Here is a 45,129-nt window from a genome sequence, read left to right as displayed (position 1 = left end):
CATTCAGCGACACCACATTCTCGGCCGCTGTTCCATCACCCAGCGTGTCATTGGTGATCACCGTCCCGCTCACCGATACCGCATCTTCTGCAATCGTTTCGGTATCCGCTACCGCCAGTGGCAGATCCTCCGTTCCGGTGATCGTGATTGTCAGCGTGGTAGTGCTGGTATCACCGTCTTTATCGGTCAGCGTATAGCTGTAGGTTTCCGTCAGCTTGTCGCCAGGTGCCAGCTGCTGCACCAACGGATTGGTGTTATCTAGCGTGTACACATAGTCGCCATCAGGATCGAGAACAATCGATCCATACGTTCCCTTCGGAACACCATTCAGCGACACCACATTCTCGGCCGCTGTTCCATCACCCAGCGTGTCATTGGTGATCACCGTCCCGCTCACCGATACCGCATCTTCTGCAATCGTTTCGGTATCCGCTACCGCCAGTGGCAGATCATTCACCGGGGTCACCGTGATGCTCAGCGTTGACGTATCGCTTCCGCCAGCACCATCGCTCACCGTATAGCTGATCGGTGGCACACTGCCGTTATAATCAGCAACCGGCGTGAACACATACGCGCCATTGCTGCCGATCGCGATCGTGCCCACACCAGCAATCGTTGCCGTCTGGCCCGCCGTATAAACAGTCGAATCACCTGGGACGCTGAACTGCGTCACTACTGGCGTTCCGCCATCGGGGTCCACCACGTTCAACAGCACGTTCCCCGTTGCCGGGTTGTCTTCGTTGATCGTCTGGCTTTCATCCCCATCCACCGGTGGATCATTCACCGGCGTCACCGTGATGCTCAGCGTTGAGGTCGCGGTTCCACCCGCCTGATCAGACAACGCATAGGTGATCGGCGGCACGCTGCCGTTGTAGTCCGCAACCGGCGTGAACGTGTAGTCGCCGTTGGCCGCGATCGTGATCGTGCCGATGCCGTCGATCGTGGCCGTCTGGCCGGGCTGGTAGACCGTGGGATCACCGGGAATCGTGAACTGCGTCACCACAGCCGGACCACCGTCCGGATCCTCCACATTCAGGAGGACATTGCCCGTTGCGACGCCGTCCTCATCGATGGTCTGGGTCTCATCGAGGTCCAGAGGGGGAATGTTGGCCGCCGTTGGCTCCGGCGGAGGCGCCAACGGGTTCGGTGTAGCCAACGTCGGATCGCTCTGCGCCACACCCGTTTGCACCACGGACGGCTGCTGCGGTGCAGCGTTCGTGGTGCTAGTGCCGCCAATGCCACCACCACCGCCGCCTTCGGGATCGGTCTCCGGATCATCCACATTGGTGGTGACGTCCTGGACACCAGGGCCTGACTCAGGGGCATCTTCAATGGTGTTGTCTTCTCCCTCACCGGTCGGGGTGTTGCCCTCGTCGGTGGCACCCGTGCCGCCCGCTAAGTAGGTCTCGCCCTCGGGAGGCTGGTTGACCCTATTGCGACTTTCCGAATCGCCCTCGTTTTCGCCAGTGAAGTTCGTGAATTGCATCGAATCCATGGGTATTGCCGCGAAGGAACGAAACGGGGGACAGGCCGAGGCAGCTGCGCACAGCGACCCATCGGGTTCTGTATCCAAGGTATGCACAGCGGAGCGCCATGCCTAGGGGAAAAACCGTTCAGCAGAGCCACTGCAGAACTGCGGCAACAAATCCGCCAATAAAAAACCCCAGATTGACTGCAGAGCAATCGATCTGGGGTTTCTGAGAGGTCGCTGAGAGTTGGGAGCGAATGGCCCTCAGCGCGATTCGCGCAGGGCCGAATCCAGGGTGCGGGTGAACGGCTGGAAGATGTAGCGCAGCACGCTGCGCTGGGGGCCCTTGATGTCGGCCACCAGGGGCATGCCAACGGAGATCGGGTACTTGCGGTTGGCCACATCCACAAATTGGCGATCCAGCTGGATGCGGGCCTTGTAGTAATACTTGCGGTCGTCGGGGTCTTGCACCGAGTTACCGCCGATGCTCAGCACCCGGCCGGGCACCGAGCCATAGATGGTGGAATCAAAGGGCTGGAGTTTTACATCCACCTTCTGACCGGGCTTCACAAAGCCGATATCAGACGAGGGCACCCGCACCTCCACCAGCCGCTGGGTGCTGTTTGGCACCACCGACAGCACCACCGCACCAGGACCCACAACGCCACCGGGGGCCTTGAAGCGCAGGTCGCTCACCACACCGTCAACCGGGGCCGTGATCTTGGTGCGCTCCAACTGGTTGCGCACCTTCTTGATGTTTTCGGCAACCACGGCCTCCTCATTCACTAGCTGGGCAACTTGGGAGTTCTGCTCGAACACCAGACCCGACTGCACGCCATTGAGGTTTGCCTCCGCCTGGGAGAGAGCCTTGAGCGACTCATTGCGGGCACCGCGCATCTCGGCCAGCTTGGTATCGATATCGAGCAGGTTGAGGCGGGAAGCGGCTCCGGAGGCCACCAATCCAGCCCACATCGCTCGCTGCTCTAGATAGAGGGCAATCTGGCTGTTGAGGCCCGAAACCTCAGCTCGCTTCTCCCCCACCACGGCCTGAGCCGCCTTTATCTGGTCTTCGCGGTTGTCCATGCGGCTGTTGAGCAGGTCCACCTGGGCCTGGCTCACCTTGTTGCCCTGCTTGATGCCCTCGGTGGGAGGCAGCACCCGCTCACCACGGATGGCCGCCTGCAGCTGCTGTTGCTGCAGCAGCAGGTTTTTTAGCTGTTGCTCAGTAGCGCGGTATTCGCTTTCCACCAGGTTGGGGCGCAGCTCCAGCATCACCTGGCCCTCGCGCACCTCATCGCCGTCGCTCACATCCACCCGCGACACAATGCCGCCCTCGAGGTGCTGCACCACATTCACCTCTCCTTTGGGAATCACCTCGCCGGAGGCATTCACCACCTGGGTGATGGGGGTGAGCGCCGCCCAGGGGAAGAAGATCAAGGCCGCCGCGCCGAGCACATAGAGGCTGAGCCGCAGGTAGCGGTTGTCTGGTTTTTCCTCCAGCTCCAGGGCCTGGCTAAGGCGGCTGCGGCCCACCAGGGTGATCGCATCAGGGCTGTCCATGCCGGGCAGCCGGGCCAGCAGGCCGCCGGCGGGCGGAAGGGCCAAGGAAGAGGAATCAGCAGGGTCGCTGCCAGAAATGGAGTTGGGGCCGTTGACGGGTATGGAGGTCATGACGAGGAAGGGGTGCGGTGAAATAAAGAAAAGGGATCAGGCTGCTTTCTGTTGCATACGCGCTCGCAGCTCCTCAGCCGTGCCCTGGAACGAGGTGACGCCTTTATCAAGGATGCAGAGACGATCAGCCTTCTCCAGCAGCAACTTGTTGTCGGTGGCCAGGATGATGCTGCGGTCCTGACCGCTGAAGGTGCAGCGCCGCAGCGAGGGCAGGGCCTCCAGCACCGCCTGGAACTGATCCGGGGCCAGACCCTGGCTGATGTCGTCGATCAACAGGATCGGCGTGTCCTTGATCAGGGCCTGGGCCAGGGCCATCAACCGGCGCACCCCATTGGGCAACTGATAGACGACCTCATCGGTGAGAGACGTGTCGAAGCCGTCCGGCAAGCAATCGAGGAAATCAAGCAGGCCCAGGCTGGCGCAGATCTGGCGCACCCCAGCCACGGTGGCGTCTGGATTCATGGCCGTGAGGTTGCTCCAGATCGTGCCGGGCAGCAACTGGCTCTGGGGCATCAGGTAGGCGATGTTGCGCTGGATCGCCTCGGCGCTGAACTGGCGGTAGTCCTTGCCATCAAACAGCAGGGTGCCGCTCACCAGCGGATAGAGCTGGTCAACAACCCGCAGCACCGTGCTCTTGCCGCAGCCGGCATTGCCTGTGATTGCCAGCAGTTCGCCCGGCGCCACCGAAAGCGACACCCGGGTGATAGCCAATACCCCTTCGCCGCCAAGACGGCAGGCAGCTGAATCAAGCAGGATCGAGCCGCGCATGCGCGGGGCACTCACCAAGGCACCGGCAGAGCGATTGCTGCTACGCAGCTTGAAGAATTGATCCAGCTGGCCATATTGCTTGCGCATCGAATCGAAGCGCAGCAATGCATTCATCAGCTGCTGAAACGGCGTAAATACCCTGAACACAAAGAACATGGCGGCGATCAGGTTGCCCATGGCCGCCGGACCCTGGTCGTTGCTGTAGGCCATCCACACCCCCACGGCCAAGGTGAGCACCCCTGCCAGCTGGGCGATGGTGCTGGTGATCACCTGCAGGCGACCCACCTGACGGTTGATCGTGAGAGCGCTGCTTGTGCTCTGGGCCGAAAGGCCCCGCAGCCGCTGCAGCCACACCCACTCCACATTGGCCAGCTTCACCTCGAGGAAGCGATTCACCAGCTCCTGCTGTGCTTGCAGAATGCCGATGCCCGTAGCCAGGTTGAGCTCGGAGGCACCGGTGTAGTAGCGCGATAGCAGCCACACCAGCAGGCCGCTCAGCACCATCAGCACCAGCGGCACAAACACCAGCGGCCCGGCGATCAAGGCGATGGCCCCCAGGTAGATCACCACAAAGGGAAAATCCAGACAGGCCAGGGCCAGGGGTCCCTGCAGATAGGCCAGCAGGCCGTCGAGGCTACTCAGCCGGTTGGTGAGACCGTGCTGGCCGAGGGTCTCGATTTGGCGGTAGTCGAGACCGAACAGCTTCTCCACCAGATTCACGCCCAGCAGGGCATCGAGCCGGCCCGAGAGCTGGGAGAGCAGGGTGGTGCGCCACTGGCGCAAGATCCAATCCAGCACAAACAGCACCACCGCCCCCAGGAAGATCCAGAAGGTGGAGAGCAGGCTCGTGCTGGGGATAGATACGTTGTAGATCGCCCGGATGTAGAAGGGCAGCGTGAGCGCCAGCAACGCCAGGGCGAAGCTGATCCCATACAGCACCGAAATCCGGTTGGTGAACCGATAGAGGATCTGCTGCTGCAGGGTCACCCGCTCAGTGCTGCCCTTGTCCTGCAAGAAAACCAACCAACCACCGGTGGGCAGGCTGTAGAGGTCGGTGCGGCCGTTGACATTGCCCGCCACCAGCTCGCCCTTGCTGGTGCGCGAGAGCACGTAGGGCAGGTTGCCTGGCCCCACGTACAGGGCCGGCAGCAGCTGGGGATTGAGCTGGCTCCAGCTCTCTAGTCCCTCAATACGGCTGCCATAGCCGAGCCTCAGCAGCAGGTTGCGGGCATCCACCAGGTCCATCTGGCGGGGGTCGCTGCTGATCAGCTCAAACAGCTCATCGGGACGGCCCGTCCACAGCATCTGCTGCAGCAACAGCCTTACGCAGAAGGCCATCGGCGCTTCCGCGCTGAGGGTGAGGTCGCGCAGCAACATGGCGCGGGAAGGGGAACTGGTCATGCGAACACCTCCCGGCCCTGGGCCGGCATGTCGATTTGTTGGTCACTCACCGAGCCGAGCACCCGGCCAGCGCCACTGATCAGCACGGTGGTCCGGCCCTTGGTGCGGCCCAGAATCCGCTGCAGGCCGTCGATAAACTCCTTGCCGTAAGAGCAGTCGCTGAGGTCGAGCAGCAGCAGCTGAGGGGAGCGGGCCAGGGCCGTCACCACCTGGAACAGCTGCTGGCAATCGCGCGAAAGGCCGGTGGGCAACGAGGTGCCCATGGCCGTGCTGTAGCCCTGAGGCAAGCTGCGAACAGTTGTGTCGAGCCCGGCGAGGAAGGCCCAGAACAGGGCCCGGCGCTGGTAACGGCGGGGCTGGTAGCTGGTGATGTTCTGCAGCAGGGTGCCATCGAAGAAGTCCCGGGAGGGATCCACATAGGCGATGCCATCCCGCAGGGCCTCCCGGTGGTAGCTGCCTATCGGCAGGCCATTGAGCTGGAACCGGGGGTCGGCCTCGATCTGGATCAGATCCATGAACAGGTGGCGCACCTGGGCTCCGAACTGCTGATCCCGCAGCAGGGCCACCGACCCGGTGGGAATCACTGCCAGGGGCCGGCCATCAAGAGAGAGGCTTAGGGCTCCCTCGGCGGCAAGCACGAGCTTCTCTTCGCCGCCTTCAGCTTCCACCGGGATGGCCATCAGGGCGTCGTATTCGTCGCGGGCATGGGCCAGGCGCCGGTAGCTGTTCCACAGGCCCATCGCCTGCTGCCAGGGGGTGAGAATCTTGCCGGCCAGCAGCAGGGCAGCCGCCAGGGCCCCCACCAGCAGGCTTCCCTGGATCACCAGCAAGGCACCCCATGTGACGATGCCGGCAAAGGTGAGCTGGCTCATCAGGGAGCCAAAGGCCTGGTACTGGCCGCTGAAGTTGTTGTTGACCATGCGCTGCCAGGCCAGCTCCTCCTGGCGCTGCTCATTGCCCACCAGGAACTGGCGGCCCAGGCCGTTCGACTTGATCAGATCAATCGAGCCCATCAGCTTGATTTGGTAGCTGAGCCGCTCCAGCTCCAGCCGGTCGCGCTCCTTGCTGATCCCCTCGTAGTCGCGAGCGAAGGCCAATGCCCTCAGCAGGTAAATCACGATGGCGATCACGGCCACGATGCCCACGCTGCCTGCAATCAAGAACAGCACCAGCACAAACAGCAGCGAGAACACCAAGTCGATCGCCGTGGTGAGCGACTGCAGGGCACTCTCATCGCGCAGCAGGTTGATGCTGTTGAGCCGCTCCAAGTGGGTGGCGGGCGAGACGCTCAGATAATCGCTCAGGCGCATCTGTGAGAAGCGCGCCAGCCCCTCAAGGCGCCGCTGGTGCTCTAGCCGGGCGCCGTCACCACCGGTGAAACCAAGCCGGACCGTTTTGAGCCAGCCGCCCAGCACCATCAAAAGCACCACGGCCACCGTCATCACCACCAGGCTCGACATCGAGCCACTCGGCAAAACCGACGTGTAAACGATATTGATGTAGAGGGGGGATGCCAGTTCCAGCAGGTTGATCAACACCGAGGCGATCAAAATGGGCCCAATCTGATACTTACTCCAATCAACCGCGCCAAGCGACTGAAAAAAGCGGTGGTTAACCAGCTCTTGGATCAGCTCCACATTGGTGCGCCAACCATCCTGGATCCCGTTGATCAGCAGGCTTGGAGCCTGGGCCAGGGCATGCAAGTTGGATCGGCTCGGATCTTGGGCCTACTCACCATATCAACTCTCCAATCAGATCAAAGCTAAGTTCCCCAAATTGCTTTTGGTTTGATCGTCAGGGAAAGTCAGACAATCTCCTAAATTTATTTGGGTAATTGCCGGCTAGGTTGATTTTGAAAGAACTACGCCTCCCCGCGCAGTACCCGTTCAGAGCTGAGCTATGTACCGGTTCCGTCTGAGTTCGGAGCAAGTCCAATTGGAGCTTGTTGCCAATGGCAATAGTGCCCGCCTGCCGTTTCAGGTGATTGGTCCCACTACCGAGGTGGCCTTTCTTGAAGAGCTGATCGAAGAAAGTCTCGGCAGCCTCACCCTCAACCCACGCGAGCTATTTGGCTTCCTGGGCAGCGACCCTTGGGTTAAGGAGGCTTTCCAGGCGCCTCTGGTGGTGGAAGGCGATCTCAATGCTGCCGCCAGCACCGACACCAGCTTCAAGCGCCAAACCCTCGGCAACAAGCTGGTACAGGCCGGCGTGCTCGACATCGAAGAGCTGGAGCAATTGCTGGAGGAGTATCGGCCCTTCGCTGAAACCCAGCGCTTTGGCGAATTCCTACGGCTCAACCTGCAGGTGCCGCCCCAGATGCTGGATCTGCTACTCAACCCCGCCCTGTTCGATGAGCAGGGCTTCAATGAGAAGCGGCTGGGTGAGCGGCTGGTGGAAATGGGCTGCATCACCCCTGAGCAACTTGATCAGGCCCTCGACCTGCAACGCAGCAAGGGGGGCCGCGTCGGCGAACTGCTGGCTGAGCTCGGCTTGATCTCCCCCACCACGGCCCGCTTCTTCTCGCTGGCCAAAGTCAACGAAAAGGGCCAGATCGATTACCAGTCCGGCTGAGGGGGCCTAAGCGCATCGGCCATGCGGGCAACCTGCACGATTGGCCCAACGTCGTGCACTCGCAGGATGTGGGCCCCCTGGGCAATCGCCTGGCTGCACACCGCCGCCGTGCCCCACAGCCGGGCACGGGGCCTGGGCTCGTTCAACACCGCGCCGATGAAGCGCTTGCGCGAAGGCCCCACCAGTAGGGGAAAGCCTTCCGCCGCCAGGGTGCCTAGACCCCGGAGCAGATCAAGGTTGTGGTCGGTGTCCTTAGCGAAGCCCAACCCCGGATCCCAGATCAGCTGCAGCGGGCGCACCCCCGCCGCCAGAGCCATTTCAGTGGCCGCCATTAGGCCAGCCCGCACCTCCGCCACCACATTTTCGTAGTGGGCAAGCGAGTTCATGCTGCGGCTATCGCCACGGCTGTGCATCAACACCAGGGGGCAGCCGGCAGACGCCGCCAAGCGCAGCAGGGCCGGATCACGCCGGCCGCCGCTGACGTCGTTGATCCAGTGGACGCCCGCCGCCAATGCCGCCTCGGCCACCGCCGCATGGAAGGTGTCGATCGAGAGCAGGGCGCCTGGATGGGCAGCGCGAATAGCAGTAAGAGCCGGCAGCAGCCGCTCAAGCTCCCGCTTGGGCCCCACCTCCTCGGCGCCGGGCCTGGTGCTCTGGGCGCCGAGATCCAACACATCGGCCCCCTTGGCCAGCATCCGCCCAGCAGCGCTCACAGCCTGCGCCACGCTGGCGAGGCGGCCGCCGTCGCTGAAGGAGTCGGGGGTGAGGTTCAGCACCCCCATCACTGCGGTGCGCTCGCCCCAGGCAAAACGGGGTTGATCGATCACGGGGGGCCAGTCTCAGGGAGCCAGTCTCAGCGGCCGTAGTTGACGATGCGGGCAAAGCTCACCGGATCGAGGGAAGCCCCACCCACCAACACCCCGTCGATGTCGCTCTGGGCCATCAAATCGTCGATGGTGGCAGGGTTCACCGAGCCGCCGTATTGCACCGTGACGCCGGGGTTACCCACCCAGCCCCGGATTAGGCCGCAGATGCGGTTTGCCTCCTCAGCGGCGCAGGTCTTGCCGGTACCAATCGCCCAGATCGGCTCGTAGGCCACCACCACCTGGGTGGGATCCACATCCTCAAGGCCCTGTTCGATCTGGCGGTGGATCACCCGCTCGGTTTCATTGGATTCCCGCTGGTCGAGGCTTTCGCCCACGCACAGGATCGGGATCAAGCCATGGCGCTGGGCATTGCGGGCGCGCAGGTTGATCTGCTCATCGCTTTCGCTGTAGTACTTGCGCGGCTCACTGTGGCCAACGATGGCGTAGCTCACCCCGTGCTCCAGCAGCATCGGCGCCGAGATCATGCCCGTGTAGGCCCCCTGGTCTTCCCAGTGCACGTTTTGGCCAGCAAACTTCACACCAGCACCCTCTAGGTGGCGGCAGAGCGTGGGAATCGAGGTGAAAGGCGGAGCGATCACCACCTCCCGATCGTCTGGGGAGTCGGCAATCAGGGGCCGAAACGTGGCCGCAAATACCCGCGTCTCAGCGCAGGTCATGTGCATCTTCCAATTACCCGCGATCACGGCCTTACGCATCGGCCCTCTCCAGCACTGTGAGGAAAACCTAATGGGCCGGCGGCCTGGTCCCCATAAACAGCAGCTCGCGGCCGTCGATGTCGACCGCATCACCGGGGGCCAACTGACGACCGCGACGGGTTTCGATGGCGCCATTCACCCGCACATCACCGCGCTGAATGCGCAGCTTGGCTTCGCCGCCGGTGCCCGCCAGGCCTTGGTATTTAAGGAATTGATCGAGTTTCAAGGGGCGGCTTGGGGGAGCAGCGATAGCGTGACCGCATGCTTGCACCCTCGCCGGCCAGGTTTCGACACCTCTGGCCGCTGCTGAAACCCCACCGCCGGCGCCTGCTGGCAGGTGGGCTGTGCATGGTGATCTATGTGGCCTGCTGGCCGCTGCTCGCCTGGCTGGCGGGCCAGCTGATTCCAGCCATCGGCGCTGGCAACTTCCCAGTGGTGCTGCGCACTATCGCCGCGGCCCTGGGACTGTTTTTGGTGCAAAAGGCGGCCCAGTTCGGCCAGGACACCCTGCTGGCCGGGCCGGCCCTGCGGGTTAGTCAGGAGTTGCGGCGGGGCCTATTTGCCCGCCTGCAACGGCTGGAATTCGGCGCCCTCGAGAAGCTCTCAGCGGGCGACCTCACCTATCGCCTCACCGAAGACGCGGACCGGGTGGGCGAGGTGATCTACAAAACCATTCAAGACACCACCCCCAGCGCCCTGCAGCTGGTGGTGGTGCTCGGCTACATGGTGTGGCTCGATTGGCCCTTAGCCCTGGCCACCCTGCTGCTGGCGCCAGTGGTGGTGGTGCTGGTAAGCAGCTTTGGCGCCCGGGTAATGACCGCCGCCGAACGCAGTCAAAAGCAGGTGAGCGAGCTGGCGGGCCTGCTGGGCGAAGCGATCGGTGGGCTGCCCTTAGTGCGGGCCTTCGCAGCCGAACCGTGGCTGCAGCAGCGCTTCGACACCGAAATCGACCTGCACCGTCGGGCCCGCTACCGCACCCTCAAACTGCTGGCCCTGCAGCACCCGGTGGTGGGCTTTCTGGAAGCGGCCGGCATCCTCACCGTGCTGCTGCTCGGCGCCGCCCGGATTCAGGCCGGCGGCCTCAACAGCCAGGGCTTCAGCAGCTACGTGGCGGCCCTGCTGATGCTGATCGACCCGATCTCCCACCTCACCACCAACTTCAACGAGTTTCAGCAGGGCCAGGCCTCGCTGCGGCGACTGCGGGCGATCGAGGCGGAACCGGTGGAGGCTTCAGACCGGCCCTCGGCACAGCCGCTTGGCAGCGTGCGCGGCGAGCTGGTGCTCGAGCAGGTGCGCTTCGGCTACAACCCCGCCCAACCGGTGCTGCACGACCTGGATCTGCAGGTGCGGCCTGGCCAGGTAGTGGCCCTGGTGGGTCCCTCCGGCGCCGGCAAAAGCACCCTGTTTTCCCTGCTGCTGCGCTTCAACACCGCCCAGCAGGGCCGGGTGCTGCTGGATGGCCACGACCTAGCCGATCTGCGGGCGCGGGAGCTGCGCCGCGCCGTAGCCCTGGTGCCCCAGCAAAGCAGTGTATTTTCTGGCACGGTGGCCGAAGCGATTGCCTTCGGCCGGCCCGCCAGCGAGGCTGCCATCCGCCAGGCAGCCAGCCTCGCCAACGCCGCCGGCTTCATCGAGGCCCTGCCCCAGGGCTACACCAGCCGCATCGAAGAGCGGGGCAGCAACTTCTCTGGCGGCCAGCTGCAACGGCTGGCCATTGCCCGCGCCGTGCTCGGCAACCCGGCGGTGCTGCTGCTGGATGAAGCCACCAGCGCCCTCGATGCCGAAGCGGAGGAGGCGGTGCAGCGGGGCTTGGAGCAGGCGATGGCGGGCCGCACCGTGCTGGTGATTGCCCACCGGCTAGCCACCGTGCAGGGTGCAGACAGAATCCTGGTACTCGATGGCGGTCGCATCGTCGAACAGGGCAGTCACAATGAGCTGATGGCGCAGGGGGGCCGCTACCGCGAGCTCTGCGAGCGCCAATTCATTCATCTGCAAGCCTGATGTCTTGGGAATACCGGGTGATCCACATCAACGTGGAGAGCGGCAATCCGCCGGGTCCTCCCTCACCCAAGGCAGATAGTGAGCGGCTCGGCGGCGCCCTGAGCCCGGAGTTTCTTAAAAAGGAATTCCCGCAGCAATATGACGCCGCAGCCACCAAACCACGCCACCCAGCCGAACAGCTGCAGTTTTTTCTAAATGCCCTCGGCAAGGAAAACTGGGAGATGGTGGAAGCAGCCCAGGTGGGCCCGCTGCTGATGTTTTTCTTCAAGCGACCGGGTGGCCTGCCACCCGTATCCTGAGGGCTGAAGATTTTTTGCCACTCGTGGACAACGTCGCCCAGCAATCAGACAACCAGCCGCCCGTGCTCACCTTCGAGGGCAAGCGCTACGACCTCAACGGCTTGCCAGATGAGATGAAGGAGCTGGTGCGTGGCATGCAAGTAGCTGATGCCCAGCTGCGCATGCATGAAGACACTCTGAAAGTGCTTGCCGTTGGCCGCCAAGCTATGGCCAGCCAGCTCAACGACAAGCTGCAAAACATCACCCCCCTGCCTTGAAAAGGGTTGATGCGATGGGGGGTGGGCTCTAGCTCACCACCTTCTGAGCTTCCTTGATCAGCTCCTCAGGCAGGGTTACCCCGATCGCTGCGGCGGTGGCCTTGTTGACCATCAACTCCGTTTTGGTGAGGGGCTCGAAGGCCATCTTGGCCGGTGATTCTCGCTTCAATACCCGCACCGCCAGCTTGCCTGCTGCGTAGCCGTCATCGAAGTAGGCCCAGCCGATCGTGGCAAGGCAGCCGGGCAGCTTGATGTCGTCGGCATCCACCGAATACACGGGAATCTTCTTCTCTAGGCCCACCTTGGCGATCGAGCCGAAGCCCTGAATCGTGGCGTAATCGCCAATCTTCACGAAGGCCTCTACCTTCTTGTCGGCCAGCACTTGGGCGGCTTGCAGCACTTCGCCGGAGTTGGCCACCGACTGCTCCACAACGGTGATGTTGCGTTTGGCTGCCTCCTCCTTGAGCACCTTGGCTTCATATTCGGAGTTGGGCTCGCCGGGGTTGAAGATCAGGCCCACGGTCTTGAGCTCAGGGTTGATTTGGCGTGCCAAATCGAGCTCCTTGCCCACCGGGTTGGTGCCGATCGTGCCGACCACATTTGGCTTGTGCTGACCCACGGCACCCGGGGGCGTGCCCGCGCCGGCACCCCAGGGATTGGAGCAGTAGCAGAACAACACAGGAGTGGTTGCTGGGGCCACCTTCATGGCGGCCTGCAGGGGCGGTGTGCCAACCGCCAGGATCATGTCCACCTGGTCGCCCACAAACTGCTTCATCACCAAGGTGGTGTTGGGCAGCTCGCCGGCGGCATCCTTCTGGATGAAGTTGACGTTTTTGCCAGGGATGTAGCCAGCTTCTGCCAGGGCCGCTTCAAAGCCTTTGCGGGTGTTGGTTGGAGGCGGGGCTTCCACCATCTGCAGCATGCCGATGGTGGGGCCTTTGACCTTGGTGCCACCGCCGAGCTTGCCGCAGGCGGAGAGCACCACCGTGCTCACGGCGCCGGCCCCTGCCAGGGTCAGAAATTCACGACGCTGAAGACCCATCTGTGGCACTTGAAGACTGCGGCGCAACTATGGCTGCTCCATACATCGCCCGCAACGCCGCCGGGTCGAGATATTCACGCTCGGCAGCATTCCAGTCGCCGATCAAGCCCCCCTCATGGAGCATCACTAACCTGTCGCCGTGGCTCAGGGCCTGCTCGAGGCTGTGGGTCACCATCAAGGCGGTAGTGCCCAGCTGACGAACTAACCTCTCTGTGAGCGCCATCACCGTTGCTTCGGCCCGGGGGTCAAGGGCAGCGGTGTGCTCATCAAGCAGCAGCAGATCCGGTGAACCCAGGGTTGCCATCACCAGGCTGAGGGTCTGGCGCTGGCCGCCGGAAAGCTGACCCACCGGTTCATCGAGGCGGTCGGCTAGGGGCAAGCCCAGCTCGCCCAGCAGCTCGCGGTAGCGCCTGCGGTCGCCGCCATTGGGATGGATGCCACCAAAGGCACTAATCAAAAAACCTGCTGCAAACCTGGCTGGCCTGTTACGCCGCTCCGCCAGCCGCAGGTTTTCTGCCACGGTCAGCCCCGGACAAGTTCCCTCCAGAGGGTTTTGCATCACCCGTCCTATCCAGCGAGCCCGCTGGTGATCTCGCAGGCGGTGCAGGGGGCGACCGCCCAGGTGGATACGGCCAGCGCCGTGGCGCAGGGTGCCAGCCACCAGATTGAGCAGGGTGCTCTTGCCGGAGCCGTTGCTGCCAATCACCACCAGAAACTGGCCGGGGGGGCAGCTCAGCGAGAAACCGCTGAACAATTGCCGCCAGCCCGATCCAGGCAGAGGATGGCCCCAGCTGAGCTCCTCAACGCTGAGACCAGGGGTGCTGAGATGAGGGGTGCTGAGATGAGGGGTGGAACTCATTGCTCCTGCCTCCCCTGGTCTGCCGAAAGACCCGGTATGCGCAGCCGTCCGAAGGCCAGGGCGATCAGCAGCAGCAAGGCCGTTGCCAGCTTGAGATCAACCGGTTCGAGGCCCAACTGCAGGGCGATGGCGATCATGGTGCGGAACAAAATCGCCCCCACCGCCACCGCCAGCAGGGACCAGGGCAGCGAGCGCGGCCGCAGCACCGCCTCGCCAATGATCACCATGCCTAGTCCCAGGATCAACGAGCCGATCCCCATGGTCACATCGGCAAAGCCCTGATAGGTGGCAACCAGCGCCCCGGCCAGGGCCACCAGACCATTAGCAGCGGCGATACCCACCGTGAGCCCGCGGCGCTGGTTGATGCCGTTGGCGCGGGCCATGGTGGGGTTGTTGCCCAAGGCGCGCAAAGACAAGCCGAAATCTGTGGCCATCAGGAAGGAGATCAGCAGGATCATCCCAACGGTCGCCAGGGTTAATCCCACGGCCCATTGACCATCCAGGCCAAGGCCCAGATCGGGGAGGGCCAGAATTCCAGCAGGGGTTTCAGACAGGGGGATGTTCGAGCGCCCCATCAGCCTCAGGGTGATCGAATAAAGGCCCGTGGTGGTGAGGATGCCTGCAAACAGATCATTCACACCCAGCCGGGTGTGGATCAGGCCGGTAACCATGCCAGCCAGGCAGCCAAATAAGATAGCTAGCCCCAAGGCCACCGCCACCGGGGCACCCTGGCTGATCAACACCGCAGCGGTGCCACCTCCCAGGGCAAAGGAGCCATCCACCGTGAGGTCTGGGAAGTTGAGGACGCGCAGCGTCAGGTAGGTGCCTAGGGCCAGGCCGGCATAGGCCAGGCCCTGGTCGTAGGCACCAATCCAAAGAGAAAACATGGCTGCATTGTGCCTAGCAGCGGCCGATTGGCTTAAGCCAAGGGGGCAAGATCCTCGAAACGAAACACCTGGCGGCCGGCCGGCGTTTCGCCATGGGCCTCGGTCTCAACCACCCGCTCGCTCAGCACCCAGGGGCCAGCCTCGGTCAGCGGCACAAAGGTGTCGGTGAAGCGGCTGGTGCCACCCTTGGCTTCGCCGCTGGCGGGGTCGCTGTACTGGCTGGTGTAGCTGCGGCTCAGGTAGCCGCTGCCGGTGTCTGTGGTGCTCTCGGTGAAGATCGTCACCACGGTGCCGTGGATGTGGCGATGCACCATCGTCACCACGTCGTTCTGGATCCGGTAACGGTCACCGGTGTTCTTGCCGCCCACGATCACCTCGGTGCCAACGGCATCGGTATCGCCAGCGTTGAAGGTGTTGGCGCCATGGGTTTGCTCAAAGCTGCGGCGCACCCGGTGGATCGCCACCTCCCACAGTTGGGAAGCCAGGGCCTTGTGAATCTCCTCATCGGCGACGCCAGCGACCGTGGCCTTGAGGTCGGCGCCTACCACGAAAGTTCCATCGACCCGCTTACCATTTTCACCCGCATCACCGTCTTGCTCCCAGATGCAGCGGCCCTGATAGCCACCAAAATCCGGTTCCCAGGTGTAGCGATTTTCATAGGCGGCCCGGAAAGCCGCCGTGCAGTCGCTGCCTGAGGTGATCTGGTTGCTGACTTGGGTGCTGGCTGTCAAGGCGGGATCTATCGGATCCCTAACCCTAACGAGTTAGTCCGGGGTGTATGTCCTGCAGGGCATTCACCTCAATCTTCTGCTGCTGCAACGCCGTGATCGCCTCGACAGCGGCCCGGGCCCCGGCCAGGGTTGTCACCGTCGGCACGGCGTAGTCGAGGGCGGCCCGGCGCAGATATTTGTCGTCGTGGGCAGCCTGGCGGCCGATCGGGGTGTTGATGATCAGCTGAATGCGGGCCGAGCGAATCGCGTCTTCAATATTGGGACGGCCCTCATGCACCTTGAGGATTGATTCCACCTGCAGGCCAGCGGCTCGCAGGGCCTCGGCGGTGCCGCCGGTGGCGATCAGGTCAAAGCCCAGCCCCACCAGTCGCTCAGCCACCGGCAGCAGGGCCGGCTTGTCGCGGTCGTGGGTGGAGAGAAACACCGTGCCGCTGGTGGGCAGGGCCTCGCCTGCGGCCAACTCGGCCTTGGCATAGGCCATGCCGGCGCTGCTGGCGATGCCCATCACCTCGCCGGTGCTGCGCATTTCAGGGCCCAGCAACGTGTCGGAACCAGGGAAGCGCTTGAACGGCAGCACCGCCTCCTTGACGGTTTGCAGAGGCGGGATGGGCTCGGCCGTGAGCCCCAGCTCCGCCAGGGTGCGGCCGGCCATCAGCTGGCTGGCCACCTTGGCCAGGGGCACGCCGGTGGCCTTGGCCACAAACGGCACCGTGCGGGAAGCACGGGGATTGGCCTCGATGATGAACACCCGCTCGCCCTGCTCCGGGTCGTTCTGGACGGCGAACTGCAGGTTGATCAGGCCGCGCACCCCAAGGGCCAGGGCCAGGGCCCGGCTCCACTCGCGGATCGTGGCCAGGGCTGCCTCGCTCAGGCTCACCGACGGCAGCCAGCAGGCCGAATCGCCCGAGTGGATGCCCGCCGGCTCGATGTGCTCCATTACACCGCCGATCACCACTACCCCCTCCCGATCGCAAAGGGCATCCACATCCACTTCGATGGCGTTATCGAGGTATTGGTCGATCAGCACTGGGTGGTCGGGCTCCACCTGCACCGCTTCCACCATGTAGCGGTTGAGCTCGGCTTCGTCGTAGACGACCTCCATGGCGCGCCCGCCCAGCACGTAGCTGGGGCGCACAACCACTGGATAGCCCACGCGCGCAGCGATGGCCCGGGCCTCGGCCTCACTGCGGGCCAAGCCATTGCGGGGCTGGCGGATCTCCAGCCGGCGCAGGATCGCTTCAAATTGCTCCCGGTCTTCGGCGGCGTCGATCGATTCAGGTGAGGTGCCCCAGACGCGAGTTCCGGTGGCCAACCCCTCGGGCGAAGCCAGCCAGCGCAGCAGCGGGATCGCCAGCTTGAGAGGTGTCTGGCCGCCGAACTGCACGATCACCCCCTCGGGATGCTCCACCTCAATCACGTTGAGCACGTCTTCGAGGGTGAGGGGCTCGAAATAAAGCCGGTCGGAGGTGTCGTAATCCGTTGACACCGTCTCCGGGTTGCTGTTCACCATCACGGTGGCGAAGCCCTCGGCCTGCAGAGCGAAGGAGGCGTGCACGCAGCAATAGTCGAATTCGATGCCCTGGCCGATGCGGTTTGGCCCGCCGCCCAGGATCATCACCTTGCGGCGGCTCTCCGGCTGCACCTCGTTTTCGGGCGGCACGATTTCCAGCTCACCTGCCGCATTGAGCCGCTCCAGCGGCCGCTCGTAGGTGGAGTAGTGATACGGAGTGCTGGAGGCAAACTCCGCCGCACAGGTATCGACGGTTTTGAACACGGCATTGATGCCCAGCCCCTGACGGTGGCGCCGCACCGTGAGTTCATCGCTGCCAGTGGCCCAGGCGATCTGGCGATCTGAGAAGCCCAGCTGTTTGAGCTCCAGCAGGGCGGCGGCATCGAGTTGCTCGAGCTGGCGGCCCCGCAGCAGCCGCTGCTCAGCCTCGAGAATGCAGCGCAGCTTGGCCAAAAACCAGGGATCGATGGCGCTGAGCTGGTGGATCTCGTCATCGCTGCGGCCGACGAGCATCGCCTCGCGCACGGCGAAAATCCGCTCAGGCGTGGCTGTGCGCAGGGCCCGCTCCAGGGCGGTGGGATCTGGGGCAAGCGTGGGATCACTTGCGGCATCGGGGCGATCACAGCCCCAGCCGGCATGGCCCGTTTCCAGGGAGCGCAACGCCTTTTGGAACGACTCCTCAAAGCAGCGGCCGATCGCCATCGCCTCCCCCACCGACTTCATCGAGATGGTGAGCACCGCCGGGCTACCGCGGAACTTCTCAAAGGCGAAGCGGGGAATCTTCGTGACCACGTAATCAATCGTGGGCTCGAAGCAGGCCGGGGTGGCACCGGTGATGTCGTTGACGATTTCGTCGAGGGTGTAACCCACCGCCAGGCGGGCGGCGATCTTGGCGATTGGAAAGCCTGTGGCCTTCGAAGCCAGCGCCGAGCTGCGCGATACGCGCGGGTTCATCTCAATCACCACCACATCGCCGTTGGCAGGGTTGATCGCAAATTGAATATTGCTGCCGCCGGTATCGACGCCGATCTCGCGGATGATCGCGATCGACTGGTCGCGCAGTCGCTGGTATTCGCGGTCGGTGAGGGTTTGGGCCGGTGCAACGGTGATCGAATCACCGGTATGTACCCCCATCGGATCGAGGTTTTCGATGCTGCAAACGATCACCACGTTGTCGGCGCTATCGCGCATCACCTCCAGCTCGAATTCCTTCCAGCCCAGCAGCGACTGCTCCACCAGGATCTGGGAGACGGGGCTCGCCTCCAGGCCGCTTTTGCAGAAGGCGCGGAACTCCTCGGGGTTGTAGGCGATGCCACCGCCGCTGCCGCCCAGGGTGAAGGCCGGCCGGATGATGCGGGGATAGCTGCCGATGACCTCGCCCACCCGCTCCGCCTCCTCAAGGGTGTTGGCGATGCCGGAGGGACACACCGCGACGCCGATTCGCTCCATCGCCTCCTTAAAGAGCAGCCGGTCTTCCGCCTTGCGGATCGCCTGCAAGTTGGCGCCGATCAGCTCCACCCCGTGCTTTTCCAGGGTGCCGTTTTCAGCCAGGGCTACCGCCAGATTGAGAGCGGTCTGGCCGCCCATCGTGGGCAGCAGGGCATCGGGCTGCTCGATCTCAATCACCCGGGCCACCACCTCGGGCGTAAGTGGCTCGATGTAAGTGCGATCCGCCATGTCCGGATCGGTCATGATCGAGGCCGGGTTGGAATTCACCAATACCACTTCGAAGCCTTCTGCCCGCAGCGCTTTACAAGCCTGGGTGCCGGAATAATCGAATTCGCAGGCCTGGCCGATCACGATCGGCCCCGAGCCCAGCAGCAGGATGCGCCTGAGGTCCGTGCGGCGGGGCATAGGGGGTGGGCAACGCCAAACCTGCCTAGCCTCTCACGCCCCCCTGGCAGCAACTGGGGCTGGAATCGCTAACCTGATTGATAACGCGGAAGCCCTAGATGAGTGAGCTCCAGCGCCTGAAAGGGCTGCTGCCCCCTGAATTACAGAGCTGGGTGTTTGTTGAAGCGGCCGCCTCGGTGGAACCGCCCCTGATCACCATCGAGGAGATCGGTCGCGATGAAGTCGAAATTCAGGTCGACCTGGAAAGCTGGGACGGGCTGGCGATAGACCATCGCAACCTGCTGTTTTGGCACGAGGTGGGCCGCGTCCAGAACGATGCAGTACCCCGCGACGGCTGGGAAATGGCGGCCCTGGCGATCGGCCTGGGTGGAGCCATCGGTGAGCTGTGGGTGCAGGACGGCCTCCTTCTGGTGATGGCCCTGGGCCTGTCCGGCTTTGCCGGCTACCGCCTCTATCTCAAAAACAACTCCGAAAAGCGACTGCAGGACGCCATCGCCGCCGATGAGCGGGCCATCGACCTGGCCACCCGCTTCGGTTACACCCTGCCCAATGCCTACAAGAGTTTGGGCGGCGCCCTCAAGGAGCTGGTGGAGCAGACCCGCAAGAAAAAGAAGCGCGCCTTCTACGAAGACCGGCTCGAGGCACTGCGCAAGAGTGCCGGCAAGGCCCGGGCCGAAATGGCCCAGCAACAGGGCTCGCGTCAATCCGTCACCAGTGAGAACGTCTATGGCTGATTCCCCCGCTGGCAGGCCCACGACCCACCAGGATCTCGACAGCGAGCAGCTGGCCAAGCTGGCGGCAGAAGCCTGTGACGACCGCAAGGCCGTGGACATTCGCCTGATCCGGGTTGACGAGGTGTCGTCGTTGGCCGATTGGTTTGTGATCTGCAGCGGCCTCTCCGATGTGCAGGTGCGGGCCATCGCCCGCTCGGCTGAGGATCAGATCGAGGAAACCACCGGCCGGCTACCCCTACGGCGCGAAGGCCAGAAGGAGGGCCGCTGGATGCTGCTCGATTACGGCGAAGTGATTGTGCATGTGCTCACCCCCAGCGAGCGCACCTACTACGACCTCGAATCCTTCTGGGGCCACGGTGAACAGGTGCGCTTCGTAAGCTCATTTCCAGCAGTTTCTCCCTGAACGCCATGCCGTGCCCGGTGCCGCCCGAGCAACGGCCCCTGCAGGAATACGAGCAGTTGCTGGCCTCCTGGTTTTTTGTTTGGCCGTCCCACGACCTGCCAGGTCTGTTGCGCCCTTTAGCCACCAGCTGGCTGTTGCTGCTGCCCCTCTCCACCTTGGTGGCTAGCGGCAGCTGGGTGTTGCGCCACCACCCGGCCCAGCTGGTGCTGGCGGGCATGGTGGCTGCAGTGGCGCTGCCGATGCTGCTGCTCGTGCGCCAGTGGCTCGGATGGAACTACGTGCACCGCCGCCTGGTCTCCGAGCGGGTCGAATACGAGGAATCGGGTTGGTACGACGGACAAGTGTGGGAAAAGCCCCTGGCCTGGCGCCAGCAGGACCTGCTAGTGGCCCAGCACCAGGTGCAACCGGTGCTGCGGCGGCTGCAACAGGGCGCAGCCCTGGCGGTAATCCTGGCCCTAGTGGGGGCAAGCCTCTGTCAGGCTCTTTGAGATCAGCTCCTGGGCTCTTGTGACCCTGTCCTCCAGTTTCGGTGGCACCGCCCGCGGGGGCGTCCCTCCCCTGGAGGTGCGGCTGCTGCGCAACGGCATCGTCGAATCGCGCCACCGGGTGCACGCGGTGGTTTGCGACGGCCGCGGCCGAGTATTGATGCGGGCAGGCGATCCCCAGCAGCTGAGCTTTGTGCGCTCTGCCCTAAAGCCCTTTCAGGCCACGGTTTTTGTGAGCAGTGGCGCCGCCGACCATTGCAATTGCGGCGAGCGGGGCCTGGCGATCGCCTGCGCTAGCCACACCGGCACGGCCATGCACGCCCGCGAGGCCTTCAAGCTGCTTTGGGGCGCTGAAATCGAGGCCGAGCAGCTGCAATGCCCCGTGCCCGACTGCGGCAAAAGCCCCCTTGAGCACAACTGTTCCGGCAAGCACGCCGCCTTCCTGGCCACCTGCCGGCAACTGAACTGGAGTACCGAGAGCTATCTACAAAAAGAGCATCCTCTCCAGCAGGAGGTGCTTAAGCGCGTAGGCGATTTGCTCGCCCTGCCCGCCGCCGAGCTGCTCACCGCCCGCGACGACTGCGGCGCCCCCACCCTGCAGCTGCAACTTGCCCAGATGGCCCTGCTCTACGCCCACCTGGGCGCCGGCAGCCAGGCCGACCTGGAGCGCCTCAGCCGGGCGATGCTGGCTCACCCCGAACTGGTGGCAGGGGAGGGACGCTTTGACACCGAACTGATGCGCGGCGGCCATGGTCAAGTGGTGAGCAAGGGCGGAGCTGAAGGCATCCAGTGCCTCAGCCGCGTCGGCGAAGGCATGGGGGTAGCGATCAAGGTGGAAGACGGCTCCGCCCGAGCCAAGCAAGCCGTAGCCCTGCACCTGCTCGAGCAGCTCGACTGGCTAACGCCGATAGCTCTCGAAGAGCTGCGCACTCGCTTCTTGATCCCAGCCCCCCATCTGCGCCTGGAAGTGATCGGCGAGCTGCGCTTCGACTGAGCGCCAGTACTAGGCACTTCGACTGGTATGGTTAAGAGGTCGACGCGGGGTAGAGCAGTCTGGTAGCTCGTCGGGCTCATAACCCGAAGGTCGCGAGTTCAAATCTCGCCCCCGCCACCACTTCCCAAAGCCCCGGCAGTCTCCTGTCGGGGCTTTGTTGTTTGAACATTCACCTCCGCTGCCCCAGCGATCACCGCCCAGAAAATGGCCATCCCCGCCAGCGTGACCCAGCCCGACGCCATCGTGGTGGGCTCCGGCGCTACCGGCGGTGTGGCTGCCATGGTGCTGGCCGAGGCGGGGCTGAGGGTGCTGGTGCTGGAGGCCGGTCCCGAGCTCTCATCCCGTCAGGCCTTCGGCAGCGAACCGCTTAATACGGCCCGGCGTGTGGCCAGCATCGCCAGCGGCCAGCAACGCATGCAGCGCCACCATCCGGGCTTCTGGAAACACAATCCCCAGCTGTTCGTCGATGAGCGGCTCAATCCCTACTCCACCCCAGACGACGCCCCGTTTTTGTGGAGCCGGGGCCGGCAGGTGGGGGGTAAAAGCCTCACCTGGGGAGGCATCACCCTGCGCCTTTCCGACTACGAATTTGGTGCAGCTGAGCGCGATGGTCAGGGGTCGGGCTGGCCGATCGGCAGCGCCGAGCTAGCGCCTTATTACACCCGCCTTGAGCAGTTGCTGGAGGTGCATGGAGCCTGCGACGGCCTGCCCCAGCTGCCCGATGGCCACTTCCAGGCGCCCCTGCCCTTCACCCCAGGCGAGCGCCACCTGAAGCGCCGCATCGACAACGAGCTTGGCTTGCCCCTGATCCACTCGCGCGGCTTCAACCTGCACCGGGGTGCGGGCTGGCCCCGCTCCGCCAGCCAGGGGCGCACATTGGCACGGGCCCTGGCAACGGGGCGCACCCAAGTGCGCAGCAACGCCGTGGTGAGCCACCTACTGCTCGACGGCGAGCGGGCCCAGGGCGTGGTGCTGGTAGATGGCAAAACGGCAGCCCACGAGCGCATTGAGGCGCCCTTGGTGGTGCTCTGCGCCTCAACGATCGAGACCCTGCGGATCCTGCTGCACTCGAGCGAAGCCCACCAACGCGGCGGCCTAATCGATCCATCCGGCAGCCTCGGGCGCTATCTGATGGACCACATCTCCAGCAGTCGCTTCTTTTCGATTCCCGGGGTGCCGGCCCTTGATGGGCCCAGCGAACTTTCTGGGGCTGGTAGCTGCTTCATACCCAACACGGTCAACCTGGATGCGGGCAGCGAAGCTGATTTCAGTGGCGGCTATGGACTCTGGACAGCCCTACAGCGCTTTGATCCACCAGCCCTGCTGCAGCGACGCCGGGGCGAGGCGGTGGGTTTTCTGATCGGTCACGGCGACGTGCAACCCAACGCCGACAACCAGGTGACCTTGAACGGTGAACATCTCGATGCCTGGGGGTTACCCACCGCCCACATCACCTGCCGCTGGGGTGCAAACGAGCAGCGCCTGGTGGCCCACATGCACCGGCGCATGGAGGCGGTGGTGGCAGCTGGTGGGGGGCAGATCCGGCCCATCGAAGAGCTATTTGTGCTGCCGCTGCTGGAGCCCTGGATCCGCACCAGCCTGGCGGTGAGTCCCGAGGCGCCACCACCTGGCTACTACATCCACGAACTCGGCGGCGCCCGCATGGCAAGCCAGCCCGAGGCAGGTGTGGTGAATCACCTCAACCAGTGCTGGGGCGCCCCCAATGTCCTGGTAGTCGATGGGGCCTGCTGGCCCCGGGCCGGCTGGCAGAGCCCAACCCTCACTGAAATGGCCATAACCTGGCGCGCTTGCGAAGCCGCTGCCGCCAGGTTGCGCCAAGGAGACCCCTAACCCGGTTGCGATCCGGTGTCTATCGCCACAACCGGCTTGAGCAACCCTGCTCACAATGGCAACGTCGACCTCTAAAAGGTCGGGCAAGGGAGTCTCAGGCGGAGGTTGGCCCCTCCGCCTTTTTTTTGTTATCTGCCACCAGATTTGAAAAATTCAGGGGCGCAGGAACAGGCCGTTGAGGTAGTGCTGGCTCACCCCCTGATCGGCGCAGCCGTGCTGAAACAGGAAGCTGGACAGCGCTGAGGAGATCAAGCGGTATTGATCCCACTGGGGGTGGCTGCGCAGGAACTCGCGCATGCCATCGAACAACACCTCTGGCACCTCCGCCTCCAGGCTGATGCTGCCGGCTTCTGCCTCCACTAACCCTTCTGCGCAGCTGGGTTGCTCCATACATCGTTGGAGGTGACTGCGCTCGGCTGCCATTACGAAACAAGAGGTGGGGTGACTCAGTAGGCCACATCGGTGCCAGGTCCGTCAAAGCCTGAAGGCCAGGGCGAAACCACACCGTTCTCAACTGAGATTGCCTGTGCCGGCGGCTCCATAACGGCGCAGCGAGGATTTTCAAAGCCTGCAAGGGCGGCCGCTGGTGGTGATGTCAAGGCCAGACTGAACAAAAGCAGTTATTCCCCAACTGCCAGGCCTAAACTGGCTTAGAAGCCTCATTTCTGGGGAAAACCCCTAATAAACTGGGGAAAAGACGGCAATAATGGGGAATATGGATAACCAATCAGCAGAACTGATGAGCTGGAGTCTCGCGAGACTTCCGGCGAGCTGAGAAGACTGAGCCACGCCAAACCGAGAGGGCTCAACTGCTGCCGCCCTGGCGCAGGGTTGTGGGACCGAGGGGATGGTCCGCGTGGGGGTAGGGCGGATGGTGATGGCTGTGCCCAGGGGAGTGGTCGTGATCGTGGGTGTGGCCGCCCACTGGAATCGGCACTCCATCGGGCTGGCAGGCACCGGTGCACTCGCGCTCACAGAGGTCACAGCCGTCGGTGAGCCCTTCAACGTGGTGGTGGTGACTGTGCTGGGGCGCCCCAACCTCAGTCTCAAAGCCCAGCACCTGGGCCCGGTATTTGCACAGCGAACAATTCATGTTGGCGTCACCGCGCACCACCTCGGCCACCCGCTCCACAAAGGTGTCAAGCACCAGGGGGTGATCTGCCAGATAGGAGGCCTTGAGGAACTCCACCTCGGGATGGTCCTGGGCCACCCTCTCGGTGTGCTGCTGAATCCGACTCACCAGCACCCCGGAAAACAGGAAATAGGGGAAAACGACAACCCGGCGATAGCCAAGTCTCACCACTTGGCGAAGTCCAGGCTCCACTAATGGAAAGGTGACCCCGGAATAAACCGTTTCACCCCAGCCAAAACCAAAACCCTCCACCAACATCCGCGTCACCTTGGCGACATTGGAGTTGGCATCGGGGTCGGACGAGCCCCGGCCCACCACGACCAACATGGTTTCGTGCAGGGGCACCTCTGTGGCTGCCCCATCAAGGACTTCGCGAATCCGGGCCCCGGCGGCCTGAATCATCTTCAGGTCAACCCCCAGTTCACGGCCGTAGTCAATGCGCAGACCCGTCTCCGCCGCGTAGGTATTGAGCACCGAGGGGATGTCGTTTTTGGCGTGGCCCGCTGCGAACAGCATGGCCGGCACGGCCAGCACGTGGCTTACCCCCCGGGCCCGCAGCGCCTCCAGGCCATCGCGCAGGATCGGCCTGGCAAATTCCAGATAGCCGTATTCCACAGGCACCTCGGGCAGCAGCGCTTGGAGCCCCTTGGCCAGCTCGGCAAATTCGGCCACTGCCAGCCGATTGCGGCTGCCGTGGCCGCAAACCAGCACCCCAATCGGGCCGTGGGGACCGGCACTCAGGTCGGGATGGGAGAGGGAAGCCATGGCCACTCGCACTTGAGGGCGACCCTATTCCGGGAAGCAGCGGGTCAGGATGGGGATATCCGGGCTGCCTAGCCGTCATGGCCCTGCGCCTTCCCCCATACCAGCCGTTACCGGCCCCGCGCCCGGGGGGTGAGCTGCTTGAGGTGCCCATCGCCCAGCTGCGCCCCACCCAGCTCTGCGTGGGACTGGCTGAAGTGCGCAGCAGGCTGCGTGATTTCGGGGCCGAAAATACCCGCGAACGCCGCTCCTACCTGGGCAGCAAGCCCGTGCCGCTGGTGCGCAGCGCCGATGGCAGCGTGTGGATGGTCGACCGCCACCACCGCCTACGGGCCCTGATCGAGATCGAACCCGACGCCATCGCCTTCGGCTACGTGGTGCTCGAGCTCGACAGCCCCGACCCCGAGCAGGTGCTTGCGGCCCTGCATCAACGCGGCTGGCTCTACCTCTATGACGGCAGGGGCTTGGGGCCCCTGCCCCCCAGCGCCCTGCCCGAGCAGCTCACAGGCCTGCAGGACGACCCCTACCGCAGCTTGGTGTGGAAGCTGAAGCAGGAGGGGGTGCTGGCCGCCGCCCCGCTGATTCCCTTCCACGAATTCCGCTGGGGGGCCTGGCTGCGCAGCCGCCCCCTACCGCCCTTCAGCTCCGAGCAACTCGAGCCGGCCCTGCCCCGCGCCCGCGCTCTGGCCCGCTCCCGCGCCGCTGCCCACCTGGCTGGCTGGAAGGGCTCAGGCAGTTGCTAGGCGGCGCCAGTTGCTAGGCGGCGCCAACTGCTCCAGGCTGGAGCTCCACCTCCCCCCCTGCGCCGTAAATGCCATACAGCCACCTGCTGGTGCCAACCGATGGCTCCGAGCTCTCAGACAAGGCCGTGCAGCAGGCGGTGGCGCTGGGCCACAGCCTGGGAGCTCGCATCACCTTTTTCCACGCGCAATCCAACTTCCCCATCTCCCTGGTGGGCGTGGGTGAGCTGGTGGACCCCAATACGGTGATCGCCCTCGTGCAAGCCGCTCGCCATGGCGCCGAGCAAATCCTGGCGGCAGCAGCAGCCGTGGCCCAGGCCGCCGGGGTGGTCAGCGACCAGGACACCATGGTTAGCTCCATGCCCTACGCGGCAATCGTGGAGGCGGCAGGCCGCCATGGGGCTGATCTGATTGTGATGGCATCCCATGGCCGCCGCGGCCTGGAGGGAGTGCTGCTGGGCAGCGAAACCCACCGGGTGCTTACCCACAGCAGCTGCCCGGTGCTGGTTGTGCGTTGAGCTCCGGCCACTACGCTGCCTGCGACAGCAACAGGCGTGCCGGTGGCTAAGGACGAAACGAGCAGGGGCGAAGAACTGCAGGGCCTGGGCTGGACGCCTGAGGAGGTGCGCCAATACGAGGAGCTGTGGGAATACCGGCAGCGCTGGGGCGCCATCAACCTGGAGCCGGAAGATCGGGTGTTACTTCGGCGAGCTGAAGCAGCCCTGCCCAAGCGGGTTGCCCATGGCAAGAGCTCGCTCAAAAAAACACTGCAGCAGAAATCTCACTACCGCTGGCTGTGTCTATATCGAGACGCCATGCTCGCCGCCGCCGAAGGCCTTGGCCTCCAGCCCGGCGAAGAAGCCACCTGGGTCATTCTGCTCGAGGCCGAGTTACGAGCCCTGGATCACTACGAGCCGGTGCTGGGCTTGCCTGACACCCTCAAGGCCAAGGCCCTGCTGCCGGCCCGGGAGGCCTGGATAGCTGCCGTCGCCGCCCAGGGACGGGAGCTCAGCTTCGACTTCGACGCACCGCTGGAAGCCCTCAAGCAGCAGGAAGCCACCAGCTGGAAGCCCCTGCGCAGCGTTGGTGCCCGCTCCTATCCGGTGCTCGAAGCTGGCGCCGCTGCCAACTTCCGCACCCAGATGAACCAGGAGGTAGCCCAGCTGATCCGCTCCAGCTTCCCCTCGCTCAAGGACAGCGACAAGCCGGAGCCCCCGAGCGCCTAGGGCGCCGGGGCGCCGGCACTGGCCTGCACCGGCACCCGGCCCACCTTCCAGATGCGCTCAGCGTAGTCAGCGATCGAGCGGTCGCTGCTGAAGAAGCCACAGCGCATCGTGTTGTGCAGCGACATCCGCGCCCAGCGGCCCCGGTCGAGCCAGGCTTCATCTACGGCGTTTTGAGCTCGGCGGTAGTCGGCCACATCAGCCATCACCCGGAAGGGATCGTGGCTGGTGAGGCTGGCCAACAAGGGGTAGAAGAGCTCTCCATCACCCTCGCTGAAGTAGCCCGAGCCGATCAACTCCAGGGCCTGGCGCACGGCCGGGTCCTGCTCGATCCAGGGCATCGGGTGATAACCGCTGTGGCCCAGCTGCTCGATCTGCTCTGCGGTGTGGCCAAAGAGGAAGAAGTTCTCAGCCCCAACGCAATCGCGGATTTCGATGTTGGCCCCATCGAGGGTGCCAATCGTGACCGCACCATTGAGAGCCATCTTCATGTTGCCGGTGCCGGAAGCCTCCTTACCAGCGGTGGAAATCTGCTCAGAGAGATCCACCGCTGGATACACCAGCTGGCCCAGGCTGACGCTGAAGTTGGGCAGGAACACCACCTTGAGGCGGCCATCCATGGCCGGATCCATGTTGACCACGTCGGCGATACCGACCAGCAGGCGGATGATCAACTTGGCCAGGGCATAGCCCGGAGCCGCCTTGCCACCGAACACAAAGGTGCGCGGCGGCAGGTCTTCACCGGCGCGGATGCGCAGATAGCGCTCAACGATCTGCAGGGCCGCCAAGTGCTGGCGCTTGTATTCGTGGATGCGCTTGACCTGCACATCAAACAGGGAGGTGTGATCAACCAGCACCCCCAGCTCGCGGCGCATGTACTGGGCGAGGCGCTGCTTGCCGAGATCCCGCACAGCCTGCCAGCGCTCCAGGAACGCAGAGTCGTCGGCAAAGGCGGCAAGACCTTGAAGCTCCTCGAGGTGGGTGCGCCAGCGATCGCCGATCGCCTCATCGAGCAGGGCCGCCAGCGGTGGGTTAGCCACCGCCAGCCAGCGCCGCGGTGTGACGCCGTTGGTGACATTGGTGAACCGCTCCGGCCAGATCCGGGCCAGATCAGCAAACAGGTGCTGCTTAAGCAAGGTGCTGTGCAGCTCGGCCACGCCGTTGACGTGGTGGCTGCCCACCACCGCCAAGTGGGCCATGCGCACCCGGCGCTGCGGGCCCTCCTCAATTAAGGAAATGCGCTGCAGGATTTGGGAATCGCCGGGATAGCGAATCCGGGCCATGCGCAGGAAGCGGGTGTTGATCTCGTAGATGATCTCGAGCTGGCGGGGCAGCAACTGCTCAAACAGCTCCACGCCCCAGGTTTCCAGGGCCTCGGGCAGCAGGGTGTGATTGGTGTAACTGATGCTGGCGGTGGTGATCGACCAAGCGGTATCCCAATCGATGCCGTACTCGTCCATCAGCAGCCGCATCAACTCAGCCACGGCGATGGCTGGATGGGTGTCGTTCAGCTGCAGCGCAAACTTGCGGTGGAAGTCGGTAACCTCCAGCCCCTGGCCCCGCAGGATGCGGAACATGTCCTGCAGGGAGCAGCTGACGAAGAAGATCTGCTGGGAGAGACGCAGTCGCTTGCCCTGGTCCAGCTCGTCGTTGGGGTAGAGGACCTTTGAAAGGGTCTCCGCCTGCATTTTGCGCAGCACCGCCCTGGTGTAATCGCCGGCGTTAAAGGAAGCGAAGTCGAAGGCCTCGGGAGCCACCGCCGACCAGAGCCGCAGGGTATTGGCGGTGTTTACGCCATAGCCCAGGATTGGGGTGTCGTAGGCGACGCCGATCACGGTTTGTTCACCTATCTGCACCGGATAGCTCCACTCCGGCCGGATCACCTCCCAGGGATTGCCATGGGCCAGCCAGGGATCGGTGCTCTCCACCTGGCCGTGGGGGGTGATCTGCTGGCGGAAGATGCCGAACTCGTAGCGGATGCCGTAGCCGATCGCTGGCAGCTCCAGCGTCGCCATCGACTCCTGGAAGCAGGCGGCCAGTCGCCCTAAGCCACCATTACCAAGACCGGGTTCGGGCTCCTCGGCGATCAGCTCCTCAAGGCTCAAGCCCAAGCTGGCGCAGGCCTCCCGGGCTGCCTCCACCAAACCCAGATTCACCAGGTTGTTTTCCAGGTGCGGGCCCAGTAGGTATTCCGCCGACAGGTAGGTGGCCGTGCGGACATGCTCGCGGGTGTAAGTGTCGGCGGTGTCGACCCAGTTTTTGAGCAAGCGATCACGCACCGCCAAAGCCAGGCAGCGGTAATGGTCATGGCTGGTGGCCAGGGAGCTGGACTTGGCCTGACTGAAGAAGAGATGCCCTTGCATCGACTCCTTCAGAGCCTGGCTATCGGCTGAGGCCATCCCTGACTACTTCAAAGCGAAAGTCTGGGGCTGGCGACTCAAATTCGCAGCAGCGTGGTCACGGTTACCGCACACGCCAAGCCAGGCCCAATCGCGCCGCTGGTATCAACCGCAGCAAAGTTTGAAGGGGGGAACAGCTTTGTGTAGGTGAATTGACGTTCAGTGGCGAACTCCCCATGCCCTCCCAACCACGCCTTCAAGCCCTCGAAAAGATTCTCAGCCGCCCCGCCGCCCCTACCGCTCCAATTCAGCCCCTCGATGAGCTCTGGGCTAGCGACGTATTCACCCTCGACAAGATGAAGGCGGCGCTGCCGAAGGAGATCTTCAAATCGGTGCAGCGCACCATCAAGGAGGGCAGCAAGCTCGACGTGTCGGTGGCAAACGTTGTAGCCCAGGCGATGAAGGAGTGGGCCACCGCCCGAGGTGCCCTGTATTACTCCCACGTTTTTTATCCGCTCACCAACTCCACTGCAGAGAAGCACGACGGCTTCATCTCACCCCAGGGCGACGGCACGGTCTTCACCGAATTCACCGGCAAGGTGCTGGTGCAGGGCGAGCCCGACGGCTCCTCCTTTCCCAATGGCGGTATCCGCTCCACCTTTGAAGCTCGCGGCTACACCGCCTGGGATATCACCAGCCCCGCCTGGCTGATGGAGACGCCCAACGGTGTCACCCTCTGCATCCCCACCGTCTTCGTCTCGTGGACCGGCGAGGCCCTCGACAAAAAAACCCCCCTGCTGCGCTCGATCGCAGCCGTAAACAAACAGGCCCACAGGCTGCTCAGCCTGCTGGGGGAAACCACCATTGCCCCGGTCAACTCCAGCTGCGGCGCCGAGCAGGAGTACTTCCTGATCGACAGCGCCTACGTGCCCCTGCGGCCAGACCTGCTGTTGGCCGGCCGCACCCTGTTCGGTCGCCCCTCCGCCAAGGGCCAACAGTTTGACGACCACTACTTCGGCGCCATCCCGGAGCGGGTGCAGGTGTTCATGCAGGAGGTGGAGCGGCAGATGTACCGCCTGGGGATTCCGGCCAAAACCCGCCACAACGAGGTGGCTCCATCGCAGTTTGAGATTGCGCCTTTCTTCGAGGCCGCCAACGTGGCTACCGACCACCAGCAGCTCACCATGACCCTGCTGCGCAGCACAGCGAAGAAACATGGTCTGGCCTGCCTGCTGCACGAGAAGCCCTTCGCTGGCATCAACGGCTCTGGCAAGCACGTCAACTGGTCGATCGGCAACGCCACCCAGGGGAACCTGCTCGATCCGGGCAAGACGCCCCATAAAAACCTGCAGTTTCTGATGTTCTGCGGAGCGGTGATCCGCGGCGTGCATATGTACGGCCCCCTGCTGCGGGCCGTGATCGCCACCGCCAGCAACGACCACCGCCTCGGAGCCAACGAAGCACCCCCGGCAATCATCTCGGTGTATCTGGGCAGCCAGCTGGAGGATGTGTTCAACCAGATCCGCGAGGGCCGACTCTCCGGCTCGGCCCTCGGCGGCGTGATGGACTTCGGGGTGGATACCTTGCCCGAATTCGACAAGGACGCCGGTGATCGCAACCGCACCTCACCCTTTGCCTTCACGGGCAACCGCTTCGAGTTTCGCGCCGTCGGCTCCAACCAATCGGTGGCTGGCCCGCTTGTGGCCCTTAACACCATCCTGGCCGATTCCCTCGCCTGGATCTCCAGCGAGCTGGAGGCAAAGCTGGGAAGTGGCTACGGCCTTGAGGAAGGGGCTCTGGCCGTGCTCAAGACCCTGATCGAACAGCATGGCGCCGTCGTGTTTGGCGGCAACGGCTATTCCGATGAGTGGCACCGCATGGCAGTGGAGGAGCGGGGCCTGGAAAACCTGCGCACTACCGCCGATGCCCTGCCGGTGTTGGAGCGCCAATCAATGCGCGAGCTGTTCGAGCGCACCGGCGTGCTCTCGGCTGTCGAGCTGCAGAGCCGCTTCGAGGTTTACGCCGAGCAGTACATCCTGGCGATCGATGTGGAAGCGAAGCTGGCCGTCCAGATCGCCCGCACCCAGGTGTACCCGGCAGCGATCCGCTACCTCGGCGAACTAGCTGAATCCCTGCAACTGCAGAGTTCACTAGGCATCCAGGTATCGCCGGAAACCTCCAAGGAGGTGGCTGGACTGTGCCAGTCGTTGATGGACATCAGCGGCCAACTGCAAAGCGCCATCGACCATCCCCCCCACGGCACCGAAGCCCACATGCGCTACTCCGCCGACACCCTGGTGCCGTTGATGGCCGACTTGCGCGTGGCGGTTGACGGCCTGGAGGCCCTGGTCGACGACAACCTCTGGCCCCTACCCACCTACCAGGAGATGCTGTTCGTGCGTTGAGCAAGGCGGCTGCGCCCGCTCACTGCGGAAAAACGCTGATGCGAGCGCGTTCTACGTAACTGGGGTCGGCCATGGTGTCGACCTCAAAGCAGGTCCAGGTGGCACTGGGTGCGGGGCTGCGCTCAAGCAACGGCCATTCGATACGCCGGCGCTGATAGGTGAGGCCCACACAAGTAAGTGCCTGGTCATCGGCCATCAGCGACCAGAGCACGTGCACCTCGCCGCGGTCATAGGCGATAGGAAGCTCCTGCCCCCCCTGCTCTGGCAACCATCCCGGAGCGAGGGTCAGGCCAGTCTGATTTTCCCAACACAAGTAGGAGCCGTTATCGGTGGGATAAAACCAGCAGGTCTCATTGGCTGCCTCAGCCAGGGGAAAGCGATCCAGCAGCTCCACCTGCTGCACTTGCAGCCAAGAGCCTTCGGCGGGGCCCCTAACGGCGTAGACGCCGATCCACAGGGAGGGCACGTCAAACTGCGTCACCACGGCATCGCAGATCAGGGAACGCCGCTCTGGCGCTGAGCCGAGGGGATCTTCACCGGCGATGGTGGCGCAGCCACTAGCCACCAACTCATCGAGGCTGCCCTGCCATTGATCTGGCATCCGAAACAGCCTCAGACCCCGGCCGAGATCAGGACCCTGGTGGCCTTGGGCCGCAACCAGAGCCTGCCAATCAACGCCCTCTTCGGGCAACTCCTGGCCCCTGGTCAACAGAAAGGCTAGGGAGTGGAGCATGGGTGCCTGCACAGGTCAGGGGCGCAGTAAAAGCGGACCCTAGAAGCCCTGACTGTTTAAAGCGGTGTTCTTGGCTGCCGGTCAGAGCACCAACTCCACGATCACAAAGCCCACAAGGGCCGCCAGAGCCAGCAGGGATGGCACACGCATCGAATTCTGCACCGTTCAATTCTTAAGCAAATCCTAGGAGCGCTGGCTGGCCCTGGATTGGGATCGGGGAGGTCTTCACATCTCTTGCTCCTGAGAGACTGGGATCATCAGCAATTCCGCACCCCAGGCGATGCAAAGCAGCGACGGCAGCCACCGCACAGCTTTCAGCCTGATGCTGCTGGTCGTGGTGGCCATCGGCCTACACGTTTACGCCTTACGGGTAAAAGAGGTAAAACCGATTCGCCAGCTGCCAAGAACCAGTCTTAGCCCCGATGGCCAGGGGCGCTTAGCCGGGTCCCAATCCAACCGGATTCAGCGAATACTTGAAAACTGAAAGCCAGCCTCAGCGCTCGAAGGCAAGGCCCACCAAAGAACGATTGGCACCCTTGACTTGCCAGCAGCCCTTAACCGGCCTGTAGCCACAGCCACGGCCATGGGCCTGGGTGATAAGTACGCCATGGCCGCCGGGATACAAATCAAGCTGTGGATCAACCCATATCGCCACGCCACCAGCACTGAAGTTGGCGATTTTCACAGGAATTACAGGCAGCACCCTGCACTCCCACCGCAACCAGCCCTCCATGGGTTGCTCCACTGGCCAACGCTGACCCTCGCGGAGGTTGATGAACCCAGCGAGAGGCCTGTTTCGCAGGCGAAATCTGGTCGCCGATCCCATAAAACCCCCACTACGCAGGCCAGAGATGACCGATCGCGGCAAGCGCGCCTCACCTCTTCTTAAGTTTAGACCCATCTGACACTAGATAGGCCGAGGTCCCGGCAGCCTTATCAAAAGCCGCTCCAGAAGCGCAAGGCACAAAGATCTCGCCCTTAGCCAGCCATGAGCGTCGCCTAGGCCACCACGGGGCTTGCCGGCCATGGAGGACAGTGGATATATCGCGGCAGAGCTGATGCCCCAGACCATGCAAGCCAATTTGACCGGTCTGGTACCGACCCGATCGCCCAAGGCAGCCCATGGGGCGGCTGAAGAGACAAGCCAGTCCCAGCGGGGATTCGGTGGATCGGGCCAGAGCAAGTCACGACGCAAAGGGGGCAAAAAGCGCAGCCCTGCGCTGAGCAAAGCCGACTGGGGCCCTCTGGGTAAGCATCCCGATCTTGATGCGATCGTGGCGCGTCAGCGATTACACCTGCCCCTTGCCGGGCGCATCGGCGCCGACGAAGTCAACCGAGCTTGGAAGAGCGCCGCCGCCGAACACCACCCAGACCGCGGTGGCAGTCACGACACGATGCAACGGGTAAACGGGGCGCGGGATCTGCTGCTGGGCCGCAGCACCGTGGTGGAAAGGTCAGATTGAGTATGCAAATCGGATGGTGGTCCCATCGCCGATGCAACCCCCCTAGTGCTGGTGCACGGGCTGCTCGACAGCCCCGCTGTTTGCAATGCGCTTAAGCTCTGCCTGGGCAACCAGCGCCAACCGCTTTTAATCCCCGAACTACCGCTGCGGTTTGGCCTCACCCGCATCTCCGAGGCGGCGGAAGGGCATTTCCAAGTCCTGGCCGGCCCGCACCGCGGCAACGCCATCGCGCATCCCGAAGATGAAATCGGTCACCACGAAGCCCCTGAATCCCCAGCGCTGCTTGAGGATTTCGTTGAGCAGCACGGGGTGCTGGCCGCACCACTCGCCATTCACCTGGTTGTAGGCGCCCATCAGCGAGCCAGCCCCGGCCTCTACGCATGCGCGGAAGTGGGGCAGGTCAAGCTCGTGCAGCACCCGTTCACTCACCTGCACGTCCACCAGGAAGCGGGAGCTGTCGATCGAGTTAAGGGCTAAATGCTTGACGCAGGCCACGGCGTGGCGCTGGATGCCGCGGGTCATTGCCGCCCCCAGGCAGCCGAGCAGCACCGGATCTTCGCCATAGGTTTCCTGGGCCCGGCCCCAGCCGGGGTGGCGCAGCAGATTGACGCACACCGCCGCCAGCCAGTTGGCCCCAAAACTGCGAGCCTCGCGGGCCATGGCCACGCCGATCCGCTCCTCCAGATCCACGTCCCAGCAGGCACCGCGAGCAATCGGAGCGGGGAAGGTAGTCGCCCCGCCCTGGAGCACCACCCCCCGCGGGCCATCAACGAACTGCAGTCCGGCTAGCCCCAGGCGCGGCAACACTCCCGCTGGCCAGGGGTGCAGGTGGGAGGCGTCGCGGGTGGCAATGTCAACCATGCCGGGCCAGAAGTCGGTATTGCCCTCCAGCAGGGCAAGCTTCTCGGCAACGCTGAGCTGGGCCAGCAGCTCTTGGGCCCGGCGCTCAATCGACTGCTGATCAGTCTCTGGTGGCGCCGTCATGGCCTTTTCCCAAGCGGCATAAAAACTAGGAAGCCCGGAGCGCGTGCCCCGGGCTTCTGTTGACCCAGCTGTGGTGCCTGCCCGGATGGGTGGGGCTCGGCTGGGCGCAAGTTAGATAGCAATCAGATCATGAGATCTGGGTGTCTTAAGTTGTACTGCGGAGCTGCTGACGCAAGCACCTGGGGCCAGGTGACCAGTGGGACGTCTCGATTAATCCGGGGCACCTAAGGCGGCGCAGTGGAGGCTTTTCAGCCAAGAGACGTCAGAGATCCGTCGAGAGTGTTGGAGCAGGGGCCGGATCGTCAGAGCACTCCTGGCAAATGCTCAGGGGGGGTGTCTTCCATCAGTGGAGCCTCCGAATCCCGATGTCCACACGATCTCTCCGCCAAACCAAAAAGGCAACCATCCATACCGCTGCCGCAATGGCTCTTCACCCGCGGCAATCAGACTTCATGAAGGCCGCTTCACATCTGAGTCTGGATAGGAGCCAAGATTTCAATCAGCTAGTTCGGCACCCTTGAAGAGACAATCCAGGCTGGGGCTGCTGGCCCTGGCGTTCTTGGCGGCCTGGGCTACTGGCACGGGCATGGGAAATGCGCGCGCCGATGACGGCCCAAGCGCTGCTGCCCTGGGCGTGAAGGTAGAAACCCTGATCCGCAGCGATCGCTCCTGGAATGGGGACCTACTACCCAAGCTCAACGATATCCAAGCCGAAGTAACAGTGCTGCGCGTCACTGTGCCTGCCGGAGTAACCCTGCCCCGCCATCTCCATCCGGTGATCAATGCCGGCGTGTTGCTGCAGGGAAGCTTGCGAGTCGAAAGCGACGACGGCGCCAGCCAATCCCTGCAACCAGGCCAGGCCCTAATCGAAACGGTAAACAAAATGCATCGAGGCGTAAGCCTGGGTCCTGAGCCAGCGGTGGTCGTGGTGGTTTACGTGGCGCCGAAGGGCAGCCCCATCACGGTGCCAGCAGCCTCGGCCCCCAAAGGGAATCTCAACAAGGCGGCGGACGAGATCGTCACCGTGCGGCCGCTAACAACCAGCACCAACAAGCAAAAACTAAAGCAGTTTGTGGGCATTTCCGGCGCCAACAGCGGTGCCCGTGGCCTGTCGATGAACAGGGTGGTGATTCCCCCTGGTGGGCAGGCAGCAGCGCATCGCCATGTGGGATCGGAATCAGCGATATTTCTGCTGGCAGGCCGCGTTAAAACCTTTTACGGCCCTTGCTTGGAGAGGTCAGTGATCAACCAAACGGGCGACTTTCTATTCATCCCGGCAGGCGTCATCCACATGCCGGTAAACCTCAGTGCCAGCGAGCCCGCCATTGCAATTGTGGCCCGCAACGATGCCAACGAGCAAGAGCATGTGGAGCTGCACGCCCCTCCGGATAAGGTCAAGGACGCACAACGTACACCAAACTGTGCAGCACCAGGCCACAAATAGCTATTAAGGCCTGCAGCATCGGGGGAAATGCGGCGCCGCCTTGGTGGGCGATGGGGTAAACGCCGCACCGGCCAAAGAATCAAATACTTGCAGTTGACAAGCTTGACGGCATAAGCCATTTACAAGATGGCGAATGTGAATCTATACCGGCGGGGTCAGGCCTCTGGTTAACAGGTAAACCCCTACGTACAAAAATAGAAAGATCAAAAGCAAGCCACCAACAAATAATTTCCCATCCATCGGTGGTAGCTGATTTAGTTTCCGCCATCCTATCTAAGCAGAACCGACCTCATCAGCTCATAGGAGCGGGACGAGAAGGTTAAGAGGTGCTGCTCCTCAAGCAGATAGACACGCCCAAGTCATTCTGCTGCAAATCCGAGGTAATGGTTGATAGTTCCAGTCCCTCTCCCTAAGGTGAAAATTCTCCTCAGGCAACTGAGCGTTAATTGGCTGGCTGGAGGTGTCGCTGCTGGTGCGCTGGATTCTGGCCTTGAGTCTGCCGTCCCTTCCGGCCTGCATGCCGCTGCACCAGCGAACGGTGTCCGTGTTGATACCTGCCCGAAACGAGGCAGCAACCCTGCCAAATCTACTGGCGGCCCTCAGCAACCAGGTTCTCAGGCCCGCTGAAGTGATCGTGATCGAAATGACTCCAGCGACGGTACCGCCACCATCGCCCGCCAGGGCGCTGACACGCTTGCGATCAAGGTGATTCAGCCACCTCCTCTTCCCGAAGGCTGGTGCGGCAAGACCTGGGCTCTTCACCACGGTGTGCAGGCCAGCCGGGGGGATGTTTTGATTTTTCTCGACGCCGACACCGAACCTGCCCCACGGTTCCTGCAGCGGCTGCTCGCCCAACACGAGCAGCAAGGAGGACTGGTCTCGGTACAGCCCTATCACCGCTCAGAGAAGCCTTATGAGCAGCTCTCTCTGCTCTTCAACCTGGTGGGGCTGATGGCGGTAAGGCTGGGGCCGAGCTGTGGAGTCGCCTTCGGGCCGGCGATGGTGAGCAGTCGGGCCGACTATCAGCGCGCCGGCGGCCATGTGGCAGTGGCTGACAAAGTGGTGGAGGATTGGTTCCTAGCCCATCGCTACGAGCAGCTCGGCCTGCCCGTGAGCGCCTGGCTCGGCAGCGATTCGATCGCATATCGCATGTATCCCGGCGGGTTGGCCGACATGGTGGTCGGCTTCAATACGACCGCCGCCGGAGAAGTTCGCTGGCCCTGGATGCTGGCGATGCTGCTGTGGCTTTCGGGCCTCTTCTGGGCCGCCTGGTGTCTGCCTGGCGCCTTGCTGGGCTGGCCTCTGGTGGGGACCCACGCGATCGGCCCAAATGCATTGATCTATGGCGCCTTTGCCGTGCAGTTGCTGCTGCTCAGCCGCCGGGTAGGGCGCTTCCATTGGATCAACCTGATCTTTCCGATTCCGGTGCTGTTCTTTCTAGGGGTGTTCATCCTCGCGATCTTCAAGCTCGAGCAAGGGCATGTTTAGTGGAAGGGAAGGCGATTCAATACCCGCTGAGGGGCCTTGGGAGGCGTGATCTACGGGTTGATACAACCTTGCGGGTCTGCTGAGGCAGCTCGTACAAGGTTGCTGTGGCTGCTCGATTAGTGGGTATTCAAAAGAGGGCTGATCACACATCTGCTGCCGATCCGCTGATAAAGCTGAATCCCAGCAATTTGATGAGCATCATAGAAAAAACGAGCAGTTTTAATGTGCAACCACATGACTTGACAGGGGAAGATGTCCAGCCTGGATGAGCATCCAGGCACCAAGACAATTTTAGCCAATACTTCAAACCACAACACAAGTTTTAAACCGGCAAAGGAGAAATCACGCGGCATTTCTCGCATCACTTGTCATCACCCTCATTGCTGCTGGAGCACTGCCATGGCCCATCAATAACTACATTCAGATGGACTGAAAGACGAAGCGCATCTTGAACATGACTACGGTCGCCGTGGTCGCCCCATGGATTCTCAATGTAATGGGATTAATTGACTCCATCCGCGGGATACGTTTTGGCAGGCAATAACTTCGCGTGACCGAGTATTGATTAAATCACAGCAGAGCATTCAACGAAGAAGGATCAGCAAAAGCATAACCGTGCCTATAGAGTCCTAGGCGGCCATCATGTAAGTTCGCATACTTCTTCGTCGAGCCTCCTATATCCACGGCGCCTCGCCGGCAACGAAGAGGTCGTGTCTCGAGCGCTGGCTGTAGCAATTGACTACCGAAAGTTGCGCGTACCAGTGCATTGGTCAGATACTATAGCTAGATTACTGGCCTCTTGTGTACTTAGCGATTTTTGACTAAGAGCTAACATGGGAAAAACTGCGGCGCTGTGCCTCACACCCTGCAGCAGATTACAAAAATCCGCACAAACTTGAGGCTATGGGTAGCTTAAATACTCCAAATAAGTGCAGATTCTTCCAGTGATAAACGAATATGATCATTTCACCACTCGCAAGAGTGCGGCTTCTGCTTAATTTTGCCCCCAGATCGATAAAGTACTGCAATGAACGATAAACTACGAATTCTTCAGCGCCAACCACGCAGGATCTCAATTACATTAAGCTACAATGTACACGAGGCTTTGATAAAAAGATCAGACGAAGAGGGCCGCTCTGTTTCCAACCTTTGTGCATTCCTACTTGAAGATGCTTTAAAGGATCAGAGAGATCTGATAGGCATACACGTCCGAGAAAATATAGTGGATGGGTTGGCCAGTAAAAAGTTGATGCTTAACGGTGATTCCGTGTCTAATGGATTTTCTCGACGACCGTAGAGCATGCGGCAATTCCAGCCAAGCAGCTTATGCAAGGTACAGGGCTCACTCAATTGCCCTCCTTAGCTTATTAGGTTCTCGCCACTCTACAGACTGAATATGTTGCTTTGCATTACCCGTTGATTTTGCAATATCGACAAAAGCCATTCGCTTTTCAATACAAGATCGGTGGCTAATCACTTCTTGCTCGTCAGGAGAAAGCAATCTCAGGCATTGCTGAATCTATCATTGCCCTGAATAAGCCTAATCGTAGATTGCTTAATCCCTCAACATCTATAGGTAGAAAAGCGATAGCCCCTGGTCGGATCAAATCTTTCCACGGCTCGCATAAGGCCCAAATTACCTGCCTGAACAAGATCAATCTTGCCAACTTGGTTACCCCTAATTCGAAATCCATATTGCTTGACAACACTAACAATGAGCCTAAGGTTACAATTCATTATCCGGACGAAAGCACGGCGCCCCCTTCGCTGTTTGACACTCGCGATGTTGTCAAAGTCTCGCCATTTTCTATTCATTCGCCCAAGCTCAACCCCCTCCCCTTCACGCAGCAGTGGAATGCCACCATTCGCCTGTTGATAATCACTCAAGCAATCAGCCATGGAGACCAGAGAAGCAACTGCGGCCATACTCCTCCAGAAGACTCAACTTTAAAATTAAATCAGCACATATGCTTACTTAGTGCCGCGTTGCGCAGCCCCCTGCAGCATTAAATTGACAAGCAGCTGCGGGTATTTTTGGCATACTTCTCACGGCAATGCGACTATTCAAGCACTTCAAATCTAGCAGCTAAATATAGCACTAAAATCCACTAAAACTTATCATCGGGCGAATCAGGCGAGGATTAAAAGCCAGCAACCATCGTGGGTTCTGGCCGACAGGTAGTCAGCCAGATATGGCCGCCACCATGGAGGCCTGATCCATACCGATCAAGGCAGCCACTACATGCCGACAAAATACCGGCAATTGCTGGAGGACCACAAGATCAGCCGCAGAATGTCGGCCAAGGGATGCTGCTGAGATAACGCGTGGTGGAAAGATCACAAGCAGCAGTTCATCTCTGCCCGCACACTCTCCACTACGTGGCCCTGATCACTGTCCAACCAATCGGGGTAACCCCACTCCGTAGGGCTCAAGGGTTGCATTTGCAACTACTTTAAGCCAGGTTAGCCGGCCTCAAAGACTCCTGAAAAGCCTCATCTTTAATGTATAGAAACGACGCAGTAGCTGCGCGCAGGAATGCTCATCACTTACCAGAATGAACATCAATTTGCGTCAACTTTGGCTAAAACAGGGGTTGGCCGTCCAGTAAAGCCATAGTAACTCAGGCAATGACTAATGTCGCCCATTAATTATAAACTTTTAGCTCTTGCCATTGCCATCGATCAACCAGGGCCCTCACGCAGCTCAGAGCTTTGGAGGATTCAGTTTCACCTAGGGGCGCTTGACCTAGGGGCGCTTGTTATGACTGTAAGCATCAAGAAAATATGTTTCTGACCCTGAATGCAGGCCCAGATCAAGAATGGGTCGCCTGAGATTCGAACTCAGGACCAATCGGTTAAAAGCCGAGTGCTCTACCGCTGAGCTAGCGACCCGCGCCCTAAGGCACTTACGAACGTATCACCCAGGGGCGACCTCCTCCAAGGGGAGCGAGGCAACCGTGAGAATGGCCTAACAACTGGCCACAGCGGATGAGCGTCTTTCCCTGGCCCAAACCCCAAATCCACGCCGAGGCCTGGGTGGCCGAAACGGCCGTGGTAATCGGCGATGTGCAGCTAGCGGTAGGAGCAAGTCTCTGGCCCACTGCCGTCGCCCGCGGCGACCTCAGTTCAATCGTGGTGGGTGAGGGCAGCAACGTGCAAGACGGAGCAGTGCTGCATGGCGACCCCGACCAGCCTGTGACCATCGGCTCCGATGTGACCATCGGCCATCGGGCTGTGGTGCATGGCGCCACCCTTAAAGACGGCTGCCTGATCGGCATCGGCGCCATCGTGCTCAATGGCGTCACCGTGGGAGAGGAGGCCCTGGTGGCCGCCGGATCGGTAGTGACTCGCGACGTACCCGCTGGAGTCCTGGTCATGGGATCCCCGGCCCAGGTGAAACGAGAGCTCACGGCTGAGGCCCGGGCCGAGCAGCGCCAGCACGCCCGCCGCTACCGCCAACTCGCCGATGCCCATGCCCAGTCCCATGCCCAAGCGAACGGATGACGACATATCCGGGTCTAGACAGGCGAATCCTGAGGTTCAGTCCGTAAGATCCTTAGATCTCGTTTGACTTCCCATGGACGGTCGGCTGATTTTGGTGGTTGCTCCGATCCTGCTCGCCGCGAGCTGGGCCGTCTTCCATATCGGTCGTGCCGCCGTAGGACAGCTGCAATTGCTGCTGAAGCGCGCCCGCGCCTGAGCATTTGAGCTCTGAGCTGCTCGTTATCGGTGCTGGCCTGGCGGGTACGGAAGCCGCCTGGCAAATCGCTCAAGCTGGGCTGGAGGTGCGGTTGGTGGAAATGCGGCCAGTGCGCCGCAGCCCAGCCCACCACAGCTCTGAATTTGGCGAACTTGTATGCAGCAACAGCTTCGGCGCCCTAAGTAGCGATCGGGCCGCAGGCCTACTTCAAGAGGAATTGCGGCGCCTGGGTTCGATGGTGATTCGCACGGCTGACGCCCACGCCGTGCCTGCAGGCGGAGCCCTGGCAGTAGATCGCGGCCGCTACAGCGCCGCCCTCACCGCCGCCCTCGAGCAGCACCCGTTGGTGACGGTGGAGCGGCGGGAGCACACCGAGCTGCCCGGCCCCGGTGAGATCGCCGTGCTGGCCACCGGTCCGCTCACTAGCGAGCCCCTGGCGGAGCAGCTGCGGGAATTCACGGGCCGGGCCGACTGCCACTTCTTCGATGCGGCCAGCCCGATCGTCGAAGGCGAGAGCATCGACCTGGGCGTGGCCTTTCGCGCTTCCCGCTACGACAAGGGCGATGCCGACTACATCAACTGCCCCATGGACCGGGAGCAATTTCTTGCTTTTCGGCAGGAGCTGCTAATTGCCGAGCAGGCCGAGCTAAAGGACTTTGAAAAGGAGAGCGCTCACTTCTTCGAGGGCTGTCTCCCCATCGAGGAGCTGGCCCGCCGCGGCGAAGACACGATGCGCTATGGCCCGCTCAAGCCAATTGGCCTCTGGGATCCCCGCTGGGGCGATCTCAATGATCGCGATGTGCGCCGCGCCAAGCGGGCCTACGCGGTGGTGCAGCTGCGCCAGGAAGACAAGGACGGCCGCCTTTGGAACCTGGTGGGCTTCCAGACCAACCTGAAATGGGGCGAGCAGAAACGGGTATTGCGGCTGATCCCGGGCCTGGAGAACGCCGAGTTTGTGCGCTTTGGTGTGATGCACCGCAACACCTTCCTGGAATCGCCCCAGCTGCTCGATGCCACCTTGCAGTTCCGCCAGCGCCCCAGCCTGCTGGCCGCGGGCCAGATCACCGGCACCGAGGGCTACGCAGCCGCGGTAGCTGGTGGCTGGCTGGCTGGCACCAACGCCGCCAGACTGGCCCTGGGCCTGGAACCCCTGAGCCTGCCAAAAACCACGATGCTGGGCGCCCTCAGTCACTTCATCGCCGAAGCGCCCAGCAAGAAGTTCCAGCCCATGCCGCCCAACTTCGGCTTACTGCCCGAGCTAGCCGAACGCGTCCGCGAGAAACGGGCCCGCTACGGCGCCTACCGCGACCGGTCCCTAGCGGATCTTGAGCCTTTCACTCGGCCCCTACAACTGCACGACGACAGCGCCGCTGCCTAAGGTCGCTTCAGCATCTCCAGCCCAACGTTGACCAGCAACCCTGCCCCCATCTGGGATGTGATCGTGATCGGTGCCGGCATCGGCGGCCTGGTCACCGCTTCCCAGCTGGCTGCCAAGGGGGCGAAAGTGCTGGTGCTGGAGAGATACCTCATCCCGGGAGGCTCCGGCGGCAGTTTCAGGCGTGATGGCTACACATTCGACGTGGGCGCCTCGATGATCTTCGGCTTCGGCGAGCAGGGGCACACCAACCTGCTCACCCGGGCCCTGGCCGATGTGGGCCAGCACTGCGACACCATCCCCGATCCAGCACAGCTCGAATACCACCTGCCCGGCGGACTCAACGTGGCTGTGGACAGGGATTACGAGCACTTTCTCAGTGATCTTAGTGCCCTGTTCCCCCACGAGGCCAAGGGCATCCGCGCCTTCTACGACGCCTGCTGGCAGGTGTTCCGCTGCCTCGATGCGATGCCGCTGCTGTCTCTGGAGGATCCGGCCTACCTAGCCAAGGTGTTCTTCAAAGCACCCTTGGCCTGCCTGGGCCTGGCCCGCTGGCTGCCGGTGAACGTGGGCGATGTGGCGCGGCAGCACATCAGCGATCCGGCCCTGCTCAAGTTCATTGACATGGAGTGTTTCTGCTGGAGCGTGATGCCGGCCGATCTCACGCCAATGATCAATGCGGGCATGGTGTTCTCCGATCGTCATGCCGGCGGCATCAATTACCCCAAAGGGGGCGTTGGCGTGATCGCGGAAAAGTTGGTAGCGGGATTGGAGAACCATGGCGGCGCGATTCGCTACAAGGCGCGTGTCACCAAGGTGCTGCTGGAGAACAACACTGCGGTGGGGGTGAAGCTGGCAAGTGGTGAAGAGCTGCGGGCCCGCCGCGTAGTGAGCAACGCCACCCGCTGGGACACCTTTGGCGCTCTGGTAGATGCCGCCCACACCCCCAAGGCCGAAACCACCTGGCGACGCCGCTACAAGCCCTCCCCCTCCTTTCTCTCCCTGCACCTGGGCATCGATGCCCAGATCGTGCCCAAGGGTTACCACTGCCACCACCTGCTGCTGGAGCACTGGGAGGAGATGGAGGCCGAGCAGGGGGTGGTGTTCGTATCGATGCCGACCCTGCTGGATCCGGAGCTGGCCCCGGCAGAGCGCCACATCGTGCATGCCTTCACCCCCAGCTCCATGGAGCACTGGCAGGGGCTCACGCCAGCTGCCTATCGCGCCAAAAAACAGGCGGATGCCGACCGGCTGATCGGCCGACTCGAAGTGATCCTGCCCGGCCTGAAGGGGGCTATCCGTCACCGCGAAGTCGGCACGCCGCGCAGCCACCGGCGCTTCCTGGGCCGCATGGGCGGCAGCTACGGCCCAATCCCAGCCCTGCGCCTGCCGGGGCTGCTGCCGATGCCCTTCAACCGCACCGGCCTCACCGGCTTATATGCGGTGGGGGATTCCTGTTTCCCAGGTCAGGGCCTCAATGCGGTGGCCTTCAGTGGCTTTGCCTGCGCCCACCGCATCGGCGCCGATCTGGGGCTCAATCCCTGGAGCCTGCCTGACTAAGGTGACTAGAGAGGGAAAAGGCGGCCCAGTGACGGTCGGCACAACCAACGAGCTCTCTCAGCCTTATGCGGGGGTAAGGCGCCAGTCCGCGCGAATGCTGTGGCGCTCATGGGCCAAAGAAGAGCGCATCAGCTGGATCAAGCGTGGCCATTCACGGTCGGCCCTGATCCTGTTTTTGATAGTCATCCTGGTTGGGATTGAAGCGGTCCGGAGGATTCAGCTGACCAAGGGCCGAAGCGTCACCAACCAGACGATCGCCCTGGAAAAACTCGAAGCCGAATTCCGCGACGCCCAGCGAATTGCAAGCGACTGGGGCTGGTGGGATGACAGCTATGCCTTCATCGAGGGCAAGAACCCCTCCTTCCCCTCCCAAAACCTGGCCACCAGCAGCCTCTTTGATCAAGGGGCCGCCA

The 45,129-nt window shown here is 62.6% G+C and carries 42 protein-coding genes and 2 tRNA genes (1 of these 44 running past the window's edge); 24 read left to right on the top strand and 20 right to left on the bottom strand.

All coding sequences use genetic code 11. The annotated features are described in order from the left end of the window. The 4 genes from KBY85_RS04410 to KBY85_RS04395 form a co-directional block, all read right to left on the bottom strand. Positions 1–1,495: tandem-95 repeat protein (locus KBY85_RS04410; RefSeq protein ID WP_254960344.1), on the bottom strand; the 1,495-nt coding region annotated here is incomplete at its 3' end. 237 nt (positions 1,496–1,732) lie between these two features. Further along, positions 1,733–3,139, bottom strand: coding sequence for an HlyD family type I secretion periplasmic adaptor subunit (locus tag KBY85_RS04405; RefSeq protein ID WP_254960343.1), 1,407 nt, complete (start codon positions 3,137–3,139; stop codon positions 1,733–1,735). 36 nt (positions 3,140–3,175) lie between these two features. Beyond that, the gene (locus KBY85_RS04400) at positions 3,176–5,308 is read right to left on the bottom strand and encodes an ATP-binding cassette domain-containing protein (protein ID WP_254960342.1); all 2,133 of its coding nucleotides are present in this window, start codon (positions 5,306–5,308) and stop codon (positions 3,176–3,178) included. Beyond that, a complete protein-coding gene (locus KBY85_RS04395; protein ID WP_254960341.1) occupies positions 5,305–7,011 on the bottom strand; it encodes an ABC transporter transmembrane domain-containing protein in 1,707 nt (568 codons plus the stop codon). The genes KBY85_RS04400 and KBY85_RS04395 overlap by 4 nt, the downstream gene beginning before the upstream one ends. A 196-nt stretch (positions 7,012–7,207) precedes the next feature. Here KBY85_RS04395 and KBY85_RS04390 point away from each other — a divergent pair, with 196 nt between their 5' ends. Beyond that, positions 7,208–7,879 carry a hypothetical protein gene (locus tag KBY85_RS04390; RefSeq protein WP_254960340.1) on the top strand — a complete coding sequence of 224 codons (672 nt, stop codon included), beginning with the start codon at positions 7,208–7,210 and terminating at the stop codon, positions 7,877–7,879. Here the strand turns inward: KBY85_RS04390 and folP are convergent. The 3 genes from folP to KBY85_RS04375 form a co-directional block, all read right to left on the bottom strand. After that, positions 7,864–8,661: a dihydropteroate synthase gene (folP, locus tag KBY85_RS04385; protein ID WP_254930091.1), complete on the bottom strand. Its 798-nt coding sequence runs from the start codon at positions 8,659–8,661 to the stop codon at positions 7,864–7,866. The genes KBY85_RS04390 and folP overlap by 16 nt on opposite strands. 71 nt (positions 8,662–8,732) lie before the next feature. Then, positions 8,733–9,461, bottom strand: coding sequence for a triose-phosphate isomerase (gene tpiA, locus KBY85_RS04380; RefSeq protein ID WP_106632960.1), 729 nt, complete (start codon positions 9,459–9,461; stop codon positions 8,733–8,735). A gap of 28 nt (positions 9,462–9,489) precedes the next feature. Next, positions 9,490–9,687: an RNA-binding S4 domain-containing protein gene (locus KBY85_RS04375; RefSeq protein ID WP_106632961.1), complete on the bottom strand. Its 198-nt coding sequence runs from the start codon at positions 9,685–9,687 to the stop codon at positions 9,490–9,492. A 35-nt stretch (positions 9,688–9,722) separates the two neighbouring features. Here KBY85_RS04375 and KBY85_RS04370 point away from each other — a divergent pair, with 35 nt between their 5' ends. Genes KBY85_RS04370 through KBY85_RS04360 form a run of 3 tightly spaced genes read left to right on the top strand, consistent with a single transcriptional unit; the run spans position 9,723 to position 12,018 of the window. Then, entirely contained in the window at positions 9,723–11,462 is a 1,740-nt protein-coding gene (locus KBY85_RS04370; protein ID WP_254960339.1) for an ABC transporter ATP-binding protein, read from the top strand. After that, positions 11,462–11,761: a hypothetical protein gene (locus KBY85_RS04365; RefSeq protein WP_106632963.1), complete on the top strand. Its 300-nt coding sequence runs from the start codon at positions 11,462–11,464 to the stop codon at positions 11,759–11,761. Before KBY85_RS04370 ends, KBY85_RS04365 begins: the two co-directional genes overlap by 1 nt. 14 nt (positions 11,762–11,775) lie before the next feature. Beyond that, positions 11,776–12,018: a DUF6447 family protein gene (locus KBY85_RS04360; RefSeq protein WP_241518353.1), complete on the top strand. Its 243-nt coding sequence runs from the start codon at positions 11,776–11,778 to the stop codon at positions 12,016–12,018. A 28-nt stretch (positions 12,019–12,046) separates the two neighbouring features. On the opposite strand, the gene KBY85_RS04355 is transcribed toward KBY85_RS04360, so the two are convergent. Genes KBY85_RS04355 through carB form a run of 5 tightly spaced genes read right to left on the bottom strand, consistent with a single transcriptional unit; the run spans position 12,047 to position 18,901 of the window. Further along, positions 12,047–13,060, bottom strand: coding sequence for an ABC transporter substrate-binding protein (locus KBY85_RS04355; protein WP_254960338.1), 1,014 nt, complete (start codon positions 13,058–13,060; stop codon positions 12,047–12,049). Further along, a complete protein-coding gene (locus KBY85_RS04350; protein WP_254930083.1) occupies positions 13,041–13,919 on the bottom strand; it encodes an ABC transporter ATP-binding protein in 879 nt (292 codons plus the stop codon). The genes KBY85_RS04355 and KBY85_RS04350 overlap by 20 nt, the downstream gene beginning before the upstream one ends. Then, positions 13,916–14,806: an ABC transporter permease gene (locus KBY85_RS04345; RefSeq protein ID WP_254960337.1), complete on the bottom strand. Its 891-nt coding sequence runs from the start codon at positions 14,804–14,806 to the stop codon at positions 13,916–13,918. The genes KBY85_RS04350 and KBY85_RS04345 overlap by 4 nt, the downstream gene beginning before the upstream one ends. Before the next feature lie 32 nt (positions 14,807–14,838). Further along, complete coding sequence (locus tag KBY85_RS04340) at positions 14,839–15,537, bottom strand: DUF3386 domain-containing protein (protein ID WP_254960336.1); 699 nt, start codon at positions 15,535–15,537, stop codon at positions 14,839–14,841. 25 nt (positions 15,538–15,562) lie between these two features. Beyond that, positions 15,563–18,901, bottom strand: coding sequence for a carbamoyl-phosphate synthase large subunit (carB, locus tag KBY85_RS04335; RefSeq protein WP_254960335.1), 3,339 nt, complete (start codon positions 18,899–18,901; stop codon positions 15,563–15,565). A 98-nt stretch (positions 18,902–18,999) separates the two neighbouring features. On the opposite strand from carB, the gene KBY85_RS04330 reads away from it, so the two are divergent. The 6 genes from KBY85_RS04330 (at position 19,000) to KBY85_RS04305 (ending at position 23,368) form a co-directional block, all read left to right on the top strand. Further along, complete coding sequence (locus KBY85_RS04330) at positions 19,000–19,635, top strand: DUF3318 domain-containing protein (RefSeq protein ID WP_106632970.1); 636 nt, start codon at positions 19,000–19,002, stop codon at positions 19,633–19,635. Further along, positions 19,628–20,038, top strand: coding sequence for a ribosome silencing factor (rsfS, locus tag KBY85_RS04325; RefSeq protein ID WP_254960334.1), 411 nt, complete (start codon positions 19,628–19,630; stop codon positions 20,036–20,038). The genes KBY85_RS04330 and rsfS overlap by 8 nt, the downstream gene beginning before the upstream one ends. A 5-nt stretch (positions 20,039–20,043) precedes the next feature. Continuing rightward, entirely contained in the window at positions 20,044–20,526 is a 483-nt protein-coding gene (locus KBY85_RS04320; RefSeq protein ID WP_254930078.1) for a CGLD27 family protein, read from the top strand. 19 nt (positions 20,527–20,545) lie between these two features. Beyond that, entirely contained in the window at positions 20,546–21,517 is a 972-nt protein-coding gene (locus tag KBY85_RS04315) for an asparaginase (RefSeq protein ID WP_254930077.1), read from the top strand. Positions 21,518–21,560: 43 nt separating this feature from the next. Further along, positions 21,561–21,637: transfer RNA gene (locus KBY85_RS04310), tRNA-Met, on the top strand. Positions 21,638–21,721: 84 nt separating this feature from the next. After that, on the top strand, positions 21,722–23,368 hold the full coding sequence (locus KBY85_RS04305) for a GMC oxidoreductase (RefSeq protein ID WP_254960333.1): 1,647 nt from the start codon (positions 21,722–21,724) through the stop codon (positions 23,366–23,368). Positions 23,369–23,521: 153 nt separating this feature from the next. On the opposite strand, the gene KBY85_RS04300 is transcribed toward KBY85_RS04305, so the two are convergent. Together KBY85_RS04300 and KBY85_RS04295 are read right to left on the bottom strand one after the other, a co-directional pair. Then, the gene (locus KBY85_RS04300) at positions 23,522–23,758 is read right to left on the bottom strand and encodes a DUF2811 domain-containing protein (RefSeq protein ID WP_254960332.1); all 237 of its coding nucleotides are present in this window, start codon (positions 23,756–23,758) and stop codon (positions 23,522–23,524) included. Between the two features lie 415 nt (positions 23,759–24,173). Next, positions 24,174–25,265, bottom strand: coding sequence for a sirohydrochlorin chelatase (locus KBY85_RS04295; RefSeq protein WP_254930074.1), 1,092 nt, complete (start codon positions 25,263–25,265; stop codon positions 24,174–24,176). A gap of 77 nt (positions 25,266–25,342) precedes the next feature. Between KBY85_RS04295 and KBY85_RS04290 the strand changes: the two genes are divergently transcribed. The 3 genes from KBY85_RS04290 (at position 25,343) to KBY85_RS04280 (ending at position 27,228) form a co-directional block, all read left to right on the top strand. Beyond that, complete coding sequence (locus tag KBY85_RS04290) at positions 25,343–26,005, top strand: ParB-like protein (protein ID WP_254930073.1); 663 nt, start codon at positions 25,343–25,345, stop codon at positions 26,003–26,005. 68 nt (positions 26,006–26,073) lie between these two features. Continuing rightward, a complete protein-coding gene (locus tag KBY85_RS04285) occupies positions 26,074–26,520 on the top strand; it encodes a universal stress protein (protein ID WP_254930072.1) in 447 nt (148 codons plus the stop codon). A gap of 42 nt (positions 26,521–26,562) precedes the next feature. Then, the gene (locus tag KBY85_RS04280; RefSeq protein ID WP_254960331.1) at positions 26,563–27,228 is read left to right on the top strand and encodes a hypothetical protein; all 666 of its coding nucleotides are present in this window, start codon (positions 26,563–26,565) and stop codon (positions 27,226–27,228) included. Here the strand turns inward: KBY85_RS04280 and KBY85_RS04275 are convergent. Continuing rightward, positions 27,225–29,624, bottom strand: coding sequence for a glycogen/starch/alpha-glucan phosphorylase (locus tag KBY85_RS04275; RefSeq protein ID WP_254960330.1), 2,400 nt, complete (start codon positions 29,622–29,624; stop codon positions 27,225–27,227). The genes KBY85_RS04280 and KBY85_RS04275 overlap by 4 nt on opposite strands. Positions 29,625–29,800: 176 nt before the next feature. Here KBY85_RS04275 and KBY85_RS04270 point away from each other — a divergent pair, with 176 nt between their 5' ends. Then, entirely contained in the window at positions 29,801–31,969 is a 2,169-nt protein-coding gene (locus tag KBY85_RS04270; protein ID WP_254960329.1) for a glutamine synthetase III, read from the top strand. Between the two features lie 19 nt (positions 31,970–31,988). On the opposite strand, the gene KBY85_RS04265 is transcribed toward KBY85_RS04270, so the two are convergent. Beyond that, positions 31,989–32,702 carry a hypothetical protein gene (locus tag KBY85_RS04265; RefSeq protein WP_254960328.1) on the bottom strand — a complete coding sequence of 238 codons (714 nt, stop codon included), beginning with the start codon at positions 32,700–32,702 and terminating at the stop codon, positions 31,989–31,991. A 280-nt stretch (positions 32,703–32,982) separates the two neighbouring features. Between KBY85_RS04265 and KBY85_RS04260 the strand changes: the two genes are divergently transcribed. After that, positions 32,983–33,186, top strand: coding sequence for a hypothetical protein (locus KBY85_RS04260; RefSeq protein ID WP_254960327.1), 204 nt, complete (start codon positions 32,983–32,985; stop codon positions 33,184–33,186). A gap of 9 nt (positions 33,187–33,195) precedes the next feature. Here the strand turns inward: KBY85_RS04260 and KBY85_RS04255 are convergent, their stop codons facing one another. Beyond that, a complete protein-coding gene (locus KBY85_RS04255) occupies positions 33,196–33,387 on the bottom strand; it encodes a hypothetical protein (RefSeq protein ID WP_254931286.1) in 192 nt (63 codons plus the stop codon). A 385-nt stretch (positions 33,388–33,772) separates the two neighbouring features. On the opposite strand from KBY85_RS04255, the gene KBY85_RS04250 reads away from it, so the two are divergent. Continuing rightward, the gene (locus KBY85_RS04250; RefSeq protein WP_254960326.1) at positions 33,773–34,165 is read left to right on the top strand and encodes a molecular chaperone DnaJ; all 393 of its coding nucleotides are present in this window, start codon (positions 33,773–33,775) and stop codon (positions 34,163–34,165) included. A gap of 138 nt (positions 34,166–34,303) precedes the next feature. Here the strand turns inward: KBY85_RS04250 and KBY85_RS04245 are convergent, their stop codons facing one another. After that, positions 34,304–35,149, bottom strand: a complete 846-nt coding sequence (locus KBY85_RS04245; protein ID WP_254960325.1) for a glycoside hydrolase family 3 protein — start codon at positions 35,147–35,149, stop codon at positions 34,304–34,306. Between the two features lie 517 nt (positions 35,150–35,666). On the opposite strand from KBY85_RS04245, the gene KBY85_RS04240 reads away from it, so the two are divergent. The 3 genes from KBY85_RS04240 (at position 35,667) to KBY85_RS04230 (ending at position 39,378) form a co-directional block, all read left to right on the top strand. Continuing rightward, the gene (locus tag KBY85_RS04240; protein ID WP_254960324.1) at positions 35,667–36,593 is read left to right on the top strand and encodes a cupin domain-containing protein; all 927 of its coding nucleotides are present in this window, start codon (positions 35,667–35,669) and stop codon (positions 36,591–36,593) included. A 669-nt stretch (positions 36,594–37,262) separates the two neighbouring features. Next, positions 37,263–38,081 carry a glycosyltransferase gene (locus KBY85_RS04235; protein WP_315859517.1) on the top strand — a complete coding sequence of 273 codons (819 nt, stop codon included), beginning with the start codon at positions 37,263–37,265 and terminating at the stop codon, positions 38,079–38,081. 1,027 nt (positions 38,082–39,108) lie between these two features. Beyond that, positions 39,109–39,378 carry a ribbon-helix-helix domain-containing protein gene (locus KBY85_RS04230; RefSeq protein ID WP_254931290.1) on the top strand — a complete coding sequence of 90 codons (270 nt, stop codon included), beginning with the start codon at positions 39,109–39,111 and terminating at the stop codon, positions 39,376–39,378. A gap of 266 nt (positions 39,379–39,644) precedes the next feature. On the opposite strand, the gene KBY85_RS16050 is transcribed toward KBY85_RS04230, so the two are convergent. Both KBY85_RS16050 and KBY85_RS04225 read right to left on the bottom strand, forming a co-directional pair. Continuing rightward, positions 39,645–39,818 (bottom strand): sigma factor, encoded by a 174-nt coding sequence (locus tag KBY85_RS16050; protein WP_254931292.1) that lies wholly within the window; start codon positions 39,816–39,818, stop codon positions 39,645–39,647. Between the two features lie 1,083 nt (positions 39,819–40,901). After that, a tRNA-Lys gene (locus KBY85_RS04225) sits at positions 40,902–40,973 on the bottom strand. Between the two features lie 96 nt (positions 40,974–41,069). Between KBY85_RS04225 and KBY85_RS04220 the strand changes: the two genes are divergently transcribed. From KBY85_RS04220 to KBY85_RS04200, 5 genes are all read left to right on the top strand, one after another. Then, entirely contained in the window at positions 41,070–41,585 is a 516-nt protein-coding gene (locus KBY85_RS04220; protein WP_254960323.1) for a gamma carbonic anhydrase family protein, read from the top strand. Positions 41,586–41,658: 73 nt separating this feature from the next. Further along, positions 41,659–41,781: a photosystem II protein Y gene (locus KBY85_RS04215; RefSeq protein WP_106632785.1), complete on the top strand. Its 123-nt coding sequence runs from the start codon at positions 41,659–41,661 to the stop codon at positions 41,779–41,781. Positions 41,782–41,785: 4 nt separating this feature from the next. Then, positions 41,786–43,159: an FADH(2)-oxidizing methylenetetrahydrofolate--tRNA-(uracil(54)-C(5))-methyltransferase TrmFO gene (trmFO, locus tag KBY85_RS04210; RefSeq protein WP_254960322.1), complete on the top strand. Its 1,374-nt coding sequence runs from the start codon at positions 41,786–41,788 to the stop codon at positions 43,157–43,159. Positions 43,160–43,186: 27 nt separating this feature from the next. Next, positions 43,187–44,716: a carotenoid isomerase gene (gene crtH, locus KBY85_RS04205; protein WP_254960321.1), complete on the top strand. Its 1,530-nt coding sequence runs from the start codon at positions 43,187–43,189 to the stop codon at positions 44,714–44,716. A 94-nt stretch (positions 44,717–44,810) separates the two neighbouring features. After that, positions 44,811–45,129: the 5' end (the start) of an EAL domain-containing protein gene (locus tag KBY85_RS04200; RefSeq protein WP_254960320.1), read on the top strand. 2,210 nt of this gene lie beyond the right edge of the window; only the first 319 of its 2,529 coding nucleotides appear in the window; it begins with the start codon at positions 44,811–44,813; its stop codon lies beyond the right edge, outside the window.

The sequence above is a fragment of the Cyanobium sp. BA5m-10 genome, from assembly GCF_024346255.1.
Lineage (GTDB): Bacteria > Cyanobacteriota > Cyanobacteriia > PCC-6307 > Cyanobiaceae > Cyanobium_A > Cyanobium_A usitatum.
Note: the sequence above shows the minus strand (reverse complement) of the source record. Positions and strands in the feature narration are given on the sequence as shown.

Bases quoted from the DNA above. Each gene is read 5' to 3' on its own strand.
- KBY85_RS04405 (WP_254960343.1), bottom strand. From the start codon at position 3,139: ATGACCTCCATACCCGTCAACGGCCCCAACTCCATTTCTGGCAGCGAC.
- KBY85_RS04400 (WP_254960342.1), bottom strand. From the start codon at position 5,308: ATGACCAGTTCCCCTTCCCGCGCCATGTTGCTGCGCGACCTCACCCTC.
- KBY85_RS04390 (WP_254960340.1), top strand. From the start codon at position 7,208: ATGTACCGGTTCCGTCTGAGTTCGGAGCAAGTCCAATTGGAGCTTGTT.
- folP (WP_254930091.1), bottom strand. From the start codon at position 8,661: ATGGGGGTGCTGAACCTCACCCCCGACTCCTTCAGCGACGGCGGCCGC.
- tpiA (WP_106632960.1), bottom strand. From the start codon at position 9,461: ATGCGTAAGGCCGTGATCGCGGGTAATTGGAAGATGCACATGACCTGC.
- KBY85_RS04370 (WP_254960339.1), top strand. From the start codon at position 9,723: ATGCTTGCACCCTCGCCGGCCAGGTTTCGACACCTCTGGCCGCTGCTG.
- KBY85_RS04365 (WP_106632963.1), top strand. From the start codon at position 11,462: ATGTCTTGGGAATACCGGGTGATCCACATCAACGTGGAGAGCGGCAAT.
- KBY85_RS04355 (WP_254960338.1), bottom strand. From the start codon at position 13,060: ATGGGTCTTCAGCGTCGTGAATTTCTGACCCTGGCAGGGGCCGGCGCC.
- KBY85_RS04350 (WP_254930083.1), bottom strand. From the start codon at position 13,919: ATGAGTTCCACCCCTCATCTCAGCACCCCTCATCTCAGCACCCCTGGT.
- KBY85_RS04345 (WP_254960337.1), bottom strand. From the start codon at position 14,806: ATGTTTTCTCTTTGGATTGGTGCCTACGACCAGGGCCTGGCCTATGCC.
- carB (WP_254960335.1), bottom strand. From the start codon at position 18,901: ATGCCCCGCCGCACGGACCTCAGGCGCATCCTGCTGCTGGGCTCGGGG.
- KBY85_RS04330 (WP_106632970.1), top strand. From the start codon at position 19,000: ATGAGTGAGCTCCAGCGCCTGAAAGGGCTGCTGCCCCCTGAATTACAG.
- rsfS (WP_254960334.1), top strand. From the start codon at position 19,628: ATGGCTGATTCCCCCGCTGGCAGGCCCACGACCCACCAGGATCTCGAC.
- KBY85_RS04320 (WP_254930078.1), top strand. From the start codon at position 20,044: ATGCCGTGCCCGGTGCCGCCCGAGCAACGGCCCCTGCAGGAATACGAG.
- KBY85_RS04305 (WP_254960333.1), top strand. From the start codon at position 21,722: ATGGCCATCCCCGCCAGCGTGACCCAGCCCGACGCCATCGTGGTGGGC.
- KBY85_RS04300 (WP_254960332.1), bottom strand. From the start codon at position 23,758: ATGGAGCAACCCAGCTGCGCAGAAGGGTTAGTGGAGGCAGAAGCCGGC.
- KBY85_RS04295 (WP_254930074.1), bottom strand. From the start codon at position 25,265: ATGGCTTCCCTCTCCCATCCCGACCTGAGTGCCGGTCCCCACGGCCCG.
- KBY85_RS04290 (WP_254930073.1), top strand. From the start codon at position 25,343: ATGGCCCTGCGCCTTCCCCCATACCAGCCGTTACCGGCCCCGCGCCCG.
- KBY85_RS04285 (WP_254930072.1), top strand. From the start codon at position 26,074: ATGCCATACAGCCACCTGCTGGTGCCAACCGATGGCTCCGAGCTCTCA.
- KBY85_RS04275 (WP_254960330.1), bottom strand. From the start codon at position 29,624: ATGGCCTCAGCCGATAGCCAGGCTCTGAAGGAGTCGATGCAAGGGCAT.
- KBY85_RS04270 (WP_254960329.1), top strand. From the start codon at position 29,801: ATGCCCTCCCAACCACGCCTTCAAGCCCTCGAAAAGATTCTCAGCCGC.
- KBY85_RS04265 (WP_254960328.1), bottom strand. From the start codon at position 32,702: ATGCTCCACTCCCTAGCCTTTCTGTTGACCAGGGGCCAGGAGTTGCCC.
- KBY85_RS04260 (WP_254960327.1), top strand. From the start codon at position 32,983: ATGCAAAGCAGCGACGGCAGCCACCGCACAGCTTTCAGCCTGATGCTG.
- KBY85_RS04250 (WP_254960326.1), top strand. From the start codon at position 33,773: ATGCAAGCCAATTTGACCGGTCTGGTACCGACCCGATCGCCCAAGGCA.
- KBY85_RS04245 (WP_254960325.1), bottom strand. From the start codon at position 35,149: ATGACGGCGCCACCAGAGACTGATCAGCAGTCGATTGAGCGCCGGGCC.
- KBY85_RS04230 (WP_254931290.1), top strand. From the start codon at position 39,109: ATGAACGATAAACTACGAATTCTTCAGCGCCAACCACGCAGGATCTCA.
- KBY85_RS16050 (WP_254931292.1), bottom strand. From the start codon at position 39,818: ATGAATTGTAACCTTAGGCTCATTGTTAGTGTTGTCAAGCAATATGGA.
- KBY85_RS04220 (WP_254960323.1), top strand. From the start codon at position 41,070: ATGAGCGTCTTTCCCTGGCCCAAACCCCAAATCCACGCCGAGGCCTGG.
- KBY85_RS04215 (WP_106632785.1), top strand. From the start codon at position 41,659: ATGGACGGTCGGCTGATTTTGGTGGTTGCTCCGATCCTGCTCGCCGCG.